Origin of the sequence: Paenibacillus jamilae, from assembly GCF_050482105.1 — a bacterium.
In the GTDB taxonomy this organism is placed as follows: domain Bacteria; phylum Bacillota; class Bacilli; order Paenibacillales; family Paenibacillaceae; genus Paenibacillus; species Paenibacillus jamilae_B.
Window position 1 is genome coordinate 1 of record NZ_JBCNHI010000024.1, and the last position, 57,157, is coordinate 57,157.

A 57,157-nucleotide genomic window follows, 5' to 3' on the forward strand; every position below is an offset into this window, starting at 1 on the left:
GAGCTTCTTTGGTGTGTAGGATGTCAACTGCCGCTCTTATTATGTTGAAGCCGGGATCGTCTTTGACTCATAACAGCCAATCTTCTCTTAAGCTCTCCCTGCCATTTCTCATCGTTCATCTGTTTGGCTACCGTCAATAAATCCAGCGACATGTCAATTTGGCGCTTTACAATTTCAAAAGCATCTTCACTCTCACGATTTACACAATTTTCAAATATCGTATCATCGTCTTCCATGACATAATCCTGAAAATCAATCTCGGATGCCCCATCTCCATGTGCATACTCAGCCAAAATTTCATATTCATTTTCGACCTTATAATGAACTTCAATGCGACGACACACCGGGCAAAACAGCAAAGGAACATTATGGACTTGGGTGCGGTAATGCTTCAGCGTTCCCTTGGTTCCTACCATGCTTGCTCCACAGCAATAACTCATCCGGGCTCAGCCTCCTCTGAACAAAACCTGTTCTGCCTTGTTTATCTTCTACAATACCTTATTCGCTTTCATCAGGCAAAATTCCTCCAGAACACAACAACATTTCCATAATTATTTGTTACTTCACTCTGTATTACATGATTCAGACAGGTTATTTCCATATCTTCCACTGCACAGTGCAGGCAAGCAAGCCCCCAACAACGGCAGAATAACCGCTTGTTGGGGGCTTGCTTGTTTAAATTCAACTTGTGAAGCTAATATTACAGATTTTTATCGCCTGGTTTCCAGTTCATTGGGCACAAGCCACCGGATTGCAAAGCTTGCAGTACACGCAATGTTTCTTCTACACTGCGGCCTACATCGTTGTGGTTAACCACTTGATATTTCAATTCACCTTCTGGATCAATGATGAACAAGCCGCGCAATGCAACGCCTTCTTCTTCGATCAGAACGCCATAGTCGCTTGCTGTTTTTTTCGTGATGTCAGAAGCCAATGGGAAGTTCAATTTGCCCAGACCGTTGTTTTCTTTAGCTGTGTTGATCCATGCTTTGTGACTGTGCACAGAGTCCACACTGATACCCAAAATTTCAGTATCCAGCTCTTTGAATTGGTCAGCTGCATCGCTCAATGCTGTAATTTCTGTCGGGCATACAAAAGTGAAATCCAGTGGATAGAAGAAAAATACGAGCCATTTACCACGGTAATCGGAAAGTTTCACCGAGCCAAATTCTTGACCGTCTCCAGATACTGTTTCCAATGCAAAATCAGGTGCGGGTCTTCCTACCAATCTTTCTGCCATAATGTGAAATCCTCCTTTAAAATATGTAAGAAAAACACTAATGGTGCTTTCCTCAATCATCTGTATTGTGATAACAACCTACTTGATAAATGTTATCATTCGCTGAAATCAAAGTCAATATTATAACCATTACTTTTTTATAATTATTTTAAACTAGCTTAAAAATTCACGATTTATTCACATTTTAGACTTCCTGACATACAAGTAGCTCCTGATTGCTCAGGAGCTACTGTTTTCAAATATTGGTGTCAAATATTTGTGTGAAGGCTATACTGTATAACCTCACTATATAATAGGAAGCTTTTTTTCAGAACGATGCATTTCCGAAGGATTTAGCGAATAGCTGCTGCGATCAAATCACCCATTTGAGCTGTCGAGATCGCTTGAGATTTGTCCACTGCGATATCTGCCGTGCGGTGTCCTGCATCCAATACCTCAGCTACTGCCTTCTCGATAGCGTCGGCTGCTTTCTCGTAGCCAAAGGTGAGGCGGAACATCAGAGCAACGGATAAAATCGTTGCAATCGGATTCGCCAGTCCTTGGCCTGCAATATCAGGCGCTGAGCCATGCACCGGTTCGTACAGTCCGAAGCTGCCTTCTCCAAGTGATGCAGAGGAAAGCATACCGATGGACCCGGTCAGCATAGCTGCTTCATCACTGAGAATGTCACCAAACATATTTTCCGTTACAATGACGTCAAAGCTGGATGGACGGCGCAGTAATTGCATCGCACAGTTATCGACCAATACATGCTCTAGCTCGACATCTGGGTAATCTACAGCGACCCGGTTAACGACTTCACGCCATAAACGGGAAGTTTCCAGGACATTAGCTTTATCCACTGATGCAAGTTTTTTGCGACGTTTTTGTGCGATTTCGAAAGATTGGCGAACAATGCGCTCGACTTCTGTCACATTATATGCGCAAGTATCGACCGCTTCCTCACCCTGAGCACTCTCTCGTCTGTACTTCTCTCCGAAATAAATGCCGCCTGTCAGCTCGCGCACAACGATCAAGTCCGTTCCTTCCAATACTTCGGGTTTCAATGTAGATGCGTCCTTGAGACAATCGAAAACGACAGCAGGACGAAGATTTGAAAACAGACCGAGCTCTTTGCGAATACCAAGCAATCCGGTTTCAGGACGAAGTTCCTTAGGATTGTTGTCCCATTGTGGTCCTCCTACCGCTCCCAGTAGGACGGCATCTGCTGATTGACATACGGCCAGTGTTTCTTCCGGCAATGGAGTCCCCTTCTGATCAATAGCAATCCCGCCGAACAACGCATGCTCTGTTTCAAATGAAAGACCAAACACTTCTTCCGTACGCTTCAAAATTTTCTCTGCCTCTGCGACCACTTCAGGTCCGATTCCGTCTCCCGCTATTACTGCAATCTTTTTAACGTCTGCCATCACGTACACTCCTCTTGTTATACAGCCCTACGACTGTATTTCTCATACCTTCTTTGTAACATATATAGCAGGGCTTTGACCAAGATATAGAATCTATCAATTCAATAGGCCTAGCCTATAAGCTGATTATTTCATCAGGAAATAAGAAAACAGGACCGGTAACATCCGATCCTGTCTTTATTCATTTCTTAGGCTAGTATAGAAATTAGGATTTGTAATCTACGCGATTGCTGTAATTTTTACGCTTATCAATCAAACCATTTAGTGCATCTACATAAGCCCGTGCACTTGCTTCCAAAATATCGGTGCTTACCCCGCGTCCTTGTACAGACATTCCGTTTTGAGTCAGCACCACATGTACTTCACCTAGAGCGTCCTTGCCATGGGTAACAGATTTGATGGAGTAATCAGAAAGTACAACACTTTCGCTGCTGGCTTGGTCAATCGCATTATAGATCGCATCGACTGAACCATTCCCTTCAGCCTCTGTTTCAATAACTCGACCTTCATCGTTAACCAGGCGCACTTGTGCGGAAGGCGTAGCCTTGTTCCCATAAGTTACGAAAATGGTTTCCAGCTTGAAGACTTCAGGTGCGTCAGCCAATTTTTCTTCCAGCAATGCCAAAATATCATCGTCTGATACTTCCTTCTTCTTATCAGCCAAATCCTTGAACTGACCAAATGCACGATTTAATTCTTCTTCGTTCAATTCGTAGCCCAACTCGACCAAACGCTCACGGAAAGCATGCCGCCCTGAATGCTTACCCAGTACGAGCTTGCTTTCTTTCAGACCGATGCTTTCCGGTGTCATGATTTCATAGGTCGTCTTTTCCTTCAGCATGCCGTCTTGGTGAATACCTGATTCGTGTGCGAAGGCATTGGCACCTACGATCGCCTTGTTGCCCGGCACGACCATCCCTGTCAAGCGGCTAACCAAACGGCTCGTGCGTGCAATTTCAGACAATTGCAGAGATGTTTTGGCCTGGAAAAATTCCTGTCTCGTCTCCAGTGCCATCGCGATTTCCTCAATGGCCGTGTTCCCCGCGCGTTCACCGATACCGTTAATGGTACCCTCGATCTGATCTGCGCCGTTCAGGATGGCCGCGAGCGTATTTGCTGTAGCCATTCCCAAATCATTATGGCAATGTGCGCTCAATTGAATCTTCTCCACATCGACTACATTTTGCTTGATATGTTTGAATATACTTCCATACTCGTAGGGTGTTAAGTAACCTACTGTGTCTGGGATATTGACGACAGAAGCCCCTTCCTGTACAGCCATAGTGACCATTTCAACTACAAAATCAAGCTCTGTGCGCCCTGCATCCTCCAATGAAAACTCCACTTTTGGCAAATACTTCAACCCATAACGAATGGCTGCACGAGCAGTTTCCAATACCTGTGCCTTCTCCATCCGCAGCTTATGCTGACGGTGAATTGGAGAGGTAGCCAAAAAGATATGGATACACGGGTCCTGTGCTCCCTTTAGTGCCTCGCGGACCGCATCAATATCCTGTTCTCTTGCACGCGAAAGACCAATAACGGTTGAATTTCTTACAGCTTTTGCTACTGCATTAACAGCCGCCAGATCACCCGGAGAAGCAGCCGGAAATCCAGCCTCCATTCGATCGATTCCCAGCTTTTCCAACTGATGGGCGATCTCCACTTTCTCACGAGTATTCAAGTTCACGCCAGGTGACTGTTCTCCGTCTCTCAACGTTGTGTCAAATATATATATTTTGCGCAACCTAACGCACCTCCTCAGGATTGGGACCCTTAAATTACAATGCGGCTCACGCATTAAGCAGGGCCGCATTGTAATTAATATTTATAAATAATTCATGTTGTCGAGCTTATAGTACAAAAGGTTGTTATTTTTTGATCCAATGCATCATTTCACGCAATTGTCCGCCCACCACTTCAATCGGATGGTTAGCTTCATTACGACGAGTAGCCGTCAAGAATGCACGTCCAGATTGATTTTCAAGGATGAAGTCACGAGCAAATTTGCCTTGTTGAATGTCAGTCAATACATCCTTCATAGCTTTCTTCGTATCTTCTGTTACCACACGTGGTCCAGTCACATAATCACCATATTCTGCTGTATTACTGATGGAATCACGCATTGTAGCCAATCCACCTTCATACATCAGGTCAACGATCAGCTTAAGCTCATGCAAGCATTCGAAGTATGCCATCTCAGGAGCATATCCTGCTTCAGTCAATGTTTCAAAGCCTGCTTTTACGAGTGCGCTCACACCGCCACACAATACCGCCTGCTCACCGAACAGATCCGTCTCCGTTTCTTCACGGAAGGAGGTTTCAATTACGCCCGCACGTGTACAGCCGATGCCTTTTGCGTAAGCAAGACCGATTTCTTTCGCTTGGCCTGTTGCGTCCTGTTCAATTGCAATCAACCCTGGTACACCAAATCCTTCTACATAGGTACGACGTACCATATGTCCTGGGGATTTTGGAGCAACCAGCAATACATCGCTATCTTTAGGAGCTACGATTTGTCCAAAATGAACGTTGAAACCATGGGAGAACAAAAGTGCTGCGCCTTTTTTCAGGTTAGGTTCAATTTCATTTTTGTAGACAGAAGCTTGAGTTTCATCAGGCAACAAAATTTGAACCACATCTGCACGGCTTGTTGCATCAGCTACGTTTAGAACTTCAAAACCGTCGTTTCTTGCGACATCAGCTGATTTGCCTTCACGCAAACCAATAACAACATTCACACCACTGTCACGCAAGTTTTGTGCTTGAGCATGTCCTTGGCTACCGTAACCGATAACGGCCACTGTTTTTCCTTTCAATACGCTGAGTTCTGCATCTTTTTCGTAGTACGTTGTAACTGCCATGGTTAATTTCCTCCTTTTAATTGGACCCTTCATAATGAGCGGGTACTCCAAAAGACTTCTCCCCTTGAATGGCTATAAAAATCTCCTCGAGCACCCGCTCTTATGCGGGCGGTTCTTTAATGATGTAATGCGCTATAAGCGGTAAATCGTTAAAGCTTCATATTATGCATTGCCACGTATCATAGCTGTAACCCCGGTTCGGGTCAACTCGCGAATACCATAAGGCTTCAGCAATTCGATCATTGCATCAATTTTTTCGGTATCGCCAATGACCTGAACGATCAAGCTCGTCGTACCAACATCAATTACAGCTGCTCTGAACGTTTCTACCACACCCATAATTTCTGGTCGCTGAGGCGGTTCGGCCTTTACCTTAATCATCGCCAGCTCCCGAGCAACCATCGGCTTGGAACTGAGATCGATGACCTTGATCACATCAACCAGCTTATAAAGCTGCTTTTCAATCTGCTCCAGGTTGTTCTCGTCTCCTACAGTCACTATGACCATACGGGATAATCCAGCTTCTTCCGATTGACCGACGGTGATGCTCTCAATGTTAAAGCCACGGCGGCCAAACAGTCCAGATACACGTTGCAAAACGCCGGGATGATCATTTACCAGTACAGCAATGGTATTTTTCGTCGTCATTTTACTCGTCCCCCATCAGCATTTGATCAATGGTCGAACCTTGCGTCACCATCGGATATACATTTTCTTCCTTGCTGACTACAAACTCGACAACGACCGGTCCGGGTGTATCAAGCGCCTCCTGCCAAGCCCGACGTGCTTCTTCCTTATTCGTAGCACGCAGCCCTTTGACACCGTATGCTTCGGCCAGTTTCACAAAATCCGGGCTTCCAGCCAGATCAATGTGACTGTACCGATTGTCATAGATCAATTCCTGCCATTGGCGAACCATTCCAAGTACCTGGTTGTTGATAATTACGATTTTGACTGGAATGTTGTTGATTGCACAGATGGCTAATTCCTGTGAACACATCTGCATACCGCCGTCTCCGTTAATCGATATTACCAATCTGTCGGGATTGGCCATCTGAGCGCCGATGGCAGAAGGGAAACCAAATCCCATCGTACCCAGTCCGCCAGAGGTAACCCATGAGCGTGGCTGATTAAATTTATAATACTGTGCTGCCCACATTTGATGCTGTCCTACGTCCGTCGTAACGATTGCTCCGCCCTTGGTCGTTTTATCCAACAATTCGATAACCCATTGTGGCTTAAGCACCGTTTCAGAATCCTTATAAGAATAAGGCTTCTCTGCCTTCCATTGCTGAATTTGCGCTCTCCATGCATCTGCCAGGTCTGCGCGTTTCACATCCTGATTCAGCAATTCCAATACTGCTTTCACATCGCCTACGATTGGAATATCCGCGGCCACATTTTTTCCAATTTCCGCAGGGTCGATATCAATGTGTACGATTTTTGCTTGAGGAGCAAATCCATCCAACTTGCCAGTCACCCGATCATCAAAGCGGGCACCGATACAGATCAGTAGATCTGACTGCTGAATCGCCTGGTTGGAAGTGTATGTTCCGTGCATTCCCGGCATCCCTGTCCAGAGCTCATGTCCACTTGGGAATCCTCCCAATCCAAGCAATGTTGTCGCAATCGGAATTTCCGTTTTACGAACAAACTCGTAAAGTGCTTCATGTCCGCCGGAGTATACAACTCCACCACCTGCCAGAATGAATGGACGTTCTGCTTCGGCAATAGCTTGAGTTAGCTTGTCTAGTTGAATTTTGTTGGGCAATACTTTCGGGTTGTAACCCCGCATGGTCACAGGCTCTGTCTGTGGAACAAACAATGTCTGCGCTGCAGAAATGTCCTTCGGAATATCAATCAGTACTGGTCCTTTTCTGCCTGTGTTGGCAATATGAAATGCCTCATGAATGATTCGCGGCAGATCCTCTACATCTCTCACCAGGTAGCTGTGCTTCGTAATCGGCATCGTAATTCCCGTGATATCAGCTTCCTGGAAAGCATCTGTACCGATCAGGGAAGATACAACGTTGCCCGTGATGACTACCAACGGCACCGAATCCATATAAGCCGTCGCAATGCCAGTTACCAAGTTTGTTGCTCCTGGTCCGGAAGTCGCAATGCAGACACCAACTTTACCGCTTGCCCGTGCATAACCATCTGCCGCATGTATAGCTCCCTGCTCGTGACGAGTGAGAACATGCTTGAAATCCTTAAAGCCGTACATGGCATCATAGATATAAAGCACCGCACCACCAGGATACCCGAAAACACAATCCACTCCCTCCAGCAAAAGGCTACGGAGTAAAATTTCCGAACCTGTAATTACTTCAGGCTTCATCCACTTTTCACGTAATTCATCGGTTGACCTAACTTCAGGAATTTGTGCACTCATTGGTCATCCTCCTTTACAAAATTTACATACAGCTGACATTTGTAAAAACAAAAAAACCTTTCATCCCTAGAACAGACTTGCTGTTACTGAGGGACGAAAGGCTGTAGCTTCCGTGGTACCACCCGTGTTTGCCCGATATTTCGCAATATCGAACCTTAGTAGGTACAGAAATCACAAAGGATCTCCATATCTGACGTCTGTAACGTAGACCATACGATTTTCCCTAATAGGCAATTCAGCGCACCTGTTAATATCATTGGGCCCGAATACTTTTCAGGAAAACAGCTCCAAGGTGAGCTCGTTAAAAAGGGATTTTGGTGAAGCTTGCAGCTAATGCCTCACTCTCTGAACAAAAGAGCCCTAATCACTTCGTCCTCTTCATTGCCGTTGTGTTCATGTCATTCTTTCAAATGTTTAGACACATTATATGTCCCCCATCTGGGATAGTCAATACCCATATTTCATAAAAATTTATGTTTCTCTGCTTAAGCACCTTTGAGTCGCACGCTCGTAAGAGGTACCCGCATATGATAAAAAAGACCGCACAGTGAGAAATTGTACTCCTCCAAAGCTATGTCATATCTTGTTAAAAGGGTAAAAAAGGAGGCCCGTTTATGATTCGCAAACGATGCGCCCAAGATGACAAAATGATCTTTCGTTTAATCGAGCAAGAGCTTGTCCCCCTATCGCATTTAAGTGCCCAAGAAATGGATCAAATACGCAAAGAATTACCCCGGCGCTTAAACCGGGGCATCACTTTTGTAGCTTGCAGACCGGATAATGCACAGGTTGTTGGCTTCATTCATGTTATGCTGCATGGAGAATTATTATACATTGACTTGATCGCAATCTCTTCGGCTCATCAAGGTAAAAGGTACGGAAAAAAGTTGCTGGAGTATGCTGAGCAGTACGGCCGATTGCGACACTGCAAGCGAGCTAAAGTGATGGTGGACGAAGACAATGTGCGAGGGATCCATTTTTATCTACGTCATCGGTACCACATGCTGCGATACGTGGCTCTAAGCCGATGCCACGAACTCGAAAAGTCTCTGTGAAAAGTATGGTATTCGGGCTCGTGATTTTGTAAAACTAAAAGAAGTTAGGGTAAAAAGGATAGCCTACCCCAGGGTAGCCCCCGTCTGTGTACGGTCCATATTGCGGACCATATCCCGGCCCTCCTCCATATCCTGGACCTCCATATCCTGGCCCGTAGCCACCGTAGGCACCAACGTATGGAGCTGTGCCAATAGCCAGCAAGTCAAAAAGCACCAGAGGAATAATCGCCTTCGTGTTTACTTTTTTCTTACGGTTTGGTTGGAGAATCAGTCGGTTACCTGAAATGCGAATCAGCTTGCCACTGACCCGGGAGCCATCCTTACGTGTAGCGAAGATGACTTTGCCGACAAGCTTCTCCACCTGCTTTCTGGTTACTGCCTGTTTCATCGTATTTCCTCCTTCTTTCTCAACGGATGGACAGATTGAACGGCTCCTTGATAGCTCACCACCACCACAAAATAGACTGGAGCTGACAGGGGCCGAGCGTCCGTCCAATCTGCATAGCACAGTCTATTCCATTCAAGCCATAAGCGTATGTTTAAATGCCTGCACAATGTAAAAAAAATCCGGTACCTGCACATGCAGATACCAGATTTTCATATACACCAATATGTGTATTTAAAAACTTTTAGTTATATAAGAGTTATTAGCGCTTGCTTGGATCATACAATTGACCCAAAGCAGCCGGAGCGCGTGAACGTCCAACTGCCGCTACCAGCACAATAATTGTGAGGAGATACGGCAACATAAAAATAATTTCCTGGGGAATACTTTGCGACCATGCAAACAACTGCACATAGTTGCGAATGGCTTGTGAAAAACCGAAAAACACTGCCGCTCCAAAAGCACCGAGCGGATTCCATTTACCGAAAATCATAGCCGCAATAGCAATATAGCCCTGCCCCGAAACGGTATTATGTGAGAACATATTGGTTGTAGTCAAAGTGATCGTAGCTCCACCAATCCCAGCCAACGCACCACTAATCATAACACCGATGTAACGAAGACGATTGACTTTGATCCCCACGGTATCGGCTGCACCCGGATGCTCCCCTACTGAACGCAACCGCAAGCCAAACGGAGTTTTATACAAAGTAAAGTAACCGATAATAACTAATAGAATAGCTAGATATGTCGTTGGATAGGCTTGGAAAAACGCTTTTCCTGCAATCGGAATATCCACAAGATAAGGAATGGATATCTCGTTAAAACCTTGAATTCGACCGGTGTCCCCATCACCCTCAAATAACAGCTTAACCATGTACAGCGTACTACCTGCTGCCAGAAAGTTAATGACAATCCCGCTGATTACCTGATCAGCCTTGAACGTAATAGAGGCTACAGCATGAATTAGCGAAACCAGAATACCGAACACCGCAGCTGACAGCACACCTACCCAAGCCGCAGAGGTGCCACCTAATCCTGCTTGCTCGGCATAAAACCCGCCCACACCTGCTGCAAACGCACCAAACACCATAAGTCCTTCCAGCCCAAGATTCGTTACACCGGATTTTTCCGAAAAAACTCCGCCAAGAGACGCAAAAATAATCGCCGTCGCAAAAACGAGCGTTGTATGGATTAATTCACCAAGTGTTAACCAACTCATTTTACAACACCTTCTCTTTCTTCCGCTTGGAGTAGAGCGGCTTTACAACCCAACGCACAATACCTTGGGCCGCAATGAAGAAAATAATCGAGCCAATAACTACCCGGATAATTTCTGGCGGTACATCCGCGCTAAAGCTCATCCCCGCAGAACCATACGTGAGCGTTCCGAACAAAACAGAACCGAGCAACACACCGAACGGATTATTCATCCCGATCAAAGACACAGCGATACCGTCAAAGCCGGTTCCTGGTGATCCTGCCATGACAGATTGATAATGGAAAACTCCCAGCACCTCAAAGGCACCCGCTAATCCGGCAAAAACACCACTAATAAACATCGCTTTTATGATATTACGATTTACATTCATACCTGCATAGCGGGATGCATCCTCATTAAATCCGACAGCCCGGAGCTCATAGCCCTGCTTTGTTTTCCACATGAAAATATAGAAAAACACTGCCGCCAGCACAGCGATAACCGTGCCCCAATGAACCCGAGCATTCCCCATCATCTGGGACAACCAATCAATGGAAATGGAAGCGGAAGGTTGGATATCCACAGAACGATTTTCACCTTCCATAAGTGCGAACTGATTAATTACCAAATTAGCCAAATACAGACCGATCCAGTTCATCATAATACATGTAATAACTTCGTTCACGCCTCGCTTGGCCTTCAAATAGCCAGCAATCGCAGCCCAAAGGCCTCCGAAAACTGCTCCTGCGATCACAGCCAGCGGTGCGTGAATGATAGCAGGTAGCCCATGAAGTTTGATACCCACAATCGAAGCAGCAGTCATCCCGACCAAAAACTGACCTTCACCACCGATGTTAAACAACCCGGCACGAGCCGCAAAAGCAAATGCCAAGCCTGTTAAAACCAACGGTGTCATCTCACGGATCGCTTCGCCAAAGTTGTAGGAATCTCCATACACACGGCTAAACAAAGCGGAATAAGCCACAATAGGATCATACCCGCCAATCAACATCACGATAGCACCCAGAATGAGGCCTAGAATAATAGAGACCAGAGCCAGAACAAAGGAGTCTTTTGTGAATATTTTCAATAGGTTAGCCATTCTCTACTCCTTTCTTCACTGCACTTCCTGCCATCATCAGTCCCAGTTCCTGGTCATTCGTTTCTTCAGGCAGCACTTCCCCGACAATCTTGCCCTCATAAATAACAGCAATTCGATCGGATACATTCATAATCTCGTCCAGCTCAAAAGAAATGAGCAGTACCGCTTTACCTTGGTCCCGCTGAGCAATCAATTGTTTCTGAACAAACTCAATAGCTCCGACATCCAGCCCACGTGTAGGCTGCGCCGCAATGAGAAGGTCTGGGTTTTTATCAATTTCACGCGCTATGATTGCCTTTTGCTGATTCCCGCCAGATAGCGATCTTGCCTTGGTATGAATATCTGGTGTTCTCACATCAAACTTCTCGATAAGACTTTTTGCCTGTTTTTCTATAGCGTCCTTGTTCAAGAAGCCGTTTTTACTGTAAGGCGCCTGATAATACGTCTCCAGCACCATATTTTCACTCATGGAAAAATCGAGCACCAATCCATGCTTATGGCGGTCCTCCGGTATATGTGAAACGCCTGCCTCTGAAATTTTGCGCGGTGGCTGATTGGCTAATTCTTTCCCGAGCAAACGGATGCTTCCGCTATCCACCTTGCGTAAGCCTGTCAAAGCTTCAATCAACTCACTCTGTCCATTGCCGTCTACCCCAGCAATCCCCAAAATCTCGCCAGCCTTGACTTGCAGGTTCAACTCATTCAGAACATGAATGCCATCCTTGTTTTTAGAAATTACATTGTTCATTTCCAGTACAGTTTGTCCTGGCTGAGCGAGCTTCTTATCCACTTTAAAGGACACACGACGGCCTACCATTTTCTCCGCCAGCTCATTCGGTGTTGTTTCAGATGTTTTGACCGTATCAATAACTTTGCCTCGGCGAATGATCGTAACCGTATCTGCAATTTGCATAATTTCTTTGAGTTTATGAGTGATAAGAATGATTGATTTGCCTTCAGCTACTAAGCGTTTCATAATATCCAGCAACTCAGCGATTTCCTGTGGTGTCAGCACCGCTGTTGGCTCGTCAAAAATTAGAATATCCGCACCGCGATAAAGCGTCTTAATAATTTCCACACGCTGCTGCATACCAACAGATATATCCTCAATTTTGGCATTCGGATTTACCTGAAGTCCATATTGCTCAGACAACCGCCGTACTTCAGAGGCAGCCTTTTTATAATTGATTTTCAGACCCTTACGTGGCTCCGACCCAAGGACGATATTTTCGGTTACGGTAAACGGCTGTACGAGCTTAAAATGCTGATGCACCATGCCGATCCCCAGATCAATTGCCTTATTTGGGCTATCAATCTGTACGGGGTTCCCTCCCATTTCAATGGTCCCTTCATCCGGCTGATACAGTCCGAAAAGAATATTCATAAGCGTAGATTTACCCGCGCCATTCTCACCCAAAAGGGCATGAATTTCTCCCTTATGCAGCTTGATGCTGATGGAGTCGTTGGCAACGATGCCGGGGAATCGTTTTGTAATTTGCTTTAACTCAACGACGGGGGTCGCTGCATCCATGAGATCACCCTTATACACTTTATAGTATGTGCTCCAATGAGCTGATTTTGAACGTTATAATCTTATAACTCCAGACGTAAGAACAAGGCTAGTCTTATGAACCAGCCTTGTCGCCACCTTTATGTTCTTAACCTAACTTATTTCGAAGGAACTGTAATTTCACCTTTAATGATTTTTTGCTTGTATTGTTCTACAAGATCAAGCACGTCTTTAGGAACGTTTTTCGTAGATGTATCTGCCAAACCGATTCCGTTATCCTTCAGAGCCAGTGTTTCGACACCGCCCTTAAACTTACCGTCAATTACCTCTTGAGATACGCGTTTTACTGCTTCATCTACGCGTTTTACCATCGACGTTAATGTTACTTCGTCACCAAACTCAAGGGATTGGTCTTTATCTACGCCGATAACCCATACTTGCTGACCTTGCTGCTTACGTGCAAGTGCTTCGTTAAATACGCCTGTTCCTGATCCGCCAGCTGCATGGAAAATAATATCTGCACCATCATTGTAGATCGTTGCTGCAGCAGCTTTACCTAAATCCGGCTTATCAAACGCACCCGTATAGTTCACAATCAGTTGTGCTTTTGGATTTACAGCCTTAATCCCTGCTTCAAACCCTTTTTCAAAACGTTTAATCAACGGGCTGTCTTGTCCACCCACAAAACCAATTTTGTTTGTTTTAGTAAGCTTACCAGCTACTACCCCTACCAGGAAGGAACCTTCATTTTCAGCAAATACAACCGATTTGACATTAGGCGCATCCACAACACTGTCAATGATCGCCAAATTTTTGTTCGGATTGTCTTTTGCTACTTGTCCAATCGCATTCGCCAGATTAAAACCGATACCCCAAGTCAGGTTAAAATCACCTTTAACGAATTGATTCAGGTTAGGAATATAATCTTGGTCGGATTTACTTTGCAGGTATTTAACTTTAACGCCTGATTCTTTCTCAATAGCTTGAAGTGCCTCCCAAGCAGATTGGTTAAACGATTTGTCGTTTACTCCGCCCACATCTGTAACCATGCCAAGTTGGACATTTGATGTTTTGGCAGAACCGCCTGCTTCTCCACCATTTGCGTTGGAAGCACCTTGATTTTTGTTACCGCAGCCTGCGAGAATGACCGAGATCGCCAGCAGCATAACCAAAGACATACTAAACAATTTCTTCATGCTGATACTGTTCCCCCTTAGTGTTAGATCCCTGGAGACTGTCTCTTTTCTTTAGAAAATGTATTTCATTTTCATGTCATTTACTGACGAGACAGATCGTACAGAAGACTTACTTTAGAGATTATACAATTATGATCGACTAAAATCTAGACAATTAATAACCTTGGGTCAATTTTTTTTAGAATCCCAACAATGTAAGCGTTACAAAGTTAAAAAAACCATACATTCTATCATCATACGTCATATTTATTCGTATTTTGAAGAAAATGAAGTCTTTTTTAATGTTAAGTATGTACAAAAAAAGGCGTCCCTACACAGCGTACTGCTTGGGACACCTTTGTTACCACTTTCGTGGTTTTCACGCCTTAATTAAGCGTTGATTTTACCTTTAGCAACAGTTGCCAAAGAGTTGAATGCATTAATATCATTGACTGCAAGATCAGCCAAGATTTTACGGTTAATGTCTACACCAGCCAATTTCAGACCGTGCATCAATTTGCTGTAAGACAAACCATTCAAACGAGCTGCTGCGTTGATACGCACGATCCACAGTCTGCGGAAGTTACGTTTCGTCTGACGACGGTCACGGTATGCGTAAACAAGCGATTTCATTACCTGCTCGTTAGCTGTTTTAAAAATGCGGTGTTTGGAACCAAAATAACCTTTAGCAAGCTTCAATACTTTTTTATGACGACGACGAACGACGAATCCGCCCTTTACTCTTGCCATATCAAAAGACCTCCCAAATAATGTTTATACTTTATTTATTGCCGTGCTTATGCTATTTCAGGTTAGCAAGACCTTGTTTCAAACGTCTAACGTCCCCAGGTGCCATCTCAGGGTTAGTACCCAGAACGCGTTTTGCACGTTTGGATTTGTGGGAAAGCAAGTGGTTTCTGTAAGCTTTGTAACGCGTCACTTTACCAGTACCGGTAATTTTGAAGCGGCCTTTAAGGCTGCTATGTGTTTTCATTTTTGGCATTGAACTTCCTCCTTAATTTGTCATTGACTCTTTGGAGCCAATATCATAATCATGCTGCGTCCTTCGAGCTTGGGTTGGCGCTCCACGGTACAAAGATCAGCAACTTCCGTTTTCACACGTTCGAGAATTTTTTGACCCACATTAGCATGGGTAATTTCACGACCACGGAAACGAACGGAGCATTTCACCTTATCCCCTTCATTCAGGAACTTCACCACATTGCGAAACTTGGTTTGGTAGTCATGTTCCTCGATGTTGGAACGGAACCATACCTCTTTGATGTCAACGATCTTCTGGTTTTTACGGGCTTCCTTTTCTTTCTTTTGTTGCTCATAGCGGAATTTTCCGTAATCCATAATCCGACACACGGGCGGCTTCGCTTGAGGCGCCACGTTCACAAGATCCAAGTTTGCATCAATCGCCATTTGTAGAGCTTCACGAGTCGGTTTAATTCCGATTTGTTCCCCGTTTGCACCAACTAGACGTACTTCTCTCACTCGAATCTCATCATTGATCATATGTTCCTTACTAATAACCCTCCACCTCCAGAACCTGTTATTGTTGTATTGTGTTTAAGCACAAAAAAGGGATGACGACTATGCAGCCGACATCCCTGTCTGATACTCAATTCATCATGAAAGTTAAATTCACAAATCATTGGATCATGACCAGCCGGCAATACCGGACAGGTGAGAAGTCGGACCTTCTGCTTGTTAATCCATACTTTTCAATTAACATACTCGAATATCATATCATGCTACTGCAGAGGCGTCAACACTTTTATAAAAATTAGGTGTTCACATCCTCTGTAGATTACATCGTTTGACTTCATTGCGAATTAGCCTTGCTTGCTCTGAACCTCTTCCAGACGAACGACTCGCGTATGCTGGGTGTGGCTCCATTGCTTGTTGTTCTGTGTGAAGAACGCATAGAACGTAATCGGATACCACGAAATCAGATAAACTGGGAACAGCAGCAAATACAGATATACTTTTTTGAACGTGACTTTTTCCAAGACCATCGCGATCAAGAAGGTGGCAATATTCAAACCAACAGCTACAACTCCGGTCCAAGCCGGGAATTGCACGTAGATGTTTTCAATATTAGGTCCACCAAACAATGCCATATCTATCCACATCGTTAATGTCATCAAGAAGGTGAACAGTACGATGTACACGTTCAAACCATAAAGAGCCATATCAAATTTAATCAGACTTCTATGCTTGATACTTTGCCACAGCAACGGGAAGAAATAACGACGAGCGACTGTGAAGTGACCTTGCATCCAGCGCAGACGCTGTCTGGACGAGGCTTTGAACGTCAACGGCTTCTCATCATACACCTTGGCATCGTAATTAAATCTTGGATATACGTTGCGTTGTGTACAACGCATTGTGAACTCCAAATCCTCTACCAGACTTGTTGCACCCCAGCCCATTTCCTTGAGCAGATTTGTTTCAAAGCACATGCCTGTACCACCGAGGAAATTAGCCATATTCAGGTTGTGACGTGACAGCTGCCACAGACGGTTGATGTACCAATAAGATACCCCGTATGCCGCTGTGATCCAAGAGTCCTCAGGGTTCTTAGTATCAATGTATCCCTGGATAACACGGGCGCCTGAGCACAAATCATTGTTCATTTCGCTCAAGAAATTGGTATGCGCCAAATTGTCGGCATCAAACATGACAATGGCATCATATTGACGCGGCATAGCCCATAGCTCTTTGAGCATCCACTCAATAGCATAGCCTTTACCACGTAAATTGGGATTCGTACGTTCACATGCATTCATGCCATGAGCACGAACGATGTCCGCTGTCTTATCTGTGCAGTTATCACAGATTACGAATACGTCGTACAACTCCTTTGGATAGTCAAGCTGCTTTAAATTTTCCATCAATGCTCCGACAACTTGTTCTTCATTGTGCGCAGCGACCAATATGGCGAATGTTTTTTCTGGAGCCGCCTGCTCTTTCCTTTTCTTACGAACCAATCCGAACAAGGAGAATGCAAACTGATAGACTGCGATCAACGCCAGTATTACCTGGAGTGTCACAAAAATAGCGTCTAACATGATCTCTTGTTACCCCCTTTTTATACCCCTTTAAAAATCTTGCGTTTGTCTGTTTCTTTATCTGTGTAGCGCAAGTTGCGGCGCTTTTGCGCGCCTTTTCTGTAGTTTTGACCCGACCCTTGCTTTCTTCTTTTGGCTCTGTGCAGCCCCCTTTTGGCTGACACAGGAATGCCATTACGATTTTCGTTGGTTTTCAATCTTTTGTCAAAGCCTCAAAACTGGTCTCAGCAGCAATAAAACACGACAAATTGCCATTTGAACCGAGAATGCGGCACTGGACCTCTTATTCATGTCGCTTAGATCTTATTTTCATCCATTTGCTAACTTTTTATTTCTTTGGTCCCTCCTTTTTGTGGGCCAATTAGCAACCACTTCTAATCACTCTATCTTATTAGACGGATGAACGCAAAGAAAGTTATACAATACAGCTTATATTCCATTAACATTTTTGTGTAGAATTGAACCAAGTAAGTAGTGATTCTTGAAATGAACAGCGTTTAAAAATATGATGAGAGCAAGAGAATAATTACTTAGACCTGATTCTGTCAAACTGATTCAAAATATTTGCCGACAGACCTGAACCGGCAACCGGAGGAAACCAAATGCAACGTCTAGTCGTAAAACTTGTAAGCCTGGAGCAGCGGCTGTTCAAATGGATCAACGGGCGCTTACACAACCGTTTTTTGAACTTTTGGCTGTATTATCTCACACATTTAGGCGGGGCTACCTTTACAATAGCCTCTACGCTTCTTATTTGGTGGCTCGCTCCGTATCCATGGAAAGATTCCGGTATGAAGGGAGCTATCGCTCTTGCGGTCAGTCACATCCCCGTAGCTATCGTTAAAAAGCTGTACCCGAGGATACGTCCGTACTTGGCGCTACCAGGTACAAATACATTCCGTAATCCCTTGTCGGATCACTCTTTTCCCTCAGGGCATACGACCGCTATTTTTTCAGCTACCGTTCCTTTTATGCTGCAGTCACCCATGCTAGCACTATTGCTGTTGCCTGTAGCGATAATTGTAGGTTTTTCCCGAATTTATCTGGGGCTACACTATCCCACGGATGTACTCGCAGGAGCAGTCATCGGAACGTCTGCAGCAATAGGTACGGTTGCATTCTGGCCTTAAAGCCGATATGGTATGATTGAGAACATCCCAGCAGGAACAGGTGAAATGAGAGTGGCTAAAAAACGAGTGTTATTATTATCGGAAGGTTTCGGTGCCGGACATACTCAAGCTGCCTACGCGCTCTCAAGCAGCTTGCGGAAGCTTTCTCCGGATGTGCAGACAAGAGTGCTGGAGCTGGGGAGCTTTTTGAATCCGAGAATGGCCCCGCTCATTATTACAGCATACAAGAAGACTGTTGTATCGCAGCCTCGCCTAGTCGGATTGGTTTACCGTCATCAATACAAAAAATCATTAAACCGTCTTACAACGCTCGCTTTGCACCGTCTGTTCTACACACAGACCCGAAATATTCTTCGGCAGCTTCGTCCCGATTTGGTGGTATGTACTCACCCCATCCCAAGCGCGGTCATTTCACGTTTGAAGCGCTTAGGTCTACATGTCCCGCTGTGTACCGTCATAACAGACTACGATGCACATGGAACATGGATTAGTCCTGAGGTTGACCGGTACTTTGTATCTACGCCTGAAGTCATGCGTAAGCTGCGCGCGCGCGGAGTACCCGTATCAAAAATCCAGGTGACCGGCATTCCGGTGCATCCCAATTTTTGGGAACATCCAGGGCACGATGAAATCAGAGAACAATTTGGACTTAAACCCATCCCGACAGTACTTGTTATGGGCGGCGGCTGGGGCCTGATGAATGACGAATTTATACATCGTTCGCTTACCGATTGGAGAGAAAAAATTCAATTTATTTTTTGTTTGGGGCATAATGATAAAATTCGTCGTAAAATGGAGCTAGATCCCCGGTTTAATCATCCAAATATTCATATTTTCGGATTCACACGGGAAATCGACAAATTAATGGAAGTTTCGAATCTGCTCATTACCAAACCCGGCGGAATGACATGCACCGAGGGGTTGGCCAAAGGGATTCCGATGCTGTTTCACAAGCCTCTCCCTGGACAGGAGGAGGAAAATTGTCAGTATTTTACGGCTCAAGGCTTCGGAGAACCGATTACTTCGCTGGATGTTGTCGTTAAATGGATGAACCGACTGCTATACGATTTTCCAGAAATCGTTCGCAAGCGACAGGAGCACATCCATAATGTAGCGCGATATTATCCTCTTCAGAGCGCACAGAGTATTTTGGATATACTGGAACCGAACAGGGTGCTTTCCTAATTGGAAGCACCCTGTCTTTTATACTTATTTATTTTGCCTGCTATTACTTTCCGTATTTTTCAAGGCGATTTTTTTCGTACTTCTCCAAAGCGTCTTTGCCAATCAGCACCTCGACACGATGAATATTCATACCTTTACCCATGAACTTTTGTTCATATTCCGTCATGACATGCTCCTCATTGATCCCATCACGATGAAGGTTTAACGAAATATTCGTCATTTGCAGACCGCTGTCAGCGAACGAATTTAGAGAAAATTCAAACAATGTTTCCGAGTCCGTCTTAAAATGAATTTGTCCTCTGCTGTTCAAAAGCTGACGGTACTTGTCCAAAAAACGCGGATGCGTCAAGCGACGGCGAGCATGCTTGGCTTTAGGCCAGGGATCGCTAAAATTCAGATAAATGCGTTCTACTTCTCCTGGTTCAAAAACATTTTCGATCTGTTCGATGTTTGCCAAAGCTAATTTGATATTCGGCGGTGTAACCACCTCTGAATCACTCCAGGCCAGGCGGGACTTTTCCGTAGCACGGCGAACCAGCTCATCATACATATCAAAGCCGATATAGTTAACCTCTGGATTCCGGTAGCTCATTTGACTTATAAATTGCCCTTTACCCATACCAAATTCCACATGAATGGGACGATCATTACCAAAAAGCTGCTGCCATTTCCCCTTATACTGTGATGGCTCCAAGATGACCAGATCTTGCTGTTCTTCCAGACTTTCACGTATTCCTTTTCTTCCGCGTAAACGCATGTTACTCCTCCATATGCTCTGTTATCAAGGAAAAAGGAATTCCACCCCCGCTTGAAGATACGGAAATGAAATTCCTTTTTCAATATATTTGGATTGGGGTCCAACTAATTTAATTGTTCATAGTCTACCCTATCAGCAGGTGAAAAATCAATTGTCTTTTGGCAAGCGGCTCTGATTTTTTGACGTGCAGCCGTTCCAATCTGACGATCCTGTCCAAAACGGACACCAGTCAATGCTAACGCCTCATCAAAGGTTAACTCAACCGTAACTTTATCCATACGCGTCTTATCCTGCGTATTCATAAAAGATCACCTCACGGGTTATTTGTGATGGAACCGACGTGCACTTCCTCTAAAGCAGGCGATAGAAGCAGCATAGCTACCTCCCTGAAGAATAATCATTAGCGACTGATAACTCTTTATCTTCAGGATCAAAAACAGTCCTTTTATGATATGTCTGGTACCGCTTACAATATAACATATTGTGTAACCTTTTTCAATCCGTAAAGCCATAAAATCCGCACTTTTTAATGACTTTCTCGGTCAAGTGATTCCCATTTAAGATTGAATTTTGTTACAATAGGGTGATCGTAAAAAAAGGAGTCCTCCCATGAAAACTGATTTGTTGCCTGCTCCTCTTCTATGGGGAGATAAACGATTCCATACATGGAATTACGAAATGCACGAGCAATTTCAAAATAAAGTGTTCAAGGTCATGCTGGATGCGGGTTTTACCTGTCCCAATCGCGATGGCTCCATTGCCAAAGGAGGCTGTACCTTTTGTAGCGCACGCGGATCAGGTGATTTTGCCGGACGTCGTCGCGATGATTTGGTCACGCAATTCAATACGGTTCGGGACCGCCAGCATTTAAAATGGCCCAACGCTAAATATATTGGCTATTTTCAAGCCTATACCAATACGTATGCCCCGGTTGAGGAACTGCGAGAATATTTCGAGGTTATTTTGGAGCAGCCCGGCGTTGTCGGTCTGTCCATCGCTACACGTCCTGATTGCCTGCCTGATGATGTAGTCGATTATTTAGCTGAACTGAACGAACGCACGTACCTGTGGGTCGAAATGGGTCTGCAAACCGTCCATGAATCGACCTCTGAGCTGATTAACCGTGCTCATGATACTCAGTGCTATCTGGATGCAGTGGAAAAGCTGCGCAAGCGGAATATCCGTGTATGCGCCCACATCATTTATGGTCTACCGCAGGAGACGCATGAAATGATGCTTGATACAGGACGGGCAGTAGCTGCTATGGATGTGCAGGGCATCAAAATCCATCTGCTGCATCTCATGCGTAAAACGCCAATGGTCAAGCAGTACGAAGCAGGATTGCTACACTTTCTGGAAAAGGACGAGTACATTAAGCTCATTGTAGATACGCTGGAGTTTTTGCCCCCTGAAATGATCGTTCATCGGTTGACCGGAGATGCACCACGTGATTTACTAATGGGGCCTATGTGGTCGCTTAAAAAATGGGAAGTGCTTAACGGCATTGATAATGAACTAAAATCACGTGAATCGTGGCAAGGAAAATACTGGAGGAAGTCTTAAAATGGGATTCCTGTCTGTTCTGAGTTATGCTCATCAATTGGTAGCTGCGCGGGTGCAGCCAGGCGATACTGCTATAGATGCCACTGTAGGCACAGGCGCAGATACGTTGTTTCTGGCTAAAGCTGCTGGCAAACGGGGCCGCGTCTATGGCTTTGATATTCAGCAGGCAGCTCTGGATTACGCCCGCCGTCGGCTGGAAGAAAACGCTTCCCCTTCATTAGCAGAAGTATCACTATTGCTGCAAGGCCATGAGCAAATGCGGCAGGCTATTCCAGACCTGCTGCAAGGCAAAGTGGCTGCGGTCATGTTTAACCTCGGCTACCTGCCGTCCGAAGATATCGATCCTACGGTCATCACGCATACAGACAGCACGCTAGTCGCACTTGAAGCTGCCCTGCAATTACTGCGACCGCGTGGGATTCTGACTGCCGTTTTATACCCAGGGCACGCCGGAGGCAGGGAAGAAGCAGAAGCGGTCCTTCAATGGGCTTCTGCCCTCCCGGTCTCCAGCGGTCAAAGCATTATTTACCGTCAATTGCAACGAGACGCTTCGCCTTACGTAGTCGCGGTTGAAAAGAAATAATGTCGGGTTGTTAAACTCGCATATTAGGTAATGAGCGGTCTTTTAGCCGCCTTACATATATTTTTATAGCGCCATATGGGTCTATTCACCCGGTTTGTTGCCCAGCGGCACGTTTTGATTGCCTGATTCTGTTAGATCGTATTCATTACTCATTATGGAGGAGAGAAATCATGCTAAAGCCATACCCGCTGCAATTTCAACCTGAGTTCAAAGAGAGAGTTTGGGGAGGACGAGCCTTAGAGCAATTCGGTCTGACCCCACCAGAAGGACATATTGGCGAAGGATGGATGATTGCCGATCATCCGAACGGAACAACAACGGTCATCAATGGCGAGCTGGCTGGAAAAGGACTGGATGAAATTCGTGAGACCTACGGACAGGATTGGCTTGGGGCAAAGGGCGTATCGAAAAAAGGCGGACGTTTTCCACTTTTGATCAAGCTGCTGGATTGTAATGATGACTTATCTGTTCAGGTGCATCCGACAGATGATTACGCTGGACTTCCAGCTGGAGAATTAGGAAAAACCGAAATGTGGTATGTGCTTGATGCCAAGCCGGATGCCAAAATTATTTATGGTCTGACCGAAGGTGTAACCCGTGAAAGTCTGCGTACAGCTCTTGAAAGCGGAGATATCATGGGCAGTTTGCGTCAAGTTCCAGTTGAAGCCGGCGATACATTCTTCATCCCCGCTGGAACCGTACATGCACTGTGTGCAGGTGTTGTTGTTGCTGAAATTCAGCAAAATTCGGATACAACCTATCGTTTATATGACTACAATCGCCCTGGGTTGGACGGCAAACCTCGTGAATTGCACATCGAGGACTCCCTTAATGTGACTTCCTACGAAGGTGCAGGCGCAACAACAATGAAAACGGACGGCTTACAGCCCGGAGAATGGCTCCAACTGGCATCCTGTGAGTATTTTGTTGTGGAAAAGGGTATCGTAGATGGAAGTTGGACACTTTCTACAACGGAAGACAGCTTCACTATCCTTGTGATTTGCGAAGGCAGTGGAACCATAACATGGGACAATAATGCGGAGTCTCTTTCCTGTAAAGCTGGAGATTGCTTCCTGCTCCCTGCTAATCTGGGCGGTTACACGCTGAATGACGGAATGACCGTACTTAGATCTTATCTTCCTTAAAGCTTAAAGGATGTGATGTCTAATCATGCGGGAATACACCTTCACCATCGCTGAAGATGACGGAACGGAGCTTTTTGCCTACCGATGGCTGCCCGAGCAGACTATTCCCGTTAAGGGAATCGTTCAAGTTTCGCATGGCATGTGTGAAACGTCCTACCGCTACATTAGGCTGGCGGAAAAGCTCACTGCTTCTGGCTACGGTGTGTATGCCAACGATCATATCGGCCACGGGCGCACAGCGGGTGATCCTGATAAGCTCGGTATGCCGGGAGCCAATGCGTTCAACCGAATGGCAAAGGGCATGCTGGAGCTAGGCGAAATTGTGGCCAAGGAATTCCCTGACCAGCCTCGTTTTTTACTGGGTCACAGCATGGGGTCCTTTTTAACGCAGAAAATTATGTATGATGATCAGCAGGCGTATCATGGGTTTATTTTATCAGGAACCAACGGACGACGTGGTCTGCTGAAACTCGGAGAGCAGGTTGCTCTGCTGCAAGCCAAACTGCAAGGAATGGATCATCGCAGCATGCTGCTCAACGCTATGGTCTTTGGTGGCTTTAACCGTGCCTTTCGTCCGGTGCGTACAGCGTTCGACTGGCTGTCCCGTGATCCTGAGGAGGTAGATCAGTTCGTGCACGACCCATTATGCGGAGCTATTTGCACGACTGGCTTTTTCCTTGATTTTTTCAGGCTTTTGCAAGAAATACATTGGCCTGCCTCGCTGAAAAACATCAATCCCAAACTGCCCGTTTATATTTTTGCCGGGGATCGTGATCCGGTGGGCTTGTTTGGGAAAGGTGTATTGTCGCTAGTGGATATGTATCGAAGCCTGGAGCTTCAAGACGTGGAGTATCGTCTTTATCCTGATGGTCGCCATGAGATGCTGCATGAAACCAATCGCGACGAGGTAATGAATGACATCGTGGACTGGCTCGACCGTCATATTAACACAGGGGCGACCTCTGTTTCCGTTTTGTCCGGGACTTCCGAAGCATCCGCTTTATGAGCTTTGCCCAATTCATCATCCTCATGATGATTAAAAAAAGAAACCTTTACAGCACAATAAAAGTGGCTGTAAAGGTTTCTTTTTTATTCCTTTAAATTTTTACTATATTACCATTATTTACTAATAAATTACCATGCATTTCGTTCTTTCAGGGAAGTAATATGAGCAGTGTGATGTTTGCCATGCCAGGCATAAATGCCGATGTTTCGTTCCAGACGGATCGTCTGACCCGATTCAGGATGAATAAATGTTCGGTGTAGCTGATCTTCCCCTAACGAGCGCAGCATGGTCACCCATCGTTCATGCAGTCCTTCCAGCAATTGCAACGAAGGTTCCAGGGGAAGCTCTCTGGCATCTGGTATTTCGGCCCAACGCCCTTCATCATAGGGTTTGATTGTCGGTGTATCCTCGGTCAGCGCCAGCTTAAAACGGATATAGCTGTTCATATGACTGTCTGCCAGATGATGAACTACCTGCCGAATCGTCCACCCTCCTTCGCGATAAGGCGTATTGAGCTGCTGCTCATTCAGTCCTTCGACCGCCTGACGCAGCTTTCCAGGCAGTTCAGCAATGTCGTCGATCCATGTCATCAGCTGTTCTTCTGTAATGGTGTCTGGAACCACGAACGGTCCAATCGGGTAGCGCAAGTCTTTGTCCACAACAGTTCCCGCCCTTCTCTGTATCTGAATGTCTGCCATATCTATAGCCTTATGTTAGTACTATGCAGGAAAAAAAGCAGACTCGCAAGAGTCTGCTTTTATCAGCATGTATAGAGGTGATACACACTCGCCCGCGATTTATGTTATCCTTCCAGCAACAATGATTCGGGATCTTCCAGCAATTCTTTGACCGTTACCAGAAAACGTACCGCCTCACTGCCATCAATAATACGGTGGTCGTAGGACAACGCAATATACATCATTGGACGATTTTCCATACGCTCCTCGTCGATGGCAATCGGGCGAAGCTGGATTTTATGCATGCCCAAAATACCCACTTGCGGTGTATTAAGAATTGGCGTAGACAGCAGTGAACCGAAAATACCTCCATTGGTTATAGTAAAGGTTCCTCCTTGCAGGTCTGCCAGGGAAAGAGAATTAGAGCGAGCTTTGCTAGCCAAATCGGCAATACTCTTCTCGATCTCAGCAAAACCAAGGCGATCAGCATCCCGGACAACGGGAACGACCAAACCTTCCTTGGCAGATACAGCAATCCCGATATCATAGTATTTTTTCAATACGATATCATCGCCATTGATTTCTGCATTCACAGTAGGGAAGCGTTTGAGTGCACCAACCACTGCTTTCGTAAAGAAGGACATAAATCCCAACCCTACGTCGTGTTTCTCTTTAAACTTATCTTTACGGCGTTTACGCACATCGAGAATTGCGGTCATATCCACTTCATTAAAAGTGGTAAGCATGGCAGCTGTTTGCTGTGCTTCAACCAGACGCTTGGCAATCGTCGCTCTGCGGCGGGACATCCGCTGCCGTTCAACAGGCTTGCTGTATTCTGTTTGGGCTGGAGACGAAGTCACAGACTTGCCAGCAGCAGGAGATGCAGATACAGATGCTGCACGAGATGCTTCAGCGCTGTTATGCGTTTTTACGTCCTCCTGGAATACACGTCCGAGCGGGTCCTTTCCCTGAACTTGCTCAAGGTCAATCCCGCGCTCGCGTGCCAGCTTCCGGGCGGATGGTGATGCTATCTGAACATTTCCGTCGCCATTTGCTGGAATGGGCGGTGCAGACTTTTCTACTGCTTTACCGCCGCTTTCTGCGGAAGTCGGTGAAGTTGCTACGGACGGCGCTTCAGGCGCTTGAGTCGCTGCAGCTTCTCCGGCACCAGTTGCTTCTGCACCACTGCCGCTTCCGATCAAGCCAACAGCTTCACCGATAACCACAGTATCCCCCTCCTGACGAAGGATTTTTTGGACTACACCCGCTTCTTCCGCGCTAATTTCCAGATTGACCTTATCCGTTTCCAGCTCCAGTAGAACATCTCCCTGTCCTACGGAATCTCCTTCCTTCACAAGCCATTTGGAGATTGTTCCTTCCGTGATGGATTCTCCCATTGCTGGCACTATAATATCGCTCACAGCCGCTACCTCCCCAGTGTAATATTATTTTTAAAATCCTGCTTCAACGCTGATTGAATAATTCTCTGTTGTTCTAGGCTGTGTACTTGCTGATAACCACTCGCCGGGCTGGAACGATCCGGTCTGCCTGCGTAGCGAATTTCCGCTCCCTGTGGCACAACCTCCCGCAGACGAGGCTCCATGTAGCTCCAGGCCCCCATATTTTTAGGTTCTTCCTGAACCCATACGAACTCCTTAGCATGTGGGAAGCGGCTGAAAATATTCCGAATTTCCTCCACCGGGAAAGGATATAACTGTTCTACACGAATAATGTGCAGGCGCTCTTCTGCTTCATTTCCATTCTTATCTTTCTCCAATGCTTCCTCCAGATCAATGGCAATCTTGCCACTGCACAGTACAATGCGTTCTACACGATCCGGACGTGATCCCAGACCAGGTTGTTCCAACACAGGACGGAATGTTCCCTCGCTGAATTCCGAAGCAGGCGAAGCGACACGATTGTTGCGAATCAGGCTCTTTGGCGACATCATCACAAGCGGACGAGCTTCCTCACTTTCGCTTAATGCAGCCTGACGGCGCAGCAGATGGAAATACTGTGAGGCACTGCTCAAATTGGCGACAGTCCAGTTATTTTGTGCAGATAACTGGAGGAAACGCTCCAGACGTGCGCTCGAATGCTCTGGTCCTTGTCCTTCGCTACCATGTGGTAACAGCATCACCAGACTGGACTTCTGTCTCCATTTGGCACGGCCGGCGGAAATGAATTGGTCGAAAATAACCTGCGCACAGTTAGCAAAATCGCCAAATTGTGCTTCCCAAATGACCAAGGTCTCAGGAGAAAACACGTTATACCCATACTCGAAGCCGAGGACAGATGCCTCAGACAATGGGCTGTTATGAATACTGAACGAAGCACGTGCTTCCGGCAACGTATGCAGCGGGCAATGAGTACGCCCGGTTTCAGGCTCATGCAGCACAAGATTACGATGAGCAAAAGTAGCTCGCTCCGCATCCTGGCCTGTCATACGAATAGGCTTGCCGTCTGCTAAAATGGTAGCTAAAGCCAGTGTCTCCGCCAAGCTCCAATCTACCTTTTCACCCTCGTTCAGAGCTGTTTTTCTACGTTGTAAAATTCGTTCCAGCTTCGGATATACATGAAAAGCCTGTGGCCATTTGAGCAGGTTCTCATTGATTTGGCGCAGCTTTTTCAATTCAACCGCAGTACGGACCGGTGAGCTCTGATTTTTTTTCGCCTTCACAGCAGTAAATTCAGGCTCCTCCTCCGGTTGATTCTTCACATGCTCATGTGCTTCCTTCAGTCGGTTTTGTACCTTCTCAATCAGACCAGCGTTAAATGCTTCATCCACGATGCCCTGCTTCATCAGCTTCTGAGCATACAATTTACTCACCGTTGGATGATTCTTTACCTTGCGATACACCAGCGGTTGAGTCGTTTCTGGATCATCAGATTCATTGTGACCATAACGACGGTAGCCAATCAAATCAATCAGAAAATCCTTCTTGAAGCGATTACGATACTCACCAGCCATACGAGCCGCTGCAATACAAGCCTCAGGATTATCCGCATTTACGTGTACAATTGGAATTTCGTAGCCTTTGGCCAGATCGCTGGCATAACGGGTCGAGCGTGAATCAACACTCTCTGTCGTAAAGCCCAGACGATTGTTCACAATGATATGCACTGTGCCGCCATTACGGAAGCCACGCAAATTGGTGAAATTGAGTGATTCGGCTACGATACCTTCACCCGGGAACGCCGCGTCACCATGCATAATAATGGTAGCTGCCTTGCTAACGTCCAGCTTCGGATAGCCTGCCTCACTGCGGTCTTCCTGCGCCGCGCGTGAAAAGCCTTGGACAACCGGATTCACATATTCCAGGTGACTTGGGTTGTTCGCCAATGTCAGACGGGCCTGTACGGCTTCCCCATCTTTCACAAAACGATCCGCGCCCAGATGATATTTTACATCCCCGGTCCAGCCGTAATTAATTCCCGTGGAACCCTCCGACGGGATCAGATCCTTATTCGGTGAATGATGAAATTCAGAGAAAATTTTGCTGTAAGGCTTGCCCAGCACATGTGCCAATACATTCAGACGACCGCGATGCGCCATGCCCATCAGAACATGACTTGCTCCTGCATTTGTGGTTAGACGGATAATCTCGTCGAGTACAGGGACAAGCACATCATTACCCTCGATGGAAAAACGCTTCTGTCCGACGAATGTTTTATGCAAGAACTCTTCGAACTGTTCTACTTCTACCAATCTGCCCAGCAATGACTTGCGTTCCTGTGTTGTGAGCGGCTTGGAGGACCAGCCGGATTCTGCATAGCTGTTCAACCAGCGGCGTTCCTCCTCGTTATGAATATGACTAAATTCATAGGCAATCGGTCCGGTGTATGCTACACGTAGCCGTTGAATGGCTTCCCACCCGTTCAGTGTTCCCGCTGGAGCGTTATCCCATATTAAAGAGGCTGGAAAAGCCTTCAGGTCTTGTTCAGTTAAACCGTAAGATGCTGGATCAAGCAAACGTGTATCCTGCTCTGCATCCAGTCCCAGTGGATCGATTTGGGCGGCCAAATGTCCGTATTCACGGATATTCCATACCATTTTGCCCGCTGTAACCGCTTTCTGTAATGTGTTTGAATCAAGGTGCCCCAAAGCATTGGCGGGGGGGCCTTGCAATTTGTTGTCTATCATGGAAGCAGCCGAATATTCGGATTGTGGCGGCTCGCCCCATTGATCAAACAGCTCGCGGTAAGCCGGATCAACCGTTCCGGGGTCCGCTACATACTTTTCGTACTGGTCCTGCACATAACCTAGATTAGGTCCGTAATACGTCTGCCAAGGTACCTGTCTGCTGCTCTCTTCCATTGTCATCTCGTTCCCTCCGTCAAATTTTGAAATTCATAGCTGGACGGAAATCATTTTGATTTTGTAGTTTTGCTAAACCTTCAATTTGAGTTATTCACAATATGTTCACATTATATGAAATCCATCATCAAAAGTCGAATTTCACAGTGCTTATTTCTCTTCCATTGTATAAAGTTTTCTAGCTATGAGCATTTCCTTTTTCTCAACATATCCATGCATAAATGAGATGAATCGGGCTACTCTGTAATTCTGTAGCCTTGATCATTCAAAGATTAGGATGTGATATAACAGGATATCCTAATCACAAACTTAAACTGTGACTGGTATAAAAAAGGAATCGCTACAAATGGCGAGGATCTAGCTTTATTAAGATTAGAGATTGACACCCTTTTGTGAGTCAGGAATTAAGCACATGACAACTTAAATAACCAGCCGTCGGATATCAACCGATGGCTGGTTATTTAGTCTTTAGATACGATGCAAATTCAAACTTATAGTGACATTAAAGTCACTTTTCTGTACAATTTTCCTACTTTTCACTATTATTTTACTTAGGCATCTAAAAACCGCTTTGAAAGCGAAAGGGATGGAACTGTGACTGGACTAAAACAAATACTCAGAAACAAGAATTATGTCAGGTTTTTTCTGGCAACCTTCGCCTCACAAATGGGGGGAATTATCGGGGTTACTGCATTCATGTTTTATTTGTTGAAACGGTTTACAAATCAGCCTTACTATGCAACACTTGCCGAGTTAATGTATTCGCTCCCGATGCTGGTGGTATTTCTCGTGGTTGGAGTGCTGGCAGATCGGATGGACAGACAAAAAATTGCTGTTAATTGTGACTGGATTAGCGCTTTTTTATCCTTATGCTTACTTATTTTTATTTGGGTCGATTCGATTCCTTTGGTATTTGCCCTTCTCTTCATCCGTAGTGCTGCCTCCAAATTTTTCTTCCCAGCCGAAAGTGCCATTATACAGGGGATATTAAACGAAGAAGATTACACCATTGCCGCAGGCCTCAATCAAATGATGGGGAGTCTTTTCATGTTATTTGGAGGAACTTTGGGGGCCGTCGTCTACTGGCACCTTGGAATTACTGGAGCCATCCTCATTGATGCTGTTTCTTTTATTGTGTCTGCACTGCTTATTCGTTCCTGCAAAATTCCCAAGGAAGTACGCCTTCCGAACGGGGCACATCAATTTAAACAATTAAAATTTAAACTGGTCATGATTGATTTTAAACAAGGGTTTCTTTACATATTACGCAACAGACTATTGCTTTGGTTGGTTTCAGGCTTTTTTATGTTCGGTATTTTAAATGGAGGCTTTAGCGTTTTACCGATGTTTATTCTTAAATATAAGCTAGCTCCAGGCAACTATGAGCAGTATATGGTTTGGACAGGTATTATTTTTGGGGCTGGTGTGTTGCTTGGTACCCTAATCGCTTCCCTCATCTCCGCCAAGCTAAAGCTACACCAAATGATTGCAGCCGGAGTTCTGGTTGCCGGAATAGGTATGTGCATACTTGGATTTGTTAATCACCTCTATGCTTTTCTGATTATCAATTTTGTCATTGCACTGATACTTCCGTTCATTAACATCGGCATAGGAGGATGGCTGCCTCGTATTGTAGATCCTCAAATGATGGGACGTGTACAAGGTTTGATTAATCCGTTAATGATGCTGTCCCAGTCACTTACATTAGGTTTCATTGCTGTAAGCTTTCCTTCATTTATTTCAATTGAGCTCTTGTTTTTATTAGTTGGGGTCTGTACCGTTATGGTAGGCATATACTACACTATTGTGCTTCCCCGTTATGCTGATTACAGCACTTCTTCTAAGGCCCTTCAGGAATCTTTAGAGGTAAATTAAAAAAGTCATAAATGGTAGCATTGAAGGGATTGTTGATTTGCCACTTTTGCCTCTGAATTCTGTGAATAAGCGAAGCGGCTTCATCCTATCTCCCTTCAATGCTTTTAAGTACATACATTCGTTGCATACGGCTAGCTCGTCAAAACCCAGTAGCGATAAAGAGCGATAGGATATATGTAATATACAAAAAAATGCCCGGCAGGCGCACGAGCTGCACCAGCAGGACATTTGGATTATAATCGGAGTAGCGGGATTCGAACCCACGACCTCACCCACCCCAAGGGTGCGCGCTACCTAGCTGCGCTATACCCCGATGAACCAGTGTATGTAAATCGTTGCTGTTATTTACCATTATAATATGGTCATAAAATGCTGTAAAGGAATTATTTAGATCGATTGATATGAAAAATACAAACCAAAACCTGAGATCACAGGAGCTAACCATGCAGAGCAAAAAAATAATCATACCCGTAGCATTACTACTTTTAATACAGTTAAGCATTCCTATGTGTTATACCTTTGCACAGAATGACCTTGTCATAGATCAAAAAACGAAAGAGAGACTAGCAGAGCAATATGGCTTGGAAGAACCTCAGCCACCTGCATCTGAGCAGCAGCAAAAAATATTATTCGGAGCTGATTGGGGTTTTAGTACTTCTGCCGGTGCTGTAATGCAAGAATTGATCAGCTTCACTCACAATCCGCTCATATTTATTAGTCAGCAACTGTTACGTTCGCTAAAATAGCCATACACAAACTTTAAATACTTTTTCTCCTATGTAAAAGGTAGTGCATTAATTTTATATCCCATTTCCAAATCTCCTTCTTGCTTTACTGTCTTAATTCGAAGAAAAATTCACAGTAACACCACCTGATACTAAAATCGTTAGAAGATCCTTAAAATATTGTTGTGATGATAATCCATAACATCTCTCTTCTTGATCCCATTTTTCCTGAAATTTTTCCAAGAAAAAATGTGCGTTTTTCCAATGGATTGTGAACGGACCTACTGCCCCAAAACCTCCACAGAGACAGTCCGATATACTGTCCAAGCTAAATCCAAAGTACCCTCCCGGCCCATTAATCGCTTCACCAAGTGCTATAAAAAATGTTGTAAAATCAGATATGTATTCACCGTCTAAGGTGTAGACTTCTCCTCGTTTATCCGGTCTGGCAAAATGATTAGATGCAGAATGTATTCTGGTCACGTTTAGCCATCCGGATCGCTCTTCTTTAGAGAAGGTATGCCATATATTATTTTCATGGGGCTGAGTTCCCTTTAAAAACTCCCATAATCTTAATTCTACAGAGGACGGCTTCGTTTCAAGTATGCCTGTTAACTCCAGATTGAAATTTTCTTTATTATCATTTGGTTTATGGATGATGTAGGATTCAGGTAAATGATAATAATAGCTTCCAATCCCTTTTTCTTCGTCATTTAAAATAACAAGGCACAAGTTGGATACCGTTTGTTTTGTCTTTGCTATATCTCTTATGAATTCCTCATTAAAGACAAATTGTTCAAAAATGACCTTCTCATACGTTTCGACCATAATATCACCCGTTAGCCCAACCACATCTCCACAATAACCAACTGTGAGCCCGCTTTCATCATCCATGACAGCAAATCTATGTTTCATATCATATCTCCTCACTATTATTTCAAGGAATGAGCATTTAAGTTACCATTTTTAGCTTCTCAATTATTTTGAAGTCGCTAAGGATTGAAATCCCGTGGCTTTTTAATTATCTTCACTACTTCAACCAGACCTCTCAAATATAAAATCATGTAAAAAGTTCTAAAGATTCTAGCAAAAAGTCTCGCTTATATTTATTTTTATGATCTTCCAGCTTTCCTCTTATCATTTGTCTGCATATATCCTTTTGAGCTTTAGTAATTTTATCTTGCACGTTACTTATCAATTGATAAGATTGTCTACTCACTTCAAAGTTATCATCCAGTAAATCTACCAGCATCACAACATGATTAGATACATCAAAAAATTCTAGAGCATATAAAAGCGTGCCTCTATTCCCTTTCGTTTCGGGACTTCTTAACAAATCGATAAGTGGCAACGCTGCTTCACTGTCTCCTAGATAAGCTAACGTAACAGCGATTGCATTCCTCAGCAATACACTATCCGTCGTTGCTAAATATCTTAACAATATTGGAGCTAATGAGTGATCCAATGTTTCACCCACATCCTCTGTTATCTTCAAAGCTTCCTTTAAATCTCCACTTTCTATGACTTCTTCTAATCGTACTTTGTTCATAGTTTACCAATCCACCTTATTACGATATTAGCAACTATCCCGTCTTCATCCAATTCAATAATTTAGATATGATAACAATTCTATGTCTCTTTTGTATATAGCGAACATTGTTTGGAATCGTAAACACATATCCACTCATTGATTTTAAGTAAACAAAATGTTATATTGTCTATAAAATAATCATCATTTAATTGAGGTGTTTGCTAAATGGACTATTCCGAACTATTCTGGAATGCTGGTATCGAAGAACTGAAGCGTGGATATATTCGCCAAGGGGAACAGGTAATTTGCCTCTTGGACGGACAACGATATGAACAAGGCATCATATATCAGGATCAAGGGATATTTTATGACGCGGAGCGGTATATGCGTCTTCATATTGAGCGGACGTACGGTTCGGTCTTTGACTATTTGATCGGTCTGGACAAAAAGCTGACCGGACTGACGGATCACCAGAATCGGTTACTTCAGTTATTTTATCAAGGTATGGGCGATGCTGACATTCAAAAGGAAACCGGAATCGGCAGTGCATCCACCATACGCAATCATCGCTTTGGTCTCAAGGAAAAAGAACGACAGGCCAAGGTATTTCTCACATTAATGGAACTATTAAAGGAGAAAGACCATCACGCTCCCGCCATGGTAGAAGTACCCGTACGAGCACGGATGGTAGATGAACGCTACAACATTACGGAAGACGAGAGGCAAAAGGTACTCATGAAGTATTTTCCGAATGGGACGGACGGGCGTCTAAAGACCTTTAAAATGCAAGAAAAGCACAAGCTGATTGTGCTGCGTGAAATTGCGGACCGTTTTGTGAAGGGACAAATATATCATGAGAAAGATATCAATGCGATTTTACAGGAAGTATATGACGATTATGTCACGGTGCGAAGATATATGATTGAATACGGTCTATTGGACCGCAAACCGGATGGCAGTGAATATTGGTTGAAGGAATCTTGAAGCTAGGCGCTTATAAAATAGGAGGATTGGACAATGGATCGAAGAAAAGAACTAGTTCAGCAATACATGGAGATGAAGACTGAGGCAGGAATCTATTGTATTCGCAATACACGTAATGGGAAAATTTTTGTCGCTTCCACGCCGAATTTAAAGTCGCTGAATGGACGGCGTTTTGAGCTGCAAATGGGTGGATTTAAGAACAAACCATTACAACAGGAATGGAATGAATATGGCGAAGATTCGTTTGAATTTGAAGTACTGGATGTATTAAAGAAAAAAGATTCGGAATTCTTTGATGTCAAAGATACACTGGCAAAGCTGGAGCAGACCTGGCTTGATCGGCTCCAGCCATACGGAGACAAAGGATATTTGTAAACTTACTGCTTTACGGGAAATTCCCTTCGGAGATAACCAAAAACAACAGCGTCAACAAACTGACTTTTTTCATAAAAGTAATCTCTCAGGTGACCCTCTTTAGTAAAGCCACTTTTAAGTAACAGCCGTCTGGAGCCTTCGTTATCTGGATCAATGAAGGCTTCTATACGGTGAACCTGCGGTAATTGAAAGCCATAATCCACGACCACCTTCATCGCTTCTGTCATCAGCCCTTGTTGCCAATATTCCGGTGCCAGCTCATAGCCGATTTCAATACGGGAGTGCTCCTTCTGCCAGTTATGAAATCCAATTGTACCCACGATCCGCTCAGGAGCTTCTTTTAACGTAATTCCCCAACGAAAGCCCGCTTGCTTCTCGTATCTGACTAGCATGGAACGAATAAATTTCTCTGCTTGTTCTACCTGCGTAAAAGTTTCCAAATCATAATATTTTGTGACCTCATCTCTGGAGAAATAGGTGAATATATCCTCCGCGTCTCCTAATGTAAGCTGTCTTAAAAGAAGTCGATCGGTTATCAAAACCGGAAACGTTTCCATTGTCATCGTTCATCTCCCCTTCACACCGAAGAACAACCTATTTAACCAACCACCAGCCGATCCCCACCATCACTCCATTGATGAGAAATAATGCGATACATGCTTTCCACTTGTTGATTTCACTTGTTTGAAAAAAGCCGGTCACGGTACTACGACACATAAAAAAAGTAAACAATAAATTCCAAATAATACGCATTCCATATTTAATGTAGTATAAAGCAGGGCTTAGGTGCACACCACCTAACGCTGGGGAGATGTCGGGAATAAACAGAATTGCACACGCATAACGCATGGTCTCATATGTAAAATAAAATATTGCCAGCCACCAAGCCCACTTCTTACCGAACAACATACCAATACCAGCAGCCGTTCCTGCCAAACCGAGCAATGCGATAAACCCTTGAAACATACCTCTGCACATGCCTAATAACGTAGAAGCCTCATTTAGTGCATTGAGCGTCAATAGCTGTGTCACCAACAGGAGCGCTCCATTAAAAATCAGTAAAATAGCTGAAATACTTACACCTAAAGGTCGCTCGAAAGCCACATTCGTTACATAATCTTCCACTTCTTTTTTTGTATACAGATCGGACACTTCTTCTACTCTCCTAACCCAATTATATACATCCATTTTGGGGCGGGTAATAACAGGTGTTCTCGCCTCATTTCCATATATCGGCTTTTAGGAAAATATGGTTTAATCTTCCCTGAAAAATTCCGTTATTTATAAAATAATCATTATTATTCAGGGCAATTATGCTATCATATCCACGTCATGAGAATCCTGATCATTAATAGAATCCCAAATAGAGTAATATCTATCCTTATACTACCATTCCAAGAGTGGATCTGACAAATGGTTGTATCCCTAGCACTTATGAATGTATACGCGTTATTTTCGTAGCTCTGTAACCTTCTGTAGACTGGATATACTCTACTTGATACCCCATTCGGGCATCCAAAAGCTCTTCCATAAACGGGAGGCACGGACTGTAAATAAAGCTTCCTCCTGGCCGAATGGCTCTAAGCAATTCCATATATTTACGAGCGTACTGCTGAATATTGCCGTCTGCCTTCAGATGATGATGTATAAAATGATTGGAGAATGCCATATGTGAAACGATCGTTCCCCATCTACTTTCTCCATAAGTAGTCTCTAACCAATCTCCTTGATTGATACAACCGTCTGTTTCAGCCAGCCGATCTGTTCCGTATGCCTCGATTCCAAAGGTACGTAAATAAGTAACCAACTGCGCCTTTGATCCGCAGCCAACATCTAGAACAGGCTCTTGCAAACGAGCAATGTCCAAGCCTAGCAGATTTGCTTGCAACTTCGGCGTATATTCCTCACAAGGTATCCAAAAGGTATACTCACTCTCTGCATATTTAGCAAACATTTCATGTCCATTGGTGCGGGTTAAAAAATCTCTCAAATGTCCATAATGCTGCTGAAGCAGTAAATCCAGAGTTGTTCCTGCTATAGATTTCTTTTGAAACAGATTTTCAATCCGGGTAAAGAATCGATCATACAGCTCCATAAGGTCCCTCACATGGTCTGTGTGAAAATGTATATACTGATTGGTATTTACAAACTGGGACAGTATTTTGGCCGCTACATCCTTCACAAAAACATGATACGTATGCTGGCGCTTCAGGCTTTGAAGCATAAGGACCAGTTCGGAGCTTCTCCGCGTCAGCCAATACGTCATTTCCGCTGAAGGCCCTAACAGTACAGAGCCCTCGCGCATATAAAATAAACTCCGATGCTGATTATGCAGGAGTTGACCGTTAATAAGATTATGAAGTTGAGCGATTGTCATTCTGCTTCCTCCTTAAGATCCAGAACATCAAAGCCCCACCCAAGCCTAAATTATACTGGGTTGGATAGGGCCGGCTTATTTTCTAGGTATAATGATTATGGAAACTCAGTGCTATTGCAGCTTCTCTACCTTTACATAAGAGGATAAAGGAATATTCAAGTCACGGACCCCTTGGGCTACCAAGCGGGCTATTTGCTCCGCACCGTACTCCTGAAAATGCGTATCATCCTTCACGCCGTCTGGAAATGCAGGATACGCACCTGGCTCCAAATGTAAAAATAATGGAAGTGTTCCTTCCAGGCCTAATGTATCATAGTAGGCTACACTCAATTGACTAAGATCGACCAATGCAACACCCGTCTCTGATGCGGTTTCCTTCATGGCCTGCACATATTCCGGGAAACTGATCCGAAACGATGCACTTGCTGCATCATAATCGCGGCGGCCTACAGGAGTAATTAGCACAGGTATCGCACCACGTTGGATGGCTCCTTGGATGTACGTTTTCAAGTAAACTTTGTAGTCGGCAGGTGAAACATAACGTTCCTGATTATTGATCGCGGCATCATTATGCCCAAACTGTATGAACAGGTAATCTCCTGGACGGATATTCCGTAAAATATCATCTAACCGTCCTTGAACCAAAAAGGTCCTCGTGCTTCGTCCACCAATAGAACGGTTCACAAAAATAGTCTCATCTGTAAAAAGTGGAGCAATCATTTGCCCCCAGCCCGCCTGAGGCTTCATCGAGGCTTTGTAAGTTTGAACCGTGGAATCTCCCGCAAGGTATACGGAAGGATGCTCTCCAGCCGTTCGAGCTTCCTTGGGTGTGATAACCAAGGCGTTGATCTTCGCTTCATCTCCCGAAAAATACAATTCAAGCTGACCGTCGATGAGTGCAAGCTCAAATCCAGCCTCGACAAATTGTCCTGCTGCTTTGACGGTAGGCTCTACTTTAACGATGGATTCGGCTTTAACCGTGATGTCCGTGTTTCCGGCAGTATCTCCGGCAATTAGAGAAAGCGTGTAATCCGCAGGTGGCAAATTGACGACAAATGATGAGCCTTGAACACGAACAAAATCTGAGCGTATAGCATCACTTCCACCACGGTTCTCTTCATTTACCTTGGTAAGATCGGTAAACCCATAACCACGCTCAGGCGTGTAAGCATCCTTGGCAGTGACCTGAGTGTAGCCGTCAGCTACATCCCCAGGGCCAAAATCAAAACGAAGAGGCGCCGCAAGCTGCTTTTCGGCTAATGCCTGCCCTGGAATAAGTATGGTTGCAAACAACAAGCTGAATCCTGCGCATAAACCAATCATCTTACCGAACAACCTGTGACGCTTTCCCTGTTTCAAGCGCAACCCTCGCTTCTCAGATTATTTGAGTGGTTTGTCATCGTCTAACGTCTATTGATCCTCGCCAGCCTTTGGTAGCCTTGGTCCAATGCCCAGGATATCACAATACCGACCGTGTACCTAATCAGATCCACAGTCAGAAACCCTTTGCCAAGCACTAGCCCGCCCAGGGTGGTCGCCCGGATGTGGTTAATCCAGGGAGCTTGGTACATTTGACTGAACTCAATAGCAAAGCAAAACAGCAAACTGCCCCACAGGGCTACAGACAACTGACGATTCACCCACAACATCCTCAGCCCAAAATAAATCATGCACGCCCACAAGGCATCCCCAAAGTGATTGACAACGAATGCGGGTAACCGGGTGGAGAAAGCCCGACTTCCCAAGCCCAACAAGATCATGAGCAGCACGGCAACCAGATACGCGGCGCGAGCCTTCCAGTTGAACTTTTCCTGTATTGCCTGATTAACTCCCTTACTGCTGCAATTATGAAGTTCTCTCATGCTAAACTACCTTTCCTAACACTGGAAATCCCCGCAATCCTTCTGAAAGCTTCGTCAATCCTTCTCTTGGGATAGCGCTTGCAAGATTGCTGAACCTTAAGCTGATGTCATATTGTATGCACACCAACTTGTCTGTATTTTTCGTCATATCATGAATCATAATAAGCCCCCAATATCATACTATCGCTTGCTAAAATTCAACACCACGCACCTTGGCAAAAACCATTTGGTGTGCCATGCATCCCTCTTCATCATACTCGATGTTTCTTAAAATTCCCTCCAATGTAAAACCTGCACGTTCTGCTACCTTGGCGCTGCGCGTGTTTCTGGAATCACAACGAATTTCCACCCGATTGGCATGCAAATGCTGTATGGCAAAATCCGTAATACCGTGCACAGCCTCGGTTATAATACCTTTTCCGGTCCATGATGTTCTGAGCCAATATCCAATTTCAAATCTTCGTGCATCCCAATCAATACGATGCAAACCGCTGCTGGCTACAAATTGTCCCGAAGCCGTATCAAATATATACAGCATCATGTCAGATCGATCCAGAAATTTAAGTCTGGCTTGGCGTGAACGGATCTCAGATTCCTCTACCGTAGGGAGATTTCTCGCAAAAGGAAGCCAGGGCCGCAACTCATGTACACTCTCTCTTATCGCCTCATTGACCGCAGCACCATCGCCCCATTGCGGAGCGCGTATGGTCAATCGCCCTGTCTGGAATTGTTCCGGGAACGATAATAGAATGGGATTCGGTTGCTGCTCCATACTCATGATGCTCCCTCCTCCATTTTCGATGGATAACTGAGACGATCCAGCCAGCCAGTGATTTCACGTAGGCTCTGAATCTGATGATCCGGTACAATGCCTGCTTCATTCCACGTCATAAAGCCTTCCAGCCAAATGGTATGCAATCCTGCACTTTGCGCACCCCGAATATCATTCGTCGGATGATCGCCTACATAGCAGGCATGACCAGGTTCGGCAATGTCCAACTCACGCAGTGCCAACTCGAAAATACGAGGATTAGGCTTCTCGACGTTGACTCCGCCCGATACAATAATGGAATCCACATAATCTCTCAGCATCACTCGGTCAATCTTCGCCTGCTGTGTACGGAGTGAACCGTTGGTAATCATACCAAGCTTCAAGCCCCGAGACCGCAGTTCGGACAGCACTTCCTTGGCTCCGTCCATCAAAACCGTAAACTTATGAAATTCACCATACCAAAAGCCCAGCATCTCCTGTACTGTCGTATCGGGATTTTTCAGTTTCAGGTCTGCATGCAGCTCCGTATACAGCTCCCTTTTATCCCGGTAACCGTCCTGATCTGCCAGACGTATTCGTTCAATGACCGCCGCACGGCTGGCTGGTTCTTCTGCCACAATAAATCGTTCTATAAACCGCTCCGTATATGCAGCAAATGCCTGTTTACGATGAATCAGTGTATTATCCAGATCAAAAATAATGGCTTCTATAGACATAACAAGCTCCTTTCTGTCCATAAAAATTTGTACTGATCAGCTCGAGACAAACTGGACAACACCGATCACAACAAGCAAGAAAAAAATAGACAAGAAAATGATGATCATGTACTTTAAGATTTTGCTGGAAGTCGACTTTTGTTCCAGTTTGGTCTCGATCTGGGTCAACCTTTCTTTGATTTCTTCCAAATCCTGCTCCAACTTCACCTTAGTCTCTCCTTCCTTTATCTCGACTCATTTAACTTCCTAACGATTCAGCGATTCAACTACATAAATCACTCCAAAAGCGAACTGTTTTTACGGTCTCAAAATCAATCTGTTCGTAAGTCTTCTCCCCAAATTCCAGCTTGAAATACTCCTGCAAACTTTCTCCATACACGATAATATCCGTTTGATACACTGAAAATACCGGATTTCCTTCTTCACATGGCTGTTCTGGGATATATCGGTGACCATAGACGGGGATCAGCTTGGGCACACGCAAAAACTCACGTTTACATGTATCAACGGCTTCTTCCACATCTGTTGGTCTTTCTCCCCATTCGGAAGGCCAGAATATATTCTGTTCTACATCAAAAATCATACCTTCGAGCGGCCAATTCAGCCTTTGCCGAATGACACCCATTCGCTGTGGTGACGTATCTCTCCAAGGGATAAAACTTTTACCGATTGGAAGAACGCTCATCAGCAACTCTCTCAAATCGGGCGGAAAGTGTATACCATACCTATCTTCAACTTCAGTAATCTCCTCAGTGGATAAGCCTGGGGTTAAGGTTACATCGTCTTCACGTAATAAATCGATAATATAAGCGACATCCATCTTCGATTGAACACCTCTATTCGCTGTCTGATTGCACCTTCTGATTGAATTCTAGCAGCTTAGTCGAGCGGATTGGTCAAGAGGCCTACCAGACTTGTAACTTCAACTTCACCGACTCGGCGTGGGCCTTCCATAAAATATCCCCTGGTTCCTACATGTATCCGGTGTCGGTGTACCTTTTCCCTCATTTCTCCAAACAAAATCCACATTCTTGCCTGACCTTCCCGGTGAATCGGGTGCCTGGTATCCATGATCAATTGACCCTCTTCATCTTCAAACTCAGGATGTATTGCATAAATTCCCGTTGTTGTAATATCGTCGCCCTCATAGGAAAAATCGCAGCGATAACCCTGAATAGGCAGTTGTTTCCTGCCTCCTTCTTCCGGTGTGTAAAATCGATATTTTACTATAAAATCGTGCGGATGCTGCCTACTATGTTCATAGGGATTCCACATTTCATATCATCCCCTCTGGTCTTTCCCAGAAATATGTACTTCCTTCTAGTGTAATCCAATAGGAAAAGAAATCCAAGACCTATCCGCAAGGCGTTGCTGAATAAGCTTGGATGATATGAGAATCTTTTTTCAGAATATATGACTTTTATACTTGCTGTCCGTTCACCTGAATATCTACGTCCACCTGCTGTCCCAGCCAAGCCCGCATGCGATCCCACGAAAAAACCTGCTCCATGTGAAAAACACCATATGGAAGTTCTGAGCGATACAGAGCAAGCGCTGCAAAGACGGCAGCTTTAGCAGTTAAATCAGACTGATGATGTCCCCTTAGCCTGCATTCGACCCTCGTCTCCTTGCCATTGAGAGTTCCTTGGGCGTCTACCTTGACCGCTACAGCATTTCCTCCAAAGTGCACCTTGCCAAAGCTGCGAACTACTGCCTCACGAACCGTTGGCTTTCGGAGCAGACCGGATATCCCTATCGTCCGCAGCCCTGCCAGAAGTCTGGTGGTTAAGCGCGAATCAAAACACAGGCTTGTGCTGACCGTAGGAACATCGAGTGTACGTGGAAGTGTCTGCTGATCCGAAAAAGGAAACCGATACGCCCGATGCCGCCCTATCCCCGCACCAAAGTCTACCACTATGCCGTCGGTAAAACTTCTTCGAGTCACTGGACGTCCTTGTTCTACAACTTCCAGGTCGGTATAAATCTGATCTACGGTCCACTCAATCGCAGCCTGACCGTGTCGATCACCCAAGCCCAGCATCAATGATATGTTCAATTCATCCGTTTGATTCATGAGCTGTGTTGCTTGCAATGCCAATAGATTAGTTAGCCCTGGAGCTAATCCTACACTCAACAGCGCTGTGGCCTGATAAGCTCGGGCCTCCTGATGAGACTGCTCCACCTGAACCAAAAAGTCCGCATTCGCAGTAATATCCATGTAATGCACCCCATGCTGAAGACAGGTACGTACCAAGGCTGTATTGTCCTGATCCAGACACATAATAATCATTTTGGTTTGCTTTAATATCGAAGGGTCCATCGGCTCATGAATATTAAGTTGTAAGGGTCGTATCTTACCATTCGATTGTTGGCTGAATGCAGTGGCACGTTCCAGACTGCGGCCTGCGGCAAATACCTTGCCGGGGAACATCTCACTTAATTCCGTACATACAATTTTCCCAACATGGCCATACCCGCCAATAATGATGATGTTATCCTTTGTCATAAGCCATCTCTCCCCCTTTAACCGCAAACCATGCATTTACTAAAAAAGCACCATAATACCGAGTGATGTGGGTAAAGCCTGCATCTATCAACAGCTTCTGTATTGCCGCATTGGACACCGGATTTGACTCGCGACCGATGGAAGCAGCGAATCTCTCCCAATCCTCCAGTGAAATGCCCTGACTCAGCATATGACCTTTCCACGCCTGCATTTGAAGTGAAAAAGAAGACTCCTGTGGATTCCCATTAATAGATGCTAGGCAAAAAGGTGCACCTGGCTTGAGTCGAGCGGATATCTGGCGTAGCAATGCCTGTTTACTCTCCAAGCTCTGAAGAAAATGAAGCACCAGCAGGCAGGTAGCAGCATCATAGACTGCTTCTCTACATGACTCTTTGCCATGCTTTTCGAGCTGTTCTTCAGGCTGTTCTCCAGACAACTCTTCCAACGTACCTGCAACAAATGATATTTTTGAACTGATACCCGCTTGGGACACACGCTGACGCGCCAAATCCAGCATGTGCGCAGAGGGATCAACTGCCGTAAAGGACCATGCCCGATGCCGCCCTCCGAGCGTAATCAATTCCTGACCGCCCCCAGCTCCGACAATGAGCACATTCGGGTCGATCTTTCGGGTATGAGCCTGTGCTGCAAGCTGTGCGGTTATCAAACAATCTGTCATCTCATACAGATGGGCATATCCTGGTATTTTTAAAGCAATCGTATCCGCGTATTTATGCACATTCGGATGATTCCAGCTCATCGGTTGATTTGAGGCGGTATTTCCAATATGAGGTTGTTGCATATATGCTCTCCTCCAAACATTTAGCCTTGATCTTCAGCAACCATTCGTTTATTGTAGATTTAATTAAGAATCATTCTCAATTATAAAGACAATACGAATATCCACCATCCCATAAATGTGGGATTTAAAAAGACGCGCTTTGAAGAATCTCCAGCTTTCACGATAGGAGTACAGGATGAACGCACATCATACACCACTTGCACAGCTTAAGAATGATCAACAACCAATCATGGAAATGGGAAATAAATCACCCTCATCTCCTACATACAAGCACACGCTAATCGACCGCTTGCGTACTCAGATTTCTTTTGATGCGGCATGCTGTACCTCAGTAGATCCGCGAACGCTGCTTTCCACGGGTGCATTTACGGAGTCGGGTGTAGAGGACATTCATAGCAAACTACTCGAATACGAATATCTGCACGAAGATATTATGAAATACGATCAATTGGTGCGAGAAGGGCAGTCCATCGCAACACTTTATGAGTCTACACAAGGCCAACCGGATCGAAGTACACGTTTTAGAGATGTTTTGCAGCCCGCTGGATTCGGGGATGAGCTGCGGGTTCCATTTATGTACAAAGGGAGCTGCTGGGGATTTCTTACGTTGTTTCGCCACCATGGAAAGCCTGTATTCAGCACGGAAGAGCAACAACTGCTTGAAGCGTTAGCACCGCCCATAGCCTACCATCTGCGTCAAACCAGTGTCGGTGTATCTCCAGCCCCCGCTATGGCTATGGAACATGAACTTGAGCCAGGTGTTCTGACGCTTTCCACCCAACTAGAACCCCTCTCGTCCAATATAGTAGCAGAACAGTGGCTAAAGCTGCTTCGGCAGCAGGAAGGAATCCATGAGGACGAGTTGCCGGCCTCTGTTCGGGCGGTAAGCTTGCGAGCGCTATCCACTTCTACTGCACCAGCCAGACTATGTATCCCTTCCGCAGACGCTGGAACTCCTTGGGTCACCGTCAGAGCTACTCTCCTGCAAGGCGGACGTGAGCATACGGGCGAGAAGCAGCTGGCTGTATGGTTTGAGCCTGCTAAAGCAACCGACATGTTGCCGCTCATGGCTGAGATCTACTCATGGACTGAACGAGAGAGACAGCTTGTCCGGCTCATTATTCAAGGCTTTTCTACCAAGGAGCTGGCAACTGCACTTCATATTACGGCCTACACAGTGCAGGATCATCTGAAAGCCATTTTCTTGAAAACAGAGGTAAGCAGCCGCCGCGAGCTAGTATGGAAGGTATATTCCAGATTCAATTCATAGGTAAAAAAGACAGATGATCCTGAACCGGATCATCTGTCTTTGCATCACTGCTCTATTAAGACACAAGAGTCTTATTTCTGGGAAGAGGAGTTTGTATCGTCGTATGATACTGGTGCGGGCTTCGCAATCCATTCATCAGCCTCAGGCTCGATATCCACGCCGTTGTCCAGCTTCGTCTTCTCCATCAAGGAATCTCCGTCCTCGTTCTTCTTGTTGCGGATTTTCGCTTCGTCTTGAGTATGGTCGCTCATGTTGATTCCTCCTTTTTAATTTCATCTGTTGGTTGTACCTTACTCATAATTACCCATTGCTGTCCTGTACAAACCTCTACACGACCAGATGACCTTTTTTCTCCGCCGGTCCAATGGTTGCCTCAATGCCAGCATTAAACTCCAGAAAGTCGCTTTCTACTCCATCACTAAAAATAACTCCATTCTCCGGCATCTGCGAAGCAATGCGCAGCGGTCTTTCAACAGCCACCTGCCCAAACACCATCTCCGCAGTAGTCGTCCGACTGGGGAATGGTTCTCTCACTGTAAAATAAAGCGAGGGCGAGCTCCAGGTTGCACGATGATCATGCCCCATTCCTTCTACTGTCACTTCCTGGCTGAAAGCAGCATCTGACATCAGGTGATCTGGAGTCAGCGAAACCGGGTGCCGTGTAGCACTGCCGACAATTCCGGCGGCTCCAGCCAGCACACTGGTCAGCCAACCCGTCGCCCCCAGTCCCGTGGAAACGATAATACCGCTGGACGATTGCTGCTCTACCTGTTCCTCCAATCTCAGCTCATATCTTGCAGAAACATGAGTTTTGCGTCCGATGAACAAATCATTCACGGCATATATGGATTGACCATCATTTAGTTGGGCCTTAGCCAGCGTAACCTCCTTAATCGGCCGTTTGTGCACGAACACATCCGGCACCACCCAGCGCAGATCGGATACAGTAAACGGCAGCAATACTCCGTCCCAGCGCATCGGATCTGGATTCACTCCAATTAGCGGCTGCTCGCTCAAATATTTTAAGGTGTTGGCTACCAGCCCGTCCTGACCCAGCACCACTACCGTATCCTGCTCACCAAAAATAAAGTTCGGCACATGCTCCCGCTCCACAATTTGGACACGTCCCAAAGCCGACAACTCGGACGTTGCCGTTGCCACCGCCCTGCGGTAATTTTCATCCTCCAGCACATAATCGCTGAAATCTGCACCCAGCCGTTCCATAAAGAAGCGAGCCTGCTGCACCGTATTGTAGCGGACAATCAGTTCCTCCAGTCGCGTTTTACGCTTCACCAAAATAATCTTCTGCTCTGTCATTCGGCTGCTCATCGTGCTCTTCCTCCAGACCCTCTCGATCCTGCTGATCCGTTTGTTCCCGCATCTGACATGAGACCTTGCAGCAGATCCGGTGTAATATTCAGTTGACCGATTTTCCCTGCATTTTCTGCGAGCTCCTGAAAGGCGATCGCAATCAGCTTATCCGGGCTCATATCCATGTTGGCCATAGCTTGAAGTACGTTGGGCTCGACATCCTGTAACGATTTCATCACCGCTGTTAGCTCATAGGCCTTGGCATCGGCTTCCGCCTTTTTATTCGTTACGGTCAGCTCAATCAGTTCACGCTTTTTCTCCTCCAAAGCTGTGTCAAACCGCAGCTGCTCTTCCTTCATCTCACTTTGCTTTTGCTTTACGGAACGCTCGGCATCCAGTTGGGTTTCGCGAATCTGTCTTTTTTTCGTCTCCACCGCAATTTCAGTATTCAGCTCATTTTCCTTCACACGCCGCTCCTGCTCAATAGATGCGTTACGACGCTCATACAAAGCGTGATCCGCACTGCGAAGAATTTCCTCTCTCGCCTGCGCCTCCAGCGCTCTCATCGTCTCCTTATTTGGTAAAACCGCCAAAATGGACAGCCCCATGACCTCAATGCCCAGTTTCTCCATTTCAGTATGTTGAGCAATATCCTTCGTCATGTTTTGGGCCAGGCGCTCACTGGACTGAACCGCTTCTTTGAGTGGGACCCGTTCCAAATACTTTTTGGTAAGCACCTTGGCGATGTTAATTACCCGTTGGGCCAGCTTGCTGGGATCGTCTGAAATGTAACGCCGTTCCTTCAAATCATACGTATAGTTTAAAATCTGCGTCGTTCTGCGGTAATCCACAATCCGATAAGTCAGTTGCCCCTGCACGGTTACCGCCTGGAAATCATTCGTCATATCCTCAAACATGAACGGTACATCAATGGAAGATACCGGCACGACGACAACCGAGGTAGTCGGAGCATAGTAATAAAAAGATAACCCCACACCCTCTCGAACCACCTTCCCGTTCTTCACCTTCATGACATACTCACTGGGCTGAAATTTAACAAAATTAAATCCAAACATCGTCGCTTCCTCGCTTTCTTTAGAGTGTTCATTTTTATTATTTCTTAATTGTTATTATCATTTTGTTATTAACAATAAAATAACATAGATAATCCATAATATCAATATGACATTTACAAAAAAAATAAAGGCCGCTTCCTCTCCGATACGCTCGGTTAAAGGAAACAGCCTCAGATTTCTTGCAATTTATTTTATGAGAGCACTTTCAAAAATTTTATACCTAACTGCATATTTACATAGAATCAGCAGCAAAACGAACCGCTCTGCTAACCAAGACCGGCAGCACAGATATATGACCTTCGTCTGCAAACTCCTGGAACTCTACGTGTAGTCCAGATCGTCCCTAGACGTTAAACGTGCAGCTAAGTCCCTGGCCTTTTCCTGCATCCCACTAAAATGTCTGGCCTCTAACTCCCCTACAGCAATCAGCAGCTTTTTATTCCAATGCTTCTGCGCAATGGAAGCTACAAACTGTTTCTCTTCATCCATAATAACTTGTCCGCCCCAGTGTATTGATGGGCTTCCCGCCACATACACCTGAAAAGAGTCTGGTCTTGTAAACAGGCTATGTAATACGAACAGCCCTCCAAGCGAATGTCCGAAGATCGTCTGTCGGTTGCGGTCGATCGGAAAATCACGCTCGATCATTGGCTTAAGCTCATCTCCGATAAATGACAAGAAATGCTCGGCGCCCCCGCTTTCTTTGTAGGCATCTTCATTTGGCTTTACTGGAAGCTCCACAGCCGTTCCAGGCAGTGTAAGATCGTAATATCGTGAAGGATGAAAGGGAGCCTCTGTTGGATAGCCTATTCCTACAATGATAGCTGGAACAACCCCCGTTTTGTCAGGTCGTCTGCCCTGAACGCGTACCGCTTCCACCATGGTTCCAAAAACAGAATTGACATCCAGCACATAAATAATGGGATAACCGGATACAGGAGGTTCCTCTGCAGGGATGGCAATATAAATATGATACTCGCGGTTCTCAGCCTGCGAGTACATCACTCGATGCTGACTGCGAGGAACGTATACGGCTCCGTGAGCATCATTGGAATGGTAAGCCTGCGTAAATAGATCTTTGATGGGAACAACCTCCTATAGAACCTGAATTCAATGAAATTAGGCCGTTTTTTTCATAAGCAAGACTACAAAATAAGGGACCCCGATCACCGCAATAATCAGTCCAACAGGAATTTCAGCAGGCGCAGCCACCGTTTTGGCAATAAAATCAGATAACAGCACCAGTACCATACCGCATACGGGAATCACAAGACGATGATGAAGGCCGACAAGTCTTCTGGCGATATGAGGAGACAATAAGCCTACAAAGCCTAGATCGTTTCAGCGCTAGGCTGCATTCGGTCACCAACGTCTGCGGCTCCTTCCATTGCTTTTTCCATGAACTCAGGGAACTTCCCACCCGAAGTAACCGCCCCAGTTGGTTTCACTCCCAGGACAGCTGCATCTTCCATCGCTTCCAGACTAGCTATAATAATATGATCCGTCTTGGCCAGCTTATAAGTCTTATCTAGATATGTAATCGTCTTGGCACTTTCTCCGTCAGAAACAGATGTTTGTGTCGATGCATTGGTATTCTTTTGAGCTGAGCTATCCACCTCCTGCACCTTTCCACCACATGCCGTCAACAGCAAACTTGCCGATAATAAGGTGCACATCCATACTGCAAACTTCTTCATGATCTAAAAGACTCCCCTCTACCTACTTGAATTTACAGATAATAATAATCATTATCATTGATAACTATTATCAATAGTAGGGAGAGAAATCGGCGTATTGCAATATTTTTTCTAATATTTATTAAAAAGATAGCTTGCTTACCCTGGAATTATTGCAATGAGGAGGCATCAGCCTCCCCTGTCTATTGGATATCAATCACATTCCATTCTTTATAGAACTGCTCCAAATACATTTCCATCCATTGATGCCGAACCTCCGCCAGCTCTCGGGCATAAGGGGTATTCATTAAATCCTTGAGCTTGAGCAGCTTTTCGTAAAAATGATATATGGCACTTTTACCTGCGGCGCGATAATCATACTGTGAATAGTCTTGATCCGGCTCGTGCATGATACTGCCTTTTGAGCCTGCATACATAAAAGTTCTTGCAATCCCAATCGCGCCCAGTGCATCCAATCGATCTGCATCCTGTACAACCTGACCTTCGAGCGTTTCCATAGGCGGATTTTGTCCACCATTATAGGACATTGTAGCAATAATAGTCATCACGTGTGTGATCACATCCGCATCGTTTACATGCTGATGCAGCCAATACTCAACTTTATCCAGCCCTGCTTGTTTGGATTCATTTAATTTTTCATCTGCTACATCATGCAGCAGTGCTGCCAGCTCGCACACGAACGGATCTGCGCCTTCTTTTGCAGCAATTTCAACAGACAGCTTCCTCACCCGGTCAATATGCCACCAATCATGACCACTGTGGTCATGCTCCAACTGCTGCTGTACATACGGCTCTGCCTTTTGAATAATATCTTGCATAATTGCTTCCTGCTGCTCTGTTCGTCTCTTCATAAGTCACCTTTCAAATCCCGTCCATATTTGCTATGTGAGGTTGGTTTATTTTTTTATATGCATGTCCATTTGCTTAGCGCGAATCATCGAGAGCGCCTTACGGGCTGCCAGCTTTCCATTTGGGCTTCCCTGCTTCACTACTTCTTTTAATAATTCAGTCGCTGGTTCATACCCATGATACCCCAATAGAATACATGCACGTTCCTGTACATACATATCTTCATCATCTACATAGGGAAGCAATGAATCCACCTCACTGACAGGTGTAATCGCCATTAAGCTGTAAAGAAGCTGGCACCTCACATCATCCTCCATTGATGAATCCTTTTCCAGTATAGCCTGCATTTCATGCATACAGCGAATATCTTCTGCTAGTTGTTCAGTGCTTATGTCGTTGTCAGACGGGTAATCCTTACGCAGCTGTTCCCAATCCAGCTCTGGGTTTTGCTCCAACTCTGCAATCAGCGAAGCTGTACTTCGGTACATCGGTGACAAATCTGTTTCCTTGTGATTGATGTAACATAATTTATATGCTAGTGGCCCCTCTACATATAGACCTACATAATTAGAATGATCATCGGTCCATAGCGGGATGATATGTTTGAACACCTCGATCTGCGTCATCCACTCGATACTCTCGGCAAGCTCCTGTTCACTTAGCAATCGTAGCTGAACCTGCCGCCCTTCCTGCTTCTTACGATGGATGAGTAAAGCTTCCAGCATATCATCAGGCAGATCAATCGCTTGGCGTTCAAGCACCTCTTGTAAGCTCATTTTTCCACGCTCCTAATCTTTTCTACTCCAAATCTATTTATCTAGGTCCCGAAAAGGACAGGCTATCTTCATTGTATTCTATAAGTGTGTATAGCATCCAACCTCTAGCATCAGAAATCAGTAACCTAACAAAAAAAGAACCTCCAATACCACATCAGCTGTAGTTAACGGAAGTTCTTTTTTAAACTGATTCCCTTATTTTATTCCACGACACCCAGCTCGCGGTTTTTTTCCTTGAAGCGGCTATTGTGAGAAGATACATATGCGGCTTTATCAGCTGTCGGATCAATGTACAGCTTGGCGCTGTTGAGGGCAAGAGCAGCATCTGTGAACGTACCTGCAATTAGATACAGCTTGCTTCCATACTCGACAAAATCGCCTGCAGCAAAAATCCCCGGTAGATTCGTTTCCAACTTGTCACTCACTCGGGCATGCCACTCTCCCATATCCAGTCCCCAATCTCGTAGCGGGCCGAAATCGGATTTTAGGCCATGATTTACGATAACCGCATCAACATTCAGCATCTCTGTTTCGCCCGTATCTATATGATTGATCGTCACCTGCTCAATCGTCTCTCCATTGTTGCTATGTAACTGACTTACCGCATAAGGTGTGAGAACACGGACCGAAGAGGACTTCATACGGGCTACATTTTTCTCATGTCCGCCAAAATGATCCCGACGATGTACAACTGCCACACTCGCCGCAATAGATTCCAGCTCATTCGCCCAATCTACCGCCGAGTTGCCTCCACCGGAAATCAGGACATGCTTATCCCGGAACGGCTCCAGCTCTTGTACGGTATAGTGCAGGTTTGTAACCTCATAACGGTCAGCGCCTTCAATCTCCAGCTTAGCCATTTTGAGAATACCATAACCTACAGCCAGAACGATCGTACGCGTCCAATGCTGTTCCCCTGTGGCAGAAGTCAGCAGGAACGTACCATCTTCTTGCCGATCCATACCCGTAATCTGTTGTCCCAATACAATGGTTGGCTCGAACGTTCGTGCCTGCTGCTCCAGCTGGTCAATCAGCTTTTCACATAAAATCGGGGTTACCCCTCCAACATCCCATATCATCTTCTCCGGGTATATGCGCATCCGTCCGCCTAGCTCATGCTTGGCTTCGATCAGCTTGGTTTTCATATCTCTCATGCCACTATAAAACGCAGTATACATACCGGCCGGACCGCCGCCGATGATCGTTACATCATATAATTCCAAGGACTCTGTCACTCTGCAACTCTCCCTATCATAGCGTATTATGTCTGCTTCTATTATAAGTGATAATAATTATCAATATCAATTAAGAAATAAAAACATATCTGTGACAGAGGTATTTGTGACTTTGGAACTACGTTTATACAGTTATTTGGCTACTGCTTTCGTTAATCTTGCGTATTAGGCAGGAAGTGCTGCACTATTGCACGCAATGCTTTTTCATTCAGCCCAGTCTGTACAAATTGAAAACGGTGGCCTGCCAGTCTCTGAACTCGATCTATGATCTGCCCCAGATGATAAGCTGTATGCTCCACCACATGGTAAACGTCATACATATTGATATCGCCTGTGTTGTCCAATGCTGTACAGAAGGAAGAAAAAGCATCTTCAACTTCATCCATAAGCTGTTCTTTGTTTTGCACTGAAGGCCTGAAGCTATCCTCCATCCCTTGCTTGTATGTAATCGTCGGGTTCATGAGTTTGACTGCATTTCTACGCACATGCACCATTATATGGTGGACAATTCCTCCAATACTGTTCTGTTCCGCTTCACCAGTGCCCCATAACATTTGTTCATCCAGCAGCTTGATGCATGCCCGCAGCTTAACCAAGTATTGATCGTACATTCTGTGCTTGGATATGATCTTAAATTCATGCATGGAAGAATTCATATGTTCATTTTCTCCTTTATCTTTTCAGGTGTATTTTTTGAAAAAGTCACTTCCGTGGATCATCCAATATCGTTCAGCAGGAGGGACCTCTTCCAAAAAGTTCTGATATTCCCCTTTCCATCCCACCGGGACATAGTGTTCGAAAGAAGCTGGCTCTGGAAATAGAGAGTAGAGAACTTTCTGGTCAAAATCAACATACAAAGCAGGACAGAATTCCAACACTTCATCCTTATGCTGGATTGCATCATCTAGCATTTGGAGCATTGTAGTGAGTTCTCCCGCAGCTACTTTATATTCACAGATGTGATCCAAAAATGCTCCCGCTGTGGTCTCATCCAAAATAGCGATGCCAAACCGTTCCTCCATCTCGGTATTCAAAAACCAATACTCTCTTTCCGTCACATACCAATTCCATTGTCCCTGAAACATGACACCGACAATGATATTTTGCGCATATTCAGGCCATATTTTCATGAGCTTTTGCGTTCCCCTCCCTCACTTACAGCTCGATCCAAAACCGGTTTACACGGTTTCCATCTTCCTCTATGTAATCCTTGTCCGGTATTCCGCCGTTTCGCAGAATCGTTCTTTTGGAACTGATATTATCGGAGTCGCATACGACGAGGGCTCTCGAAATACCCAAATCTTTTGCTTTGCCCAACGCTAAGGCCAGCATAGCCACAGCATACCTATTCCCTCGTGCAGAAGGACGGATACCATAGCCAATGTGACCCCCGGCATTTAACAGATGCTCGTTGAGATCATGACGGATATTCACTACTCCAACGACCTGGTCATCTGCATCCATCAGCCAGTATGTCGAACTTTTAACCCAGCCATCAGACAAGCCAATTCCAATTTTCTGGTCATTTAAAAACGTCAGCATACCTTCAAAATTATACGGCTCTCTAGAAATCACCCAAGGCACCATTTGCTCCTGGCTTTTTTTCCATTCCTCATAAAATGAAAGATAAGCATTTTTCCAGCTCCGATCCGGCTCAACCAATCTGATGGCCTGCATCCCGCTCCCTACCTCCTCTTTAAACGTTCATTCATCTGCTAAGGGTCGACATCAGCTCTACGCCCCATAGTTCTTCGTCGTTGCTTCCAAGGTTTCATCCGTCTCCGCCAGCCACACAGAACTAACCTCGAACGTCCCCGGCTCGAAAAATAATGGGAATCTCCGCTTAAACCAATCCTGCATCGGCAAATGTAGTGCTTCCTTCATATCCACCCACAGCAGTTCTCCCTCAGGGGGATTTTTTAATAGCTCACCTTCCGTTGCTGTAGCCAAATAGTTAAAGACCATATATCTCAGCCCTTGCCTTGGATCGCAATATTCATCGATTCCTTTAAATACAATTTCCTTAACGGTTAAGCCAGTTTCCTCCTTGACTTCACGAATGGCTCCATTCACAATGCTCTCTGGGAACTCTACTTTTCCTCCTGGAGCAATATAACCCGGAAACCCCTTTCGATTGGGTCTGTTCATAAGCAATACCTTGGTTCCATCCTGAATCATGCACATGGTATATAATTTGTGTGTCACTTCAGTAGTCAATCCGATCATACCTTTCTTTATTCACAATTCTCTATGATCTAGCTTTTAACTTTCTCACCGACATATCTTGGTTGAATATGGTATTCACCATAGAACGATTACAGTCCCTCGTCAAACAACTGTAGACCTATGATTTCAAAGGCGACACCGTCACCCGCTTTAACGTGGATATCACCATTCAATTCGTCAGAATCCAAAACAAACGTAGCCTCTCCTACAACAATCTCCAAACAGTCTATCCCGCCTGCTTCGCCTTGTATCACTTGTTGTATCATCCCTTGAATCCAATAGTCACCTAGCTTTGGTTGAGGTTGAACAATGCCTGTCTTTTCCGTAGGCCTCAGTCTTCTGAACCCTTCTATACTGGATGGAGAAGTCTCGACCGAAATGACACAGCCGGGAATTAACTTTTCCAAGCTTTGTTCATACGGAACAACATACGCATATCCCGAGGTCAGTTCATGCCGAAAATATGTCCAGTAGCCGTATATCTTTTCCTCGCCAATATTACGAATGATAATCTTTTCATCTTGATTTACTTCCTTGATCTGTACGCGCATTTATGAAGTCCTCAGTAGATATTTTTCTTATAATAATAGTGTTTAAAACCTCTAGGAGCCTCATCAATAATACCGATTACTTCATACCCATGTTTCTCATAAAATTCAGGTGCTTGAAAAGAAAAGGTATTCAGTTGTATAAAATTACATCCTTTATCTCTAGCCATCTGTTCTATTTCACTAAGCAGTTGGGAACCGTAGCCCTTTCCTCTATGGTCCTGGTCTACCCACAAAATATCAACCTCCACCCAGTTCCAACATAGTACACTTAGAAGGCCACCTATGACCTGACCGTCTCCATGTTTGAGCGTAAGATTAATCTCTTCGTATTGGGTTTGAATATCTGCAGGAACATGTTTCGCATTAAATTCAATCAACTTGTTTCTGACTAAACGCGCTTCATCCCTAGTACTTCGACTCCATTGAGGTCCCAACGTCATAGCTTAAATCCTCCAATTTAGAATGTATACTGACACTTACTGATTCAATCTATAAGATACTAAAGTTAAGAACCTTTCATCTTCCCACTGTTATTTATTGTAATACTTTTTTATGTTTAGTCACATGATTCATTTGGAACTACTATAAAACGCGAAAAGCAGGCTCCCTATGTAACAGAGAACCTGCTGTCTTTTGTATCCATCGTCTGTCTTGCAGGAGAAGAGAGATCGGATGACTAAATTGAAATATCCAGTGATTTTCCAACTCCCGTGATATCACTGCCGTTCGAGCTGCTGGTACGAGTCATTTCCATATTGCTTGGAGCGGATTTTTCCATTTTTGGTGTTGACGTGCTGCTGGATTGAGAACTTTGCTGTGCAATCTGAGCTTCAATTTGCTTAATTTGCTGCTGAAGCTGCTTCATTTTCGTTTCTTTTGTATCCTTATTATCTTTGCTTTGCTGGACCTTATTGTACTCTGCTTCAAGCTGGGCTTTTTGCTTTTCCAAACTGGCTGTATCGTTGGTACTGGATGAAGATGAAGTTGAAGTATTGGCAATAGATATAGAGCTACTAGATGTGGCTGAAATATTCACAGAAGGATTCTCCTTTTTAAAAGCTAAGTTTGAGTTACAAGTGTGGGCTAAGCGTTTTTAAGGTATGCTATTGCGCTCTAAAGATTATGACGAAGATGATACAGATTGTGCAAAAATCTTAGCGATTTTATCGAATAAAACTGATACTTCTTCATCTGTCGCATTCGATTCATCTGTGTTTCCCCAAGCGTTTTTTAATGCAGAAATCAGATCGGTTTGCGGGTCTGTTTCTGAAGATATGAAGCCGGATAGAAGATCGGAACTCAGGACGTTTTGCAAATCACTCAGTACTGATCTTTTTTCATCTACGGTAAGCTCTTCTTCAGATGTAGTGGTGGTATCCTCTTGATTGGTGGTCTCCTGAATATTCCATGCAAATGGGGGCATAATTCCACCCATCGCCTGCATCATTGGAGGCAGACTGCTGCTATTAACCTCAGGTCGGAATGAGTCACCTTCAGGCGGCGTTGCAGGGCGGTTATTCTGGATCGTTTCAGCTACTTTATCGAATAAATCCGATACTTCCTCATCTGTTGCTGTCGCAAGATCCACCTCAGATAACAAGTCGTTGACTGTAGCCAAAGGATTTTTCGTACTGTTATTGATATCATCCGTTTCAGATAAAGCACTTGGAGAGGCCAGGTAACTTTGTAGATCTGACAACAATGATTTCTGTTCGTCTGTAGTCAGTGCCACAGTATTCTGGTCGTATTTGTAGTCATAACTGTAGTTTTCTGTAGGAAGCGGAGACTGCATCCCACCAGCGTACTCCATAAATTCCGCACTTAATTCAATTGAATCGTTAGATTTCTTATGTGTGGTACG

The 57,157-nt window shown here is 45.0% G+C and carries 62 protein-coding genes, 1 tRNA gene and 3 pseudogenes (1 of these 66 cut by a window edge); 12 read left to right on the forward strand and 54 right to left on the reverse strand.

Translation table 11 applies throughout. The features are described from left to right. Positions 1–23: 23 nt before the first annotated feature. From ABEW32_RS23830 to ilvB, 7 genes are all read right to left on the reverse strand, one after another. Positions 24–440, reverse strand: a complete 417-nt coding sequence (locus ABEW32_RS23830; protein WP_064963921.1) for a hypothetical protein — start codon at positions 438–440, stop codon at positions 24–26. A gap of 260 nt (positions 441–700) precedes the next feature. After that, positions 701–1,240: a peroxiredoxin gene (locus ABEW32_RS23835; protein WP_013370083.1), complete on the reverse strand. Its 540-nt coding sequence runs from the start codon at positions 1,238–1,240 to the stop codon at positions 701–703. Positions 1,241–1,572: 332 nt separating this feature from the next. Continuing rightward, positions 1,573–2,649 carry a 3-isopropylmalate dehydrogenase gene (leuB, locus tag ABEW32_RS23840; protein ID WP_430192435.1) on the reverse strand — a complete coding sequence of 359 codons (1,077 nt, stop codon included), beginning with the start codon at positions 2,647–2,649 and terminating at the stop codon, positions 1,573–1,575. A gap of 205 nt (positions 2,650–2,854) precedes the next feature. Further along, positions 2,855–4,396 carry a 2-isopropylmalate synthase gene (locus ABEW32_RS23845; RefSeq protein ID WP_430192437.1) on the reverse strand — a complete coding sequence of 514 codons (1,542 nt, stop codon included), beginning with the start codon at positions 4,394–4,396 and terminating at the stop codon, positions 2,855–2,857. A 124-nt stretch (positions 4,397–4,520) separates the two neighbouring features. Continuing rightward, the gene (gene ilvC, locus ABEW32_RS23850) at positions 4,521–5,513 is read right to left on the reverse strand and encodes a ketol-acid reductoisomerase (RefSeq protein WP_013309387.1); all 993 of its coding nucleotides are present in this window, start codon (positions 5,511–5,513) and stop codon (positions 4,521–4,523) included. A 162-nt stretch (positions 5,514–5,675) separates the two neighbouring features. Continuing rightward, complete coding sequence (gene ilvN, locus ABEW32_RS23855; RefSeq protein WP_016820552.1) at positions 5,676–6,161, reverse strand: acetolactate synthase small subunit; 486 nt, start codon at positions 6,159–6,161, stop codon at positions 5,676–5,678. A 1-nt stretch (position 6,162) separates the two neighbouring features. Next, a complete protein-coding gene (gene ilvB / locus ABEW32_RS23860; protein WP_290409002.1) occupies positions 6,163–7,908 on the reverse strand; it encodes a biosynthetic-type acetolactate synthase large subunit in 1,746 nt (581 codons plus the stop codon). Between the two features lie 614 nt (positions 7,909–8,522). On the opposite strand from ilvB, the gene ABEW32_RS23865 reads away from it, so the two are divergent. After that, complete coding sequence (locus tag ABEW32_RS23865; protein ID WP_430192439.1) at positions 8,523–8,963, forward strand: GNAT family N-acetyltransferase; 441 nt, start codon at positions 8,523–8,525, stop codon at positions 8,961–8,963. 34 nt (positions 8,964–8,997) lie between these two features. Here the strand turns inward: ABEW32_RS23865 and ABEW32_RS23870 are convergent, their stop codons facing one another. The 10 genes from ABEW32_RS23870 to ABEW32_RS23915 form a co-directional block, all read right to left on the reverse strand. Then, the gene (locus tag ABEW32_RS23870; protein WP_430192441.1) at positions 8,998–9,351 is read right to left on the reverse strand and encodes a hypothetical protein; all 354 of its coding nucleotides are present in this window, start codon (positions 9,349–9,351) and stop codon (positions 8,998–9,000) included. A gap of 259 nt (positions 9,352–9,610) precedes the next feature. Next, complete coding sequence (locus ABEW32_RS23875) at positions 9,611–10,570, reverse strand: ABC transporter permease (RefSeq protein ID WP_010349245.1); 960 nt, start codon at positions 10,568–10,570, stop codon at positions 9,611–9,613. A gap of 1 nt (position 10,571) precedes the next feature. After that, positions 10,572–11,651, reverse strand: coding sequence for an ABC transporter permease (locus tag ABEW32_RS23880; protein ID WP_430192443.1), 1,080 nt, complete (start codon positions 11,649–11,651; stop codon positions 10,572–10,574). After that, on the reverse strand, positions 11,644–13,182 hold the full coding sequence (locus ABEW32_RS23885) for an ABC transporter ATP-binding protein (RefSeq protein ID WP_430192445.1): 1,539 nt from the start codon (positions 13,180–13,182) through the stop codon (positions 11,644–11,646). Before ABEW32_RS23885 ends, ABEW32_RS23880 begins: the two co-directional genes overlap by 8 nt. Positions 13,183–13,319: 137 nt before the next feature. Then, complete coding sequence (locus ABEW32_RS23890) at positions 13,320–14,357, reverse strand: BMP family lipoprotein (RefSeq protein WP_016820568.1); 1,038 nt, start codon at positions 14,355–14,357, stop codon at positions 13,320–13,322. Between the two features lie 369 nt (positions 14,358–14,726). Then, a complete protein-coding gene (rplT, locus tag ABEW32_RS23895; RefSeq protein ID WP_007429517.1) occupies positions 14,727–15,086 on the reverse strand; it encodes a 50S ribosomal protein L20 in 360 nt (119 codons plus the stop codon). Between the two features lie 52 nt (positions 15,087–15,138). Continuing rightward, entirely contained in the window at positions 15,139–15,339 is a 201-nt protein-coding gene (gene rpmI, locus ABEW32_RS23900) for a 50S ribosomal protein L35 (protein ID WP_007429516.1), read from the reverse strand. A 20-nt stretch (positions 15,340–15,359) separates the two neighbouring features. Further along, a complete protein-coding gene (gene infC, locus ABEW32_RS23905) occupies positions 15,360–15,857 on the reverse strand; it encodes a translation initiation factor IF-3 (RefSeq protein WP_007429515.1) in 498 nt (165 codons plus the stop codon). A 320-nt stretch (positions 15,858–16,177) separates the two neighbouring features. Then, complete coding sequence (locus tag ABEW32_RS23910) at positions 16,178–17,416, reverse strand: glycosyltransferase family 2 protein (RefSeq protein WP_430192447.1); 1,239 nt, start codon at positions 17,414–17,416, stop codon at positions 16,178–16,180. 20 nt (positions 17,417–17,436) lie between these two features. After that, positions 17,437–17,613, reverse strand: coding sequence for a hypothetical protein (locus tag ABEW32_RS23915; protein WP_430192449.1), 177 nt, complete (start codon positions 17,611–17,613; stop codon positions 17,437–17,439). Between the two features lie 405 nt (positions 17,614–18,018). On the opposite strand from ABEW32_RS23915, the gene ABEW32_RS23920 reads away from it, so the two are divergent. Beyond that, entirely contained in the window at positions 18,019–18,546 is a 528-nt protein-coding gene (locus tag ABEW32_RS23920; RefSeq protein WP_430192451.1) for a phosphatase PAP2 family protein, read from the forward strand. A 51-nt stretch (positions 18,547–18,597) separates the two neighbouring features. Beyond that, complete coding sequence (locus ABEW32_RS23925; RefSeq protein WP_430192659.1) at positions 18,598–19,731, forward strand: MGDG synthase family glycosyltransferase; 1,134 nt, start codon at positions 18,598–18,600, stop codon at positions 19,729–19,731. A gap of 43 nt (positions 19,732–19,774) precedes the next feature. Here ABEW32_RS23925 and trmB read toward each other — a convergent pair whose 3' ends face one another. Then, positions 19,775–20,488 carry a tRNA (guanosine(46)-N7)-methyltransferase TrmB gene (gene trmB, locus ABEW32_RS23930; RefSeq protein ID WP_430192453.1) on the reverse strand — a complete coding sequence of 238 codons (714 nt, stop codon included), beginning with the start codon at positions 20,486–20,488 and terminating at the stop codon, positions 19,775–19,777. A 104-nt stretch (positions 20,489–20,592) separates the two neighbouring features. Next, the gene (locus ABEW32_RS23935; RefSeq protein ID WP_058712019.1) at positions 20,593–20,790 is read right to left on the reverse strand and encodes a hypothetical protein; all 198 of its coding nucleotides are present in this window, start codon (positions 20,788–20,790) and stop codon (positions 20,593–20,595) included. A 307-nt stretch (positions 20,791–21,097) separates the two neighbouring features. On the opposite strand from ABEW32_RS23935, the gene mnmL reads away from it, so the two are divergent. The 4 genes from mnmL to ABEW32_RS23955 all read left to right on the forward strand — a co-directional run bounded on the left by mnmL (position 21,098) and on the right by ABEW32_RS23955 (position 24,785). Continuing rightward, positions 21,098–22,051: a tRNA modification radical SAM protein MnmL/YtqA gene (mnmL, locus tag ABEW32_RS23940; protein ID WP_430192455.1), complete on the forward strand. Its 954-nt coding sequence runs from the start codon at positions 21,098–21,100 to the stop codon at positions 22,049–22,051. A gap of 1 nt (position 22,052) precedes the next feature. Further along, positions 22,053–22,634 carry a tRNA 5-(aminomethyl)-2-thiouridylate-methyltransferase MnmM gene (gene mnmM / locus ABEW32_RS23945; protein ID WP_430192457.1) on the forward strand — a complete coding sequence of 194 codons (582 nt, stop codon included), beginning with the start codon at positions 22,053–22,055 and terminating at the stop codon, positions 22,632–22,634. Between the two features lie 170 nt (positions 22,635–22,804). Next, positions 22,805–23,779: a type I phosphomannose isomerase catalytic subunit gene (locus ABEW32_RS23950; protein WP_430192459.1), complete on the forward strand. Its 975-nt coding sequence runs from the start codon at positions 22,805–22,807 to the stop codon at positions 23,777–23,779. Between the two features lie 25 nt (positions 23,780–23,804). Continuing rightward, positions 23,805–24,785, forward strand: a complete 981-nt coding sequence (locus ABEW32_RS23955; RefSeq protein WP_430192461.1) for an alpha/beta fold hydrolase — start codon at positions 23,805–23,807, stop codon at positions 24,783–24,785. 128 nt (positions 24,786–24,913) lie between these two features. Here ABEW32_RS23955 and ABEW32_RS23960 read toward each other — a convergent pair whose 3' ends face one another. The 3 genes from ABEW32_RS23960 to ABEW32_RS23970 form a co-directional block, all read right to left on the reverse strand. Then, positions 24,914–25,444, reverse strand: a complete 531-nt coding sequence (locus ABEW32_RS23960; RefSeq protein ID WP_430192463.1) for a YfiT family bacillithiol transferase — start codon at positions 25,442–25,444, stop codon at positions 24,914–24,916. A 143-nt stretch (positions 25,445–25,587) separates the two neighbouring features. Next, positions 25,588–26,883 carry a 2-oxoglutarate dehydrogenase complex dihydrolipoyllysine-residue succinyltransferase gene (gene odhB, locus ABEW32_RS23965; protein ID WP_430192465.1) on the reverse strand — a complete coding sequence of 432 codons (1,296 nt, stop codon included), beginning with the start codon at positions 26,881–26,883 and terminating at the stop codon, positions 25,588–25,590. Positions 26,884–26,888: 5 nt separating this feature from the next. Next, positions 26,889–29,786, reverse strand: coding sequence for a 2-oxoglutarate dehydrogenase E1 component (locus tag ABEW32_RS23970; RefSeq protein ID WP_430192467.1), 2,898 nt, complete (start codon positions 29,784–29,786; stop codon positions 26,889–26,891). Positions 29,787–30,374: 588 nt separating this feature from the next. Between ABEW32_RS23970 and ABEW32_RS23975 the strand changes: the two genes are divergently transcribed. Then, entirely contained in the window at positions 30,375–31,655 is a 1,281-nt protein-coding gene (locus tag ABEW32_RS23975; protein ID WP_090887852.1) for an MFS transporter, read from the forward strand. A 239-nt stretch (positions 31,656–31,894) separates the two neighbouring features. Here ABEW32_RS23975 and ABEW32_RS23980 read toward each other — a convergent pair. Beyond that, positions 31,895–31,968, reverse strand: a tRNA-Pro gene (locus ABEW32_RS23980). 130 nt (positions 31,969–32,098) lie between these two features. Here ABEW32_RS23980 and ABEW32_RS23985 point away from each other — a divergent pair. Then, complete coding sequence (locus tag ABEW32_RS23985; protein ID WP_430192469.1) at positions 32,099–32,401, forward strand: hypothetical protein; 303 nt, start codon at positions 32,099–32,101, stop codon at positions 32,399–32,401. A gap of 93 nt (positions 32,402–32,494) precedes the next feature. On the opposite strand, the gene ABEW32_RS23990 is transcribed toward ABEW32_RS23985, so the two are convergent. Together ABEW32_RS23990 and ABEW32_RS23995 are read right to left on the reverse strand one after the other, a co-directional pair. Then, positions 32,495–33,295 (reverse strand): barstar family protein, encoded by an 801-nt coding sequence (locus ABEW32_RS23990; RefSeq protein WP_430192471.1) that lies wholly within the window; start codon positions 33,293–33,295, stop codon positions 32,495–32,497. A gap of 145 nt (positions 33,296–33,440) precedes the next feature. Beyond that, positions 33,441–33,929 (reverse strand): HEAT repeat domain-containing protein, encoded by a 489-nt coding sequence (locus tag ABEW32_RS23995; protein WP_430192473.1) that lies wholly within the window; start codon positions 33,927–33,929, stop codon positions 33,441–33,443. A gap of 207 nt (positions 33,930–34,136) precedes the next feature. Between ABEW32_RS23995 and ABEW32_RS24000 the strand changes: the two genes are divergently transcribed. Then, positions 34,137–34,895 carry a DUF2087 domain-containing protein gene (locus ABEW32_RS24000; protein ID WP_430192475.1) on the forward strand — a complete coding sequence of 253 codons (759 nt, stop codon included), beginning with the start codon at positions 34,137–34,139 and terminating at the stop codon, positions 34,893–34,895. Positions 34,896–34,928: 33 nt separating this feature from the next. Continuing rightward, positions 34,929–35,270, forward strand: a complete 342-nt coding sequence (locus tag ABEW32_RS24005; RefSeq protein ID WP_430192477.1) for a GIY-YIG nuclease family protein — start codon at positions 34,929–34,931, stop codon at positions 35,268–35,270. 2 nt (positions 35,271–35,272) lie between these two features. Here the strand turns inward: ABEW32_RS24005 and ABEW32_RS24010 are convergent, their stop codons facing one another. The 12 genes and pseudogenes from ABEW32_RS24010 to ABEW32_RS24065 all read right to left on the reverse strand — a co-directional run bounded on the left by ABEW32_RS24010 (position 35,273) and on the right by ABEW32_RS24065 (position 44,305). Then, positions 35,273–35,833: a GNAT family N-acetyltransferase gene (locus ABEW32_RS24010; protein WP_430192479.1), complete on the reverse strand. Its 561-nt coding sequence runs from the start codon at positions 35,831–35,833 to the stop codon at positions 35,273–35,275. A 31-nt stretch (positions 35,834–35,864) separates the two neighbouring features. Beyond that, the gene (locus ABEW32_RS24015) at positions 35,865–36,422 is read right to left on the reverse strand and encodes a hypothetical protein (RefSeq protein ID WP_430192481.1); all 558 of its coding nucleotides are present in this window, start codon (positions 36,420–36,422) and stop codon (positions 35,865–35,867) included. Between the two features lie 280 nt (positions 36,423–36,702). Next, positions 36,703–37,647: a class I SAM-dependent methyltransferase gene (locus tag ABEW32_RS24020; RefSeq protein WP_430192483.1), complete on the reverse strand. Its 945-nt coding sequence runs from the start codon at positions 37,645–37,647 to the stop codon at positions 36,703–36,705. Between the two features lie 111 nt (positions 37,648–37,758). Then, a complete protein-coding gene (locus ABEW32_RS24025) occupies positions 37,759–38,970 on the reverse strand; it encodes a rhamnogalacturonan acetylesterase (protein WP_430192661.1) in 1,212 nt (403 codons plus the stop codon). 57 nt (positions 38,971–39,027) lie between these two features. Next, a pseudogene (locus ABEW32_RS24030) lies at positions 39,028–39,509 on the reverse strand (ribosomal maturation YjgA family protein). Between the two features lie 190 nt (positions 39,510–39,699). Further along, complete coding sequence (locus tag ABEW32_RS24035) at positions 39,700–40,287, reverse strand: GNAT family N-acetyltransferase (RefSeq protein ID WP_430192485.1); 588 nt, start codon at positions 40,285–40,287, stop codon at positions 39,700–39,702. Continuing rightward, entirely contained in the window at positions 40,284–40,997 is a 714-nt protein-coding gene (locus tag ABEW32_RS24040; RefSeq protein ID WP_430192487.1) for an HAD family hydrolase, read from the reverse strand. The genes ABEW32_RS24035 and ABEW32_RS24040 overlap by 4 nt, the downstream gene beginning before the upstream one ends. Before the next feature lie 36 nt (positions 40,998–41,033). After that, positions 41,034–41,204, reverse strand: coding sequence for a hypothetical protein (locus ABEW32_RS24045; protein ID WP_430192489.1), 171 nt, complete (start codon positions 41,202–41,204; stop codon positions 41,034–41,036). Between the two features lie 55 nt (positions 41,205–41,259). Beyond that, positions 41,260–41,817 (reverse strand): SMI1/KNR4 family protein, encoded by a 558-nt coding sequence (locus ABEW32_RS24050; protein ID WP_430192491.1) that lies wholly within the window; start codon positions 41,815–41,817, stop codon positions 41,260–41,262. Positions 41,818–41,876: 59 nt separating this feature from the next. After that, the gene (locus ABEW32_RS24055; protein WP_430192493.1) at positions 41,877–42,272 is read right to left on the reverse strand and encodes a hypothetical protein; all 396 of its coding nucleotides are present in this window, start codon (positions 42,270–42,272) and stop codon (positions 41,877–41,879) included. A 145-nt stretch (positions 42,273–42,417) separates the two neighbouring features. Continuing rightward, complete coding sequence (locus ABEW32_RS24060) at positions 42,418–43,503, reverse strand: saccharopine dehydrogenase family protein (protein ID WP_430192495.1); 1,086 nt, start codon at positions 43,501–43,503, stop codon at positions 42,418–42,420. After that, positions 43,490–44,305, reverse strand: coding sequence for a class I SAM-dependent methyltransferase (locus tag ABEW32_RS24065; RefSeq protein ID WP_430192497.1), 816 nt, complete (start codon positions 44,303–44,305; stop codon positions 43,490–43,492). The genes ABEW32_RS24060 and ABEW32_RS24065 overlap by 14 nt, the downstream gene beginning before the upstream one ends. Positions 44,306–44,480: 175 nt before the next feature. On the opposite strand from ABEW32_RS24065, the gene ABEW32_RS24070 reads away from it, so the two are divergent. Continuing rightward, a complete protein-coding gene (locus ABEW32_RS24070) occupies positions 44,481–45,575 on the forward strand; it encodes a LuxR C-terminal-related transcriptional regulator (RefSeq protein ID WP_430192499.1) in 1,095 nt (364 codons plus the stop codon). 71 nt (positions 45,576–45,646) lie between these two features. Here the strand turns inward: ABEW32_RS24070 and ABEW32_RS24075 are convergent, their stop codons facing one another. The 17 genes and pseudogenes from ABEW32_RS24075 to ABEW32_RS24155 all read right to left on the reverse strand — a co-directional run. Continuing rightward, complete coding sequence (locus ABEW32_RS24075) at positions 45,647–45,826, reverse strand: hypothetical protein (RefSeq protein WP_430192501.1); 180 nt, start codon at positions 45,824–45,826, stop codon at positions 45,647–45,649. Between the two features lie 76 nt (positions 45,827–45,902). After that, entirely contained in the window at positions 45,903–46,904 is a 1,002-nt protein-coding gene (locus tag ABEW32_RS24080; protein ID WP_430192503.1) for a diacylglycerol kinase catalytic domain-containing protein, read from the reverse strand. Further along, positions 46,901–47,962 (reverse strand): SPFH domain-containing protein, encoded by a 1,062-nt coding sequence (locus ABEW32_RS24085; protein ID WP_430192505.1) that lies wholly within the window; start codon positions 47,960–47,962, stop codon positions 46,901–46,903. Before ABEW32_RS24085 ends, ABEW32_RS24080 begins: the two co-directional genes overlap by 4 nt. Positions 47,963–48,194: 232 nt before the next feature. Continuing rightward, positions 48,195–48,964: pseudogene (locus ABEW32_RS24090) on the reverse strand (alpha/beta hydrolase). Positions 48,965–49,081: 117 nt separating this feature from the next. After that, positions 49,082–49,297, reverse strand: a pseudogene (locus ABEW32_RS24095) (iron chelate uptake ABC transporter family permease subunit); the annotation flags it as partial. Then, complete coding sequence (locus ABEW32_RS24100) at positions 49,294–49,659, reverse strand: TroA family protein (protein ID WP_430192507.1); 366 nt, start codon at positions 49,657–49,659, stop codon at positions 49,294–49,296. The gene ABEW32_RS24100 and the pseudogene ABEW32_RS24095, both read right to left, overlap by 4 nt. Positions 49,660–49,841: 182 nt before the next feature. After that, on the reverse strand, positions 49,842–50,510 hold the full coding sequence (locus tag ABEW32_RS24105) for an HD domain-containing protein (protein WP_430192509.1): 669 nt from the start codon (positions 50,508–50,510) through the stop codon (positions 49,842–49,844). Between the two features lie 45 nt (positions 50,511–50,555). Continuing rightward, positions 50,556–51,284, reverse strand: a complete 729-nt coding sequence (locus ABEW32_RS24110) for a HEAT repeat domain-containing protein (RefSeq protein ID WP_430192511.1) — start codon at positions 51,282–51,284, stop codon at positions 50,556–50,558. Between the two features lie 200 nt (positions 51,285–51,484). Beyond that, positions 51,485–52,519, reverse strand: coding sequence for an NAD(P)/FAD-dependent oxidoreductase (locus ABEW32_RS24115; RefSeq protein WP_430192513.1), 1,035 nt, complete (start codon positions 52,517–52,519; stop codon positions 51,485–51,487). A gap of 152 nt (positions 52,520–52,671) precedes the next feature. Continuing rightward, positions 52,672–53,175: a DinB family protein gene (locus tag ABEW32_RS24120; RefSeq protein ID WP_430192515.1), complete on the reverse strand. Its 504-nt coding sequence runs from the start codon at positions 53,173–53,175 to the stop codon at positions 52,672–52,674. 24 nt (positions 53,176–53,199) lie between these two features. Then, entirely contained in the window at positions 53,200–53,649 is a 450-nt protein-coding gene (locus tag ABEW32_RS24125) for a hypothetical protein (RefSeq protein ID WP_430192517.1), read from the reverse strand. A 25-nt stretch (positions 53,650–53,674) separates the two neighbouring features. Beyond that, a complete protein-coding gene (locus ABEW32_RS24130; RefSeq protein ID WP_430192519.1) occupies positions 53,675–54,196 on the reverse strand; it encodes a GNAT family N-acetyltransferase in 522 nt (173 codons plus the stop codon). A 57-nt stretch (positions 54,197–54,253) separates the two neighbouring features. Then, positions 54,254–54,745 (reverse strand): 8-oxo-dGTP diphosphatase, encoded by a 492-nt coding sequence (locus ABEW32_RS24135; protein ID WP_430192521.1) that lies wholly within the window; start codon positions 54,743–54,745, stop codon positions 54,254–54,256. Positions 54,746–54,834: 89 nt separating this feature from the next. Beyond that, positions 54,835–55,296 carry a hypothetical protein gene (locus ABEW32_RS24140; RefSeq protein ID WP_044785840.1) on the reverse strand — a complete coding sequence of 154 codons (462 nt, stop codon included), beginning with the start codon at positions 55,294–55,296 and terminating at the stop codon, positions 54,835–54,837. 11 nt (positions 55,297–55,307) lie between these two features. Continuing rightward, positions 55,308–55,736 (reverse strand): GNAT family N-acetyltransferase, encoded by a 429-nt coding sequence (locus ABEW32_RS24145; protein WP_430192523.1) that lies wholly within the window; start codon positions 55,734–55,736, stop codon positions 55,308–55,310. A gap of 236 nt (positions 55,737–55,972) precedes the next feature. Further along, entirely contained in the window at positions 55,973–56,332 is a 360-nt protein-coding gene (locus tag ABEW32_RS24150; protein ID WP_025364358.1) for a FlxA-like family protein, read from the reverse strand. 84 nt (positions 56,333–56,416) lie between these two features. Continuing rightward, positions 56,417–57,157, reverse strand: the 3' portion of a protein-coding gene (locus ABEW32_RS24155) for a hypothetical protein (protein ID WP_430192525.1). The gene runs 93 nt beyond the window's last position; the window shows 741 of its 834 coding nt (coding positions 94–834); the start codon falls outside the window, past its right edge; the stop codon is at positions 56,417–56,419.

Excerpts from the sequence above, each read along its gene's own strand:
- ABEW32_RS23830 (WP_064963921.1), bottom strand. The coding sequence starts at position 440 with ATGAGTTATTGCTGTGGAGCAAGCATGGTAGGAACCAAGGGAACGCTG.
- ABEW32_RS23835 (WP_013370083.1), bottom strand. The coding sequence starts at position 1,240 with ATGGCAGAAAGATTGGTAGGAAGACCCGCACCTGATTTTGCATTGGAA.
- leuB (WP_430192435.1), bottom strand. The coding sequence starts at position 2,649 with ATGGCAGACGTTAAAAAGATTGCAGTAATAGCGGGAGACGGAATCGGA.
- ilvC (WP_013309387.1), bottom strand. The coding sequence starts at position 5,513 with ATGGCAGTTACAACGTACTACGAAAAAGATGCAGAACTCAGCGTATTG.
- ilvN (WP_016820552.1), bottom strand. The coding sequence starts at position 6,161 with ATGACGACGAAAAATACCATTGCTGTACTGGTAAATGATCATCCCGGC.
- ilvB (WP_290409002.1), bottom strand. The coding sequence starts at position 7,908 with ATGAGTGCACAAATTCCTGAAGTTAGGTCAACCGATGAATTACGTGAA.
- ABEW32_RS23865 (WP_430192439.1), top strand. The coding sequence starts at position 8,523 with ATGATTCGCAAACGATGCGCCCAAGATGACAAAATGATCTTTCGTTTA.
- ABEW32_RS23870 (WP_430192441.1), bottom strand. The coding sequence starts at position 9,351 with ATGAAACAGGCAGTAACCAGAAAGCAGGTGGAGAAGCTTGTCGGCAAA.
- ABEW32_RS23875 (WP_010349245.1), bottom strand. The coding sequence starts at position 10,570 with ATGAGTTGGTTAACACTTGGTGAATTAATCCATACAACGCTCGTTTTT.
- ABEW32_RS23880 (WP_430192443.1), bottom strand. The coding sequence starts at position 11,651 with ATGGCTAACCTATTGAAAATATTCACAAAAGACTCCTTTGTTCTGGCT.
- ABEW32_RS23885 (WP_430192445.1), bottom strand. The coding sequence starts at position 13,182 with ATGGATGCAGCGACCCCCGTCGTTGAGTTAAAGCAAATTACAAAACGA.
- ABEW32_RS23890 (WP_016820568.1), bottom strand. The coding sequence starts at position 14,357 with ATGAAGAAATTGTTTAGTATGTCTTTGGTTATGCTGCTGGCGATCTCG.
- rplT (WP_007429517.1), bottom strand. The coding sequence starts at position 15,086 with ATGGCAAGAGTAAAGGGCGGATTCGTCGTTCGTCGTCGTCATAAAAAA.
- rpmI (WP_007429516.1), bottom strand. The coding sequence starts at position 15,339 with ATGCCAAAAATGAAAACACATAGCAGCCTTAAAGGCCGCTTCAAAATT.
- infC (WP_007429515.1), bottom strand. The coding sequence starts at position 15,857 with ATGATCAATGATGAGATTCGAGTGAGAGAAGTACGTCTAGTTGGTGCA.
- ABEW32_RS23910 (WP_430192447.1), bottom strand. The coding sequence starts at position 17,416 with ATGTTAGACGCTATTTTTGTGACACTCCAGGTAATACTGGCGTTGATC.
- ABEW32_RS23920 (WP_430192451.1), top strand. The coding sequence starts at position 18,019 with ATGCAACGTCTAGTCGTAAAACTTGTAAGCCTGGAGCAGCGGCTGTTC.
- trmB (WP_430192453.1), bottom strand. The coding sequence starts at position 20,488 with ATGCGTTTACGCGGAAGAAAAGGAATACGTGAAAGTCTGGAAGAACAG.
- ABEW32_RS23935 (WP_058712019.1), bottom strand. The coding sequence starts at position 20,790 with ATGAATACGCAGGATAAGACGCGTATGGATAAAGTTACGGTTGAGTTA.
- mnmL (WP_430192455.1), top strand. The coding sequence starts at position 21,098 with ATGAAAACTGATTTGTTGCCTGCTCCTCTTCTATGGGGAGATAAACGA.
- mnmM (WP_430192457.1), top strand. The coding sequence starts at position 22,053 with ATGGGATTCCTGTCTGTTCTGAGTTATGCTCATCAATTGGTAGCTGCG.
- ABEW32_RS23950 (WP_430192459.1), top strand. The coding sequence starts at position 22,805 with ATGCTAAAGCCATACCCGCTGCAATTTCAACCTGAGTTCAAAGAGAGA.
- ABEW32_RS23955 (WP_430192461.1), top strand. The coding sequence starts at position 23,805 with ATGCGGGAATACACCTTCACCATCGCTGAAGATGACGGAACGGAGCTT.
- ABEW32_RS23970 (WP_430192467.1), bottom strand. The coding sequence starts at position 29,786 with ATGACAATGGAAGAGAGCAGCAGACAGGTACCTTGGCAGACGTATTAC.
- ABEW32_RS23985 (WP_430192469.1), top strand. The coding sequence starts at position 32,099 with ATGCAGAGCAAAAAAATAATCATACCCGTAGCATTACTACTTTTAATA.
- ABEW32_RS23990 (WP_430192471.1), bottom strand. The coding sequence starts at position 33,295 with ATGAAACATAGATTTGCTGTCATGGATGATGAAAGCGGGCTCACAGTT.
- ABEW32_RS23995 (WP_430192473.1), bottom strand. The coding sequence starts at position 33,929 with ATGAACAAAGTACGATTAGAAGAAGTCATAGAAAGTGGAGATTTAAAG.
- ABEW32_RS24000 (WP_430192475.1), top strand. The coding sequence starts at position 34,137 with ATGGACTATTCCGAACTATTCTGGAATGCTGGTATCGAAGAACTGAAG.
- ABEW32_RS24005 (WP_430192477.1), top strand. The coding sequence starts at position 34,929 with ATGGATCGAAGAAAAGAACTAGTTCAGCAATACATGGAGATGAAGACT.
- ABEW32_RS24010 (WP_430192479.1), bottom strand. The coding sequence starts at position 35,833 with ATGACAATGGAAACGTTTCCGGTTTTGATAACCGATCGACTTCTTTTA.
- ABEW32_RS24020 (WP_430192483.1), bottom strand. The coding sequence starts at position 37,647 with ATGACAATCGCTCAACTTCATAATCTTATTAACGGTCAACTCCTGCAT.
- ABEW32_RS24025 (WP_430192661.1), bottom strand. The coding sequence starts at position 38,970 with ATGATTGGTTTATGCGCAGGATTCAGCTTGTTGTTTGCAACCATACTT.
- ABEW32_RS24035 (WP_430192485.1), bottom strand. The coding sequence starts at position 40,287 with ATGAGTATGGAGCAGCAACCGAATCCCATTCTATTATCGTTCCCGGAA.
- ABEW32_RS24040 (WP_430192487.1), bottom strand. The coding sequence starts at position 40,997 with ATGTCTATAGAAGCCATTATTTTTGATCTGGATAATACACTGATTCAT.
- ABEW32_RS24050 (WP_430192491.1), bottom strand. The coding sequence starts at position 41,817 with ATGGATGTCGCTTATATTATCGATTTATTACGTGAAGACGATGTAACC.
- ABEW32_RS24055 (WP_430192493.1), bottom strand. The coding sequence starts at position 42,272 with ATGTGGAATCCCTATGAACATAGTAGGCAGCATCCGCACGATTTTATA.
- ABEW32_RS24060 (WP_430192495.1), bottom strand. The coding sequence starts at position 43,503 with ATGACAAAGGATAACATCATCATTATTGGCGGGTATGGCCATGTTGGG.
- ABEW32_RS24065 (WP_430192497.1), bottom strand. The coding sequence starts at position 44,305 with ATGCAACAACCTCATATTGGAAATACCGCCTCAAATCAACCGATGAGC.
- ABEW32_RS24070 (WP_430192499.1), top strand. The coding sequence starts at position 44,481 with ATGAACGCACATCATACACCACTTGCACAGCTTAAGAATGATCAACAA.
- ABEW32_RS24075 (WP_430192501.1), bottom strand. The coding sequence starts at position 45,826 with ATGAGCGACCATACTCAAGACGAAGCGAAAATCCGCAACAAGAAGAAC.
- ABEW32_RS24080 (WP_430192503.1), bottom strand. The coding sequence starts at position 46,904 with ATGAGCAGCCGAATGACAGAGCAGAAGATTATTTTGGTGAAGCGTAAA.
- ABEW32_RS24085 (WP_430192505.1), bottom strand. The coding sequence starts at position 47,962 with ATGTTTGGATTTAATTTTGTTAAATTTCAGCCCAGTGAGTATGTCATG.
- ABEW32_RS24100 (WP_430192507.1), bottom strand. The coding sequence starts at position 49,659 with ATGAAGAAGTTTGCAGTATGGATGTGCACCTTATTATCGGCAAGTTTG.
- ABEW32_RS24105 (WP_430192509.1), bottom strand. The coding sequence starts at position 50,510 with ATGAAGAGACGAACAGAGCAGCAGGAAGCAATTATGCAAGATATTATT.
- ABEW32_RS24110 (WP_430192511.1), bottom strand. The coding sequence starts at position 51,284 with ATGAGCTTACAAGAGGTGCTTGAACGCCAAGCGATTGATCTGCCTGAT.
- ABEW32_RS24120 (WP_430192515.1), bottom strand. The coding sequence starts at position 53,175 with ATGAATTCTTCCATGCATGAATTTAAGATCATATCCAAGCACAGAATG.
- ABEW32_RS24125 (WP_430192517.1), bottom strand. The coding sequence starts at position 53,649 with ATGAAAATATGGCCTGAATATGCGCAAAATATCATTGTCGGTGTCATG.
- ABEW32_RS24130 (WP_430192519.1), bottom strand. The coding sequence starts at position 54,196 with ATGCAGGCCATCAGATTGGTTGAGCCGGATCGGAGCTGGAAAAATGCT.
- ABEW32_RS24135 (WP_430192521.1), bottom strand. The coding sequence starts at position 54,745 with ATGATCGGATTGACTACTGAAGTGACACACAAATTATATACCATGTGC.
- ABEW32_RS24140 (WP_044785840.1), bottom strand. The coding sequence starts at position 55,296 with ATGCGCGTACAGATCAAGGAAGTAAATCAAGATGAAAAGATTATCATT.
- ABEW32_RS24145 (WP_430192523.1), bottom strand. The coding sequence starts at position 55,736 with ATGACGTTGGGACCTCAATGGAGTCGAAGTACTAGGGATGAAGCGCGT.